The sequence below is a fragment of the Streptomyces sp. LHD-70 genome (genome assembly GCF_031157275.1).
Lineage (GTDB): Bacteria > Actinomycetota > Actinomycetes > Streptomycetales > Streptomycetaceae > Streptomyces.
Map to the genome: position 1 here is coordinate 1 of NZ_JAVIFW010000020.1, position 57,132 is coordinate 57,132.

Genomic DNA, 57,132 nt, shown 5'->3' on the forward strand with positions numbered 1-57,132 from the left:
ACGGCACAGCAGTTCCCGGCTCCGCCGGGCAGCCGTAGGGGCGCTCCGCGCCCGTCAAACCCGGCACCGCGACGCTCCGCGTCGCAACCCCGAGATGCGATTCCTCCCGGCCCTGAACGCCCGGGGTTCCTCGCAAGGATTCCGCTGAACGGACATCCGCCTGCCCGTACGCACTTGCTGTCGCCGGACGGGACATCGCCGGTGAGATCGAGAGGCTGAGGGCGCCCCGGCCGGTTTCAGCTCCGGCCCCAGGCCGTGTAGGAGCGGGAGGCACCGCCCACCGGCCGTAGCAGAAATAGACCGCACGGTCCGTATTGACCCATGGCGTTCGGGCGGTGACGATCCCCTTCCCGGCTGCGCACTGAAGGGCGTGTGTGCCAAGAAGCCCTAGTTCCCGGGGTTTTTGGTGCTGGCGTGGTACGCGGCGTAAACCTTGGATGGGGTTCGTCGGCGGCACGGAACGCGCTGCGGGAACATTTGACAAACCGTCCGTGCTGTTTTTTACTCGAGCGAATGCTATGAGGCGTATCCGACAAGCCTTGGCCCGGAGTGCGCATCACCAGGGGAGATGGCATGGACATCGATGTACTGGGGCCGCTGGCGGTCAAGGAGAACGGAATCTCCGTCACACCCACCGCACCCAAGCCGCGACAGGTCCTCGCACTGCTCGCGCTCCGCGCCGACCATGTCGTACCGGTTGCCGCCCTCGTCGAGGAACTCTGGGGGGAGCGGCCGCCACGCAGCGCCCGCACCACGCTTCAGACATACATCCTCCAGCTGCGCGATCTGATCGCGACCGCCCTGGAGCACGAACCCGACGCGGCCGTGCCGCGCACCGCCAAGGACGTGCTCGCCACCACGCCCGGCGGCTATCAGCTCCGCACCTCCGGCGGGAGCCGGGACACGGGCGAGTTCGAGTCGCTCGCCGGCCTCGGCCACCGGGCCATGGACGCCGGTGACTTCCCGGGCGCGGCCCGGCAGTTGCGCGAAGCGCTCGACCTGTGGAGCGGCGACGCGTTCGCGGACGTGCACCACGGGCCACGCCTTGCTGCGGAGGCCAAGCGGCTGGAGGAGAGCCGCCTGTGCGCCCTCGACCAGCGCATCGAGGCGGACCTGCGGCTCGGCCGGCACCGCGAACTGCTCGGCGAACTCACCGTCCTGGTCAGCCGCTACCGCACCCACGAGAACCTGCACGGGCAGCTGATGACGGCCCTGCACCGCTCCGGCCGGCGCAGCGAGGCCCTCGACGTGTACCAACGGCTGCGGACCGCGCTGGTACGGGAGTTGGGCCTGGAGCCGTCCGTCGGGATGCGGCGCCTTCAGCGGTCGGTGCTGGCGGCCGGGCCCGAACCGGTGCGCGCGGCCGGGGCGCCAAGGCAGAGCGATCGCAGACCGCTCACCCGGGTCGGCTGAGCCCGCCCCGCACCGGGGTTCGCGCCGTCGACCGGGTCACCGCGGGGAAACGCGACAAGGCGCGGAAAGGAGAACGCGGTGCTCGCGGCCGGGCTCAACGCCGCCCTCGTCCTGGCGCGGGCCCGCCGCCGGGTCGCGGTCGTGGACGCGGGAAGCCCGCGCAACGCTCCCTCGGAGCACATGCACGGATTCCTCTCCCGCGACGGCCTGCCGCCCGGCCGGCTCCTGGAACTCGCCGGGCCGAAGTCGCCCAGTACGGCGCGGACTTCCTCGACGGGCAGGTCGACCACGTGGAGTCCGCCGCACCCGGCTACGCGGTGCGCCTCGCCGGCGGAGCCGCCCTGCCCACCCGCCGCATCGTGCTCGCCACGGGGCTGCGCGACGGCCTGCCGGACATCCCCGGGGTGCGCGAACGCTGGGGCAAGGACGTGGTGTTCTGCCCGTACTGCCACGGCTACGAGGTGCGGGACCAGCCCATCGCGGTACTCGGCACCCACCCCGGCGCCATGGGCCACGCCCAACTGCTGCGCCAGTGGTCCGCGGACATCGTCTGCTTCCCGCACACGCTGGAGCTGAGCGACGCCGACCGGGGACGCCTCGACGCCCGCGGCATCCGGATCGCCGAGGGCACCATCAGGCAACTCGTCGTCGACGACGACCGGTTGAGCGGCGTCGAACTCGCCGACGGCACCACGGTGCCGCGCGCCGCGGCCTTCCTGATCGCGCAGATGGCGCCGTTCGATGCCGCGGTCGAGTCGCGCAGATAGCGCCGCTCGACGCCGCGATCGACGGCCTGGACTGCAAGAAGGACGAGGCCGGCTGGCTGGTCACCGACCGCACCGGACGCACCAGCGACCCGGGCGTCTGGGCCGTCGGCCATGCCGTCGACCCGCGCGCCCAGGTGATCACGGCGGTCGGCCAGGGTGCCGCCGCGTTCGCCCTCAACATCGACCTGGTCGGGGAGACGTCGAGAACGCCGCCGGCCAGGCCTGACGGCTGTCCCCGTACGGCTGTGCCGAGCACGGCGCCGGCGGACAATCGCGGTCGGGCGGTGGGCCTCAGGCCTGCGCCTCCTCGCGGGAGGCCGCCCGGTCGGCCAGGACGACCGGCACGGTGAGCAGTGCCAGGGCGGCGCCGATCCACGGGATGGCGGTGAGCCCGGCGCCCGCGCCCAGGGCGACCCCGGCGAGCGCGGGGACGAGGCTGATGCCGAGCTGGAACATCGAGACGGCGGTGGAGCCGGCGAGGGTGGGCGCCTGCGAGGCGATGGCGAACACCCGCCCGTAGATGGCCGGGTTGAGCACGAAACCAGCGATGCCGAGCAGCAGGACGATCGGGACGACGGCCAGGACGTGGTCGGCGAGCGCGGCGAGCAGCACGGAGCAGACCAGGATCCCGCCCGCCCCGATCAGGAAGGCGAAGTGCGGACGGCCGTCGGCCGTCCTGCCGCCGACGGACAGCCCGATGAAGGCGCCGACGCCGAACAGGGTGAGGATCGCGGGAACCCACACGGAGTCGATGCCGGTGATGTCGGTGAGGAAGGCCGCGAGGTAGTTGTACGAGATCATGTACGCGGCGGTGCTCAGCAGGGTGGCGAGGTAGACGATCCACAGCTGCGGCTTGCGCATGGTGCGCAACTCCCGCTTGACGCTGGGCTCTTCGGTCGCGCGGGTCGCGGGCACGGCGACGAGCGTCAGCACCGTACCGAGGACGGTCAGGGCCACCACGCCCCAGAACCCGCCCCGCCATCCGGTGAAGTGGCTGAGCATCGCACCGGCCGGGCCGCCGGCCACCATGGCGACGCTGAGCCCGCTGACGACCACGCCGGAGGCGCGTGCCGTGCGGTCGGCCGGGACGAGGCTGATCGCGGTGACCGCCGCGACCGCCCAGAAGCCGGCGTAGGCGAGACCCAGGACGAAGCGGGTGATGAGCAACACGGCGTAGCTGTCGGTCATCAGGCCGATCGCCACGCAGACGGCGAACAGGATCTGCGTCGCCACCAGCGTGGTCCGCCGCGGCCAGCGCAGCGTCAGCACGGCGAGCGGCGGCCCGCCGATGACCACACCGATGGCGAACGCCGAGATCAACGCACCGGCGGAGGACAGCGAGATGTTCAGGTCGTCGGCGACGTCCGGGAGGACTCCGGCAAGGAGGAACTCCGCGCTGCCCATGGCGAACAGGCTGAACGCGAGCAGATAGACGGCCAGCGGCAGGCCCTTGCCGTTCTGGCCGTTGTTGCCGGAGTCGGGCGACTGCTGTGCGGATTCTGTTTGGACGCTCATCGGTGCGAGCTCCTTGATCGGGGTGTACGGGTGACAGGTCAGGGCGCAGGCGCGGCGGACTGCCGAGGTTGCGGGATGCCGCTGCCGAACGGCTCGGGTGCTCCGGAGGGAGGTCAACCAGCCTCAGAGGCAACGGAGTTGGGGATGTAGGGGCGCGTGTTCCAGGCCTGCGGGTGGTACGGCGGACCGGTTCCCGCGCGAGGGAACTTCAGCGCACCCGGCGGAAGAAGGACCGCAGATCGTCGACCAGCAGATCGGGAGCGTCGTGGGCGGCCCAGTGGCTGCCGCGGTCGAACTCGCTCCAGGAAACGATGTTCTTGTGGTCGCGCTCGGCGAAGCGGCGCAGTGGGCGGAAGTCGTGGGCGAACGAGGCGAGTCCGAGAGGGAACGTGGTCGGCTCGCCGTGCGGTTCGGCGTGGTGGTTCTCGTAGTAGAACCGAGCCGAGGAGGCGGCGGTGTTGGTGAGCCAGTAGATCGTGGCGTTGGTGAGGATCACGTCGGGGTCGGGGACACCGCCGAGCAGTTGGCAGATCCAGGCGAGCTGCCCGGCGGGGGAGTCGGCGAGGGCGTGCGCCAGGGTCTGCGGCTGGGTCTGCTGGACGCGGTCGTGGACGGCGTGCTCGACGAACCCCTGGAGGAAGGTCAAGTACTCCACCTCCTCGGGCGCGAGTCCGGTCAGCTCGGCCGGGTCGCCGGAGGGGAAGGAGAAGATCTGGTTGACGTGCACCCCGGTGATGCGGTCGGCGTGCCGTCGGCCCAGCTCGGGGCTGACGATCGCGCCGGCGTCGTTGCCGTGGGCGCCGAAGCGCCCGTAACCGAGCCTGCCCATGAGTTCGGCCCAGGTGTCGGCGGTCCGGGCGGCGTTCCAGCCCTTGGCGCGGGTGTGGCCGGAGAAGCCGAAACCCGGCAGGGACGGGATGACCACGTGGAAGGCGTCGGAGGCGGCACCACCGTGGGCTTCCGGGTCGGTGAGTGGGCCGACCAGGTCCAGGTACTCCACGAAGGTGTTCGGCCATCCGTGCGTGAGGACGAGCGGCGTCGCGTCCGGCTCGGCCGACCTGACGTGCACGAAGTGCACGCTCTGGCCGTCGATCTCGGTGGTGAACTGCGGGAAGGAGTTGATCCGCGCCTCCTGCGCCCGCCAGTCGTAGGCGTCGCGCCACCGCGCCGCCAGATCGCGTACGAACGAGGCGGGCACCCCGTACTCCCAGCCGGGCTGGACCGGGCCGCGCTGGACGCCGTCGGTCACTTCCGCGGTCGGCAGTTCCTCGGCCCAGCGGGTCCGCGCCAGGCGGTCGGCCAGATCGTCCAGGTCGGCCTGCGGGACATCGATGTGAAACGGGGCGATCGCGCTCATGGCTGCACCTTTCGTACGAGCGGCGTTTCACCCATTCGACAGTGACCCGGTTGGCCTGTCTGCCCCCAACGGTGCTCTCCCACTTCGCCCGAACAGGCCCCCTCCGCCGGTTCGCCAACTGCTTCGTCAGTAGCGGGGTTGCGCGTGAACGAGGTGCGGTCCGGGCGGTGAGCGCCGTGGAACCTGGCTGACCTGCGCTGTCGCTCCGGCGCGTCCGTGCACTCTGGCGGACGGTGTGCACCGGTCCGGGTGGTCCGGGACCCCGCCCCGGACCGAGCGTGCGGTGCTTCCCCGCGACCGTTTCTCGACCGGAGCTCGAGTGCGTCTCCGCCGGTTCTCCTGGCGGGCTCATCGGATACGTAGGCCCGCCGTGCCAGTTGACGTCACTGCCGCCGCCCCCCGCTGGAGCACTCCTGCACACCACCTCGCGCGACCCCCCTGGCGTACGATGATCAAAACTGCCGCAGCCGTCAGCGGTACGGCATCGTGCGATCGTGCGACGGAGGCATCAGTGCTCATCACCGCCCGGGACGTGGAAGCCGCAGCCGCGCAGATCACCCCGCACGTACTGCGCACCCCCACCGTCACCAGCCCAGGGCTGACCGAACTCCTGGGCGCCCCGGTCACCACCAAACTCGAACTCCTCCAGCGCACCGGCTCCTTCAAGTCCCGCGGCGCCACCGCCAAGCTGCTGTCGCTGTCCGACGAGGAACGCGCCGCCGGAGTGGTCGCGGTCAGCGGCGGCAACCACGGCATCGCCACCGCCGTCATGGCCGGCGCACTCGGCATCGACGCGACCGTCGTCATGCCCCGCACCGCCCCCCGCCGCGCCGTCGAAACCGCAGAGGCCGCCGGAGCACACGTCGTCCTCGCCGACACCATGGACGGCGCCTTCGCCCTCGTCGATGAACTCCGTACGAAGGGCCTCACCCTCGTCCACCCCTTCGACGACCCCGTCGTCATCGCCGCCCAGGGCACCGTCGGCCTCGAACTCGCCGAAGACGCAGGCGAGTTGACCGATATCGTCGTCAGCATCGGGGGCGGCGGACTCATCTCCGGCGTCGCCACCGCCCTGAAGGCCCGCCGACCCGACATCCGCATCTGGGGCGTCGAAACCGAAGGCGCCCAGGCCATGACCGCCGCCCTCGCCGCAGGCGCCCCCGTACCCGTTCGACTCACCTCCATCGTCACCACCCTCAGCGCCCCCAGCGCCTCCCCCCTCACCTACGAGCACGTCTCGACCCTCGTCACCGACGTCCTCACGGTCACCGACGCCGAAGCCGTCCAGGGCACCCTCGACCTGGCCGAACACGCCAAACTCTGGACCGAACCCGCCGCGGGCTGCGTACTCCCCGCGGCCCGCCAGGTCCTGAACCGCATCGGCAAGGACGCGAAGCTGGGTCTGATCATCTGCGGCGGCAACGCGACGACGACCGATGTGCACTCGTGGGCGGACCAGTTCGGTCTGACGTGACGTGACCTGACCCGACGTGCCGCACGGCACCTTCGGAGGCATGTCCACCGGCACCAACCTGCTCAGCTGGGCTTGGTGACAGCCCGCGTGTGCCGGGTGTCCGCGGAGACGACCGCTCTACCAACCCGGCCCCCAGCGACCCAAGCGACTGAAGTGACCGAACTCCGGAATTAGGGAATCCGGTCCCGAGCCTGTCCCGAGCCTGGGAGCACAAGCCCCGCGAGCGGGCGCCCGGTTGACCTCCCTGACGACCTTCGCCAGCACGGCGGTGGCCGCCCTGCTGGTGTTCCTCCTGCCTAGGCACTCCAACCTCAAACACTGGTCGACCGGTATGTGTTGACGTACCGGTCGACCAGTTTCTATTCTGGCGGGGCGACGATGGGCGACCGCCCGGCTCGTAAGTCCCGCGCTGGAAGCGGGAGTTGGTGCAGGGGGGGGGGCAGAGGTGCGTGAGCTCGAGATCCGTAGCGGGGCGCGTCTTGTGGTGGTCGGGGCGATCGGGGAGAGCGCGTCCTCGGAGGCGGCGTTCCTGGTGTCCATGCGGTTGAACTGCCGGGGCGTACGGACCGTGAACCTCGGCACCGGCATCACGCTCTCCGAGGCGGCCACCGCGCTGGCCCGGCATCACGGGGCCGAGGCCCTGCTCCTGGTCTCCGAGTCGGGGGTGCACGTCACCCGGCAGCTTTCGGGGCTCGCCGCGCTGCGCACCGCGGGCGACGTGGCCGGTCCCGTCTTCGTGGGCGGGGCCGGCACCGGCTCCTGGCGCAAGCTGCGGCCGCTCGCCGCCGAGCTGCGCGGGCTCGGGGTGACCGAGGTCCTGTCCGACCTCGCGGACGCCGCCGCCCTGCTGCCGTCCCAGGTGGCCGCCGCATTGCCGCCCGTGGCGGGCGCCCGGGCGCTGCCGGAATCCGTCGCAGCCCGAGTCGCCTGATTCCTGGGGCAGTTCGGGCGGCCTGTGCCGCAAACCATTCGACAGGGATGAGCACCATGAATTCGCGAGGTTGGCCATGATGATGGCGAAGCAGCAGCGTTCGGAGCGCACGGTGGAGCGCCTTGTGGGCGCGGCGGCCGAGGAGTTCGCCGCCAACGGCTTCGCCAAGGCCACCCTGGCCGATGTCAGCCGCAGCGCGGGCGTCACCAAGGGCGCGCTGTTCTTCCACTTCGCCACCAAGGACGAGCTGGCGGAGGCGGTGCAGTTGCGCGGCCAGGACCTTCTGGAGACGGCCGTGGAGGAGCGGCGTGAGGCGGAGCCGTCCTGCCTGCAGGTGCTGATCGACGTCACGCACCACCTCAACGCGCTGCTGCGCGAGGACCCGTTCATCCGGGCCGGGGTGCGCATCACCCGGGAGCGGACGAACGGAAAGCCGCAACCCCTCGACTTCTATCCGCTCTGGCTTGGGCGGCTCGGCCGGCTCCTTGAACACGCAAGGAGAAACGGGGAGTTGGGCCGGTCCGTCGCCGACGTATCGGCGCACACCCTGGTCACGGCGGCGGTTTCCGGACTTGAGGCGCTCGCCTGGATGGGGGTCGGCCGGAGTGAGGCGGAAAAGTGGCTCAGCCATCTCTGGGAGCTGGTACTGCCGCTGCTGATCTCCGAGGACTCCGATGTGAAGATCAGGACCGGGGCCCCCGTGGAGTGAACCGATTTCGGACCTTGAATTCCGATAGGCGAGTGCTAGATTCCAGCCGCAGCCACATGTTGGGGAAGGGGAGCCAAGGCATGGGCGTGCATACCGGAAAGACGGCTCTGGTCACCGGGGCGAGCAGGGGAATTGGCCAGGGGATGGCTCAACGGCCGGCGAGTGAGGGGGCACTTGTCGCAGTGCACTTCGGCCAGGACCGGGCCGCTGCGCGGGACACGGTCGACATGATCAGACGGCCCTGCTTTTCACCGTGCAACAAGGGCTCAAGCGGATGCGCGACGGCGGACGCATCATCAACATCTCGTCGGCGGTGGCACGGATCTCCTATCCGGAGTCCGTCGTGTACTCGATGACGAAGGGTGCGCTCAACACGTTCACCCTGGCGCTCGCCAGGTCGTGGCCTTCCTGGCCTCCGACCCCCCGCGCTGGATCACCGGCCAGTGCATCGACGCACGGGCGGCTCGAAGCTGTGACGCCTGTGGGGTGGGTGGTGCGGGCCGGCCCGCACCACCCACCCCACAGGGGCGGCCCGCAGCCTGCCTCAGTCGGCCGCTGCCGTCTCCTTCCGCATCTGTGCCATGTCCTGCTCGAGCCGCTCCCACAGCTCGGGCGAACCCTGCGGCGCGAAGCGCGGGACACGGCGGGCCGGAACCAGGCCGGGCAGCAGCCAGGCCCACATGTCAGCGACCCTCTCGTGCAGGTCCTCCCGGCGCGTACGCACTTGGGAGGTGATCTGGACGCCGGTGAAGGAGCCGACGATGCAGGTCGCGGCGTCGTTCACGTCGACGTCCGCCTTCACGTCACCGCGCCCCTGAGCCGGAGCGAGGCTGTCGCGCATTGTCTCGATCCACGTGTTGTACATCGCCGGGTCGGGGTCCGTGAACGAACCGAACTCGATGACCAGGCGGATGCCCGCGCTCACCCGCACCCAGGTGCGCAGGCCGTGCGCCATGAGGTGGGTGATGTCGATGGCGCTCTGCACGCCGGGTCGGTCCGCGTTCGGCAGGGTGGGGAGGATGTTGAACTGATCGGACATCAACTCGTGGGCCAGGGCTTCCTTGGACGGGAAGTGGAAGTACATCGCCCCCTTGGTCACCCCGGAGTGCTTGGCGATGTCACTGAGGCTCGTACTGCCGAATCCCGCTGCGTCAAAGGCTGTTGCCGCCCCGTCGAGGATGGCTTCCCGAGTGACCTCTGCTCGTTCCCGGCGTGTGCTCACTGAACAACTCTCCCTCCGCCGCGGTGCGGATGGCGGTCTTCCGTCCTTCCGCTGATCACCGCGACCTCGCTCGCGCCAATTGTGCTCCCTATTGCTTTCGAATACCAGTCGGCCGGTACTATAACGACCAGTCGCACCAATGAACCCGCGGGCCGATCGCCCAGCGTTCGCCCTGCTCAAAACGCGTCTCTCCAGGTGAGAGTACGCATGGGGGAGGTCCTGATGAGTGCACTGCTGCAAGCCGACCGTCCGGCAAGCGAATCTCTGCTGCCGGAGGAGCCGGAGCTCTTCGAGCAAACCGTCCCACGCACCCTCGTGCACCGAGCCGCCGTGTCCGAGGTGCTGCTGACCGGCTTCCGGCCGACCGGAGCCGACGCGTACCGGGTGGGGGCCCAGTGGTCCCGCGGCCACAGCTACTACGGTGCCGTGGCCGGGCGCTGGCACGACCCGATGCTGTTCGCCGAGTCCATCCGTCAGATCGGGCTGTTCCTCGCCCACGAGGCCCTGCAGGTCCCGCTCGGCGCCCACTTCGTCACCGACACCACGTCGTTCGAGATGACCGAGGACGGCGCCCGCATCGGTGCACGGCCCGCCCATGTCTGCCTCGACGTGATGTTCCGCGACGTCGTCCGCCGCGGCAGCAGCGTCAAGTCGTACGCCTACGACGTGGTCGCCCACCGCGACGGCGTCCCCATCGGCACCGGCCGGCTCTCCGCGCAGATCATCGCGCCCGGCATCTACCGCAGGCTGCGCGGAGAACGGCTCGGCGCCCGCCCCTCGCACACCGTTCCCGCCCCGCTCCGGCCCGCTCTCGTCGGCCGGGACGCCGAGTCGGACGTCGTGCTCGCGGACGGCCCGGTCGGCGGGGTGCGCACCCTGCGGGCCGACGCCAGCCATCCGGTGCTCTTCGACCATCCCGTCGACCACATCCCCGGAATGGTCCTCCTGGAAGCGGCCCGGCAGGCAGCGCTCGCCGAACTCGGCTGCCCCGAAGGGCTGTTGGTGTCCGGCTCCGCTTCCTTCGACCGGTACGTCGAGTACGACTCGCCCTGCCTGGTCACGAGTTCCGCCCCGTGCACGGACGCGGCGGGCCACCGTCAGGTCGACGTCGACTTCCGGCAGTCCGGCGTGCTCGCCGGCACCTGCCGGGTGGCCATCCACCAGGAACCGGGGTGGTGAGCCCGGCCTGTACCACCGCTGCTCCGAGGGCGGTCGCCGACCCCGTCCTTGTCGTGGGCGGCAGCGGCTTCGTCGGCCGCGCGATCGTACGTGAACTCGCGCAACGTAACGGCGAGTTGAGGGAGCCGAGGCTGCGGACTCTGACCTCCCGCAGGCCACCGGACGGAACGTGTCCGCGCGGGGTGGCGCACACCGTCGCGGACCTCACCGACCCGGCATCGCTGCGCGGCACGTGCGCGGGAGTCACCACGCTGGTGCACGCGGCCGCCCATGTCGGCCGGGATCCCGCCCGCAGCGACGCCGTCAACCGCGCCGGCACCCTGGCCCTGCTCGACGAGGCCCGCCGGGCCGGAGTGCGGCGCGTCCTGTACGTCAGCACCGCCTCCGTCTACGGCAGCGGACCCCATCGCGGCCCGGCGGAAGGGGAGTTGACGCCCGCACCGGAGTCCGCGGCCAGCGCGACGAGGCTCGCCGCCGAGAGGGCGGTCCTCGACGCGGGGGGCATCGTCCTGCGACCGCATCTGATCGTCGGCCCGGGGGACCGGTGGGTCGTACCGACCATCGCCCAAGTCCTTGGCCGGGTCCCCGACTGGCCGGCCGCCGGCGCGAAGAGCTCGCTGATCGGCGTCGAGGACCTGGCCCGGCTCGTGGCCGCCCTCGTGGCGGAGGAGCCCCGGCAGGAACGCGGCGATGTGCTGCACGCCGCGCACCCCGCGCCCGTCCGCACGCGGGACCTCGTGCTCGCCGTGGCCCGGCTGCTCGGACTGCCCGCACCGCGCGGCACGCTGACGCTCCCGGAGCACCGGGAACGCCTCGCCCGGGAACTGCCCGCACTCTCCGGTCATCAGTACGCGCTGCTCACCCGCGACCACTGGTACGACAGCGCCCGGATCTGGCGGCGGACCCGACTGGAGCCGGGGCCGGGGCCGTTGGAGAAGCTCGGCGCGTACGCCGGGTGGAACGGCGAGCCGCGCGGGCGGGGCGCCGGCTGAGCCCGGAGACGGGTCCTAGGTCAGAGCGCGTCGTGGAAGATCACGCCGAGGACGTGGCGCTGCCCGTCGTGCACGGCGCTCACCCCGTGGCGCAGCGCGACCCGGCTGAAGCCGCGCGCCGACGGCACCGGTCGGTTGCGTACCGCGAAGATCATGCCCTGGCCCTGCACCGGCCGCCGCACCAACGGTCGGGACTGGGCGCGCGGGCGCTGCTCGACGAAGACGCTCTCGCCGCCCGTGAAGTCCACATCGGGCCGGTCCAGAAGCACGGCCAGCTGGAGGGGGAACGTCAGCGCGCCGTACACGTCCTGGTGCAGGCAGTTGTAGCCGCCCTTCTCGTAGCGGAGCAGCAGGGGAGTGGGGCGGTGCTGTCCCTCGGCGGCACAGGCGGCGATCAACTCGGAGTGCTCCAGCGGGAAGCGGGGCTCTCCGAGCCGGTCGGCCCAGGTGTTGGCGATCTGCGCGAGCGGGGGGTAGAGGCGCTCGCGCAGGGTCCGTACCAGGGGCGGCAGCGGATGGCCGAAGTAGCGGTAGCGGCCCTCGCCGAAGCGGTGTGCGGACATGGTCACCGTGGAGCGGAACCGCTCCGGCTCGTCGAACAGCGCGCGCACCTCGGCGCACTGCTCGGGGGTGAGCAGCGGGGGAGTGAGCGCCACTCCCTCGGTGTCAAGCTCGGCGGTCAGAGCGGGCCAGTCGAGCGTGTCGAGGGCGGACACGTCCACCGGGCCGGAGGCCTCGTGCGCGGGGGCCTGTCCGGGGGCCTTGTGCGCGGGGGCCTGTCCGGAGTCCGGCCGCCCGGCCGGGGCCCGCTCGCCGAGTCCGGGCAGGGTCGGTTCGTCGTACGGAGTCACATCACGCTGCTTTCAGGGAGGGGGAGTTCAGGCGGCGGCGGCTTCCAGCGCGAGGAGGGTGCGCTTGGCCTCGATGCCGCCCGCGTACCCGGAGTCGCGGCCGGAACCGGCGACGACCCGGTGGCAGGGCAGGAGCACGCACAGCGGGTTCGCGCCCAGGGCCGTGCCCACGGCACGCGCGGCGCCCGGACGGCCGAGGGCGGTGGCGAGCGCGCCGTACGTCGTCGTCCGCCCGTACGGGACGAGCGCGTCGAGGGAGCCGACCGTCTCGCGGCTGAACGGGGTGGCCAGGCGCAGGTCCACGGGGACGGTGAACTCCCGGCGGCTGCCCGCCAGATAGCCGTCCAGCTGGTCGCGCGCCGCGTCGAGCAGCCGCCGCTGCGCGGGCGTGGCCGAGCCGTCGTCCACCGGGCGCAGGCCGGCCTTCGCCAAGCGCCGCCCCGCGCCCTCGGCGTCGGTGAAGGCACACAGGACGAGCGCCTCCTGGGTCGCCGCGAGGGCGAGCGTGCCGATCGGCGAGGGGTGGACGCGGACGGCCGCGGTGGCCGGGTGTCGGCCGCTCTGGCTCGGCAGCGGATGCGTCGGAGTCATCGCAGGCTTCGGAGGCTTCGGAGGCTTCGGAGTCATCGGACTTCCTTCCCGGCCCGGCCCGTCACGCGGCGACCGGCCGACAGCTCTTGCAGGCGCGGTAGCCCGCGCGGCGCGCGTCCCGTGCCGTGCCGAACGGGACCTGGTGCGGGCGGGTGATCCGGCGGGCGTGGGCGCACGTCGGATGGCAGTAGATCCGGGTGGTGTCGCTGCCCAGGAACACCGCACCGCGGTCCAGGAGTTCGTCCACCCGTCCCATGTCGATGCCCTCCGCCGCGCGCAACGCCGCACCCGCGTCCGGCAGTTGCGCGGCGTCGCACGGCACGCCGTTGTCGTACGTCACCCGGTGACACGGCACCAGGACCACCACCGGGTTGCGGGCCAGCGCCCCGACCACGGCCTCCCACACGTCCGGCCCGGTGAGTCCGCCTTCCGGCACGTCCGGCCCGGTGAGTCCGGCCTCCCGCACGTCCGGCCCGGTGAGTCCGGCCTCCCGCGCGATCCAGCTCACCGGGCGCAACTGCCCGGCGGGAACCGTGCGTACCGCCTCCAGGACGGTTCGGTCGGCGGCATCGAGGCCCGAGAGGTCGATCGGCAGACGCGCGGCACGGCCGGTGCGCAGGGCCGTGGTCAGGCCGGGGAACGGCTTGGCGGCCGGGATGGCCGAGCGGCCGGTGCGGGCGTGGTGCAGCTCCTCGAATCCCGTGGCCGTCAGGCCCGCGCCGTCCAGGGCGGCACCGGTCACGGCCTGCGCCGTCGCGGCCACGAACAGGCCGCCCGCGGGTACGTCGAGGCGGACGTATGTGTCGTACCGCTCGCGGGGGATGCCCACGCGCTGCAGCACGCGCAGCGCGAAGTCCTGCGGCGGCGGCGGAACGAGCCCCGGCAGCACACTGCCCGGCCTCTGCTCCGGCGACGGCGCCGTGTCCTTGCCCCTCCGGTTCACATTGTCACCTCCCGTAGTACCTGTATTTCGGGGGCGAGCAGCCGGCGTAAATTTCCGAGTCCCCGGGACACCTGCGCCTTGGCCGTGCCCACCGCGCACCCCTGCACCTCGGCCACTTCGGCGTAGCTCATGCCGACCACATGGTGCAGCACGACCGGTATCCGGTGCTTCTCGGGGAGCTCGGAGAGGGCCGCGACCAGTCGCCTGCGGTCGTCCGCGGTCGCCGCCTTCTCCTCCGGGCCCGGCCCGTGGTCGGGCCAGACCTCGGCCGTCTCCTCCACTCCGACCGCCGCGGTCGCGGGGCGCCGGGTGCAGGTGCGCACATGGTTGCGCCACACGTTCGCGGCGATCGCCATCAGCCAGGGCCGCGCCCGCAGCTCACGGCGCCGTTCGGGGGTGTACCCCTGCAGTGCCGTGTAGGCGCGCAGAAATGTGTCCTGACCCAGGTCGTCGGCCTCCGCGGCGGAGCCGGAGACCCGGTGCAGGAACGCATGGACCGCCCGGGCGTGCACCCGCACCAGCTCGGTGAAGCCGGCGTCGAGATCCACCGCCAGGAGTTCGGTCAGCTGCTCGGCCTTGTCGTCCATCACTGAGAGAAACACCGTCCCCGGGAGAAGGGTTGCACCGCCCCGCTCGGGGGACGCGGGGCAGGAATGTCTGAGGTGGCCGGGCGGCGCCGCGCGGCTGCGGCCGGCCTGCGGGTCATGCGCGTACGGCGGGTGCGTCGAGCAGCGGGGAGCCGCTGAGGACCGCCTGGTGGAGGCGTTGCATGCGCGGGGCGGGCGCTATGCCGAGGGTCTCGCCGAGCGTGCGGCGCAGCCGCTGGAAGACGGCGCCGGCGCGGGCCGGGTCGCCGCAGCGGTAGAGGGCCACCATCAGCTGTGCGTGCACGTTCTCGTGGGTGGGGTGCAGGGCGGCCAGGGTGCTCAGCTCGTCGAGCAGGTCGTGGTGGCGGCCGAGCGCCAGGTCGGCCTCGATGCGCTGTTCCAGGACGCCCTTGCGGGACTCCTCCAGCTGGACGAGGTGCGGGGCGCTCATCGGGCCGGAGGGCACGTCGGCGAGGACCGGGCCGCGCCACAGGGCGAGCGCGTCCGCGAAGACCTCCGAGGCGAGCGCGGTCTGGCCGTCGGCCGCGGCCTCGCGGCCGCGCTTGGCCAGGCACATGAACCGGTTGCGGTCGAAGTCCTGCTCGCGGACCTGGAGTTGGTAGCCCTGGTTGCGGGTGACCAGGGTGTCGCTGAGGTCGACCCGGGGGGTGCGCAGGGCCTGGCGGATGTTGAGGACATGGGTCTGCAGGGTGGACATGGCGCTCTTGGGCGGCCGGGTGCCCCACAGTTCCGTGATGCAGTCGGTGGCCCGGACCACGCGGTTCGCGTTGAGCATGAGAAAGCCGAGGAGCTGACGCGGCTTTGGTGCGCTGGGAATGAAATTCTCGCCGCTTTCCGTCAGCATCAGGGAGCCGAGCACGCCCATGTCCACCGGAATATCCCTCGCAGTTCTGCCGGGTACGGCCTTGCGGCCGGCGTTGTTGCAAAAACGCGTCTGGGGTTGAAGACTGCCACTCTGACCTGGCACTTATTGCCAGTTCGAGGCTATTGATAGGCACACGTTCTGTCAATCTTCAATCCCTGCGCAGGATTTCCCGGCCGACTGACTATTTTGATTGTCAAAACAGTTCGGCGGTGAATTCGGGGCGTCGGGTAAATCGGTCGAGCGTACGGTGCTTCACCTGGGCGGTGGGGGTTGGTGGGGCGACTCGAATCCGGCCGTCCGGCCGGTACGCGAATCAACGATTCCCTTGCCTCGCGCTTGCCTCGTGCTTGTCTCGGCCGGGGTGCGGAGGGCCCGCGAAGATCGGGGAGACCGGCCTCAGCCCCGCCGCTTCAGTGCCCGGTCGACCAGTGGGCCCGCCGCGCCCGTGTATGCCGTCACGTCCAGCAGGTTCCGCAGCGTCGTCGCGTCGACGTGTTCGCTCACCTCCGGGTCGGCGGAGAGAACCTCCGGCAGGGGGCGGCCCGTCCGGGTCGCCTGGGCCGTCGCCGCGGAGACGAGTTGCTTTGCGCGGGACTTGCCGATCCGTGGGGCGAGTGTCGCCGCGAGCCGCTCGGAGGTCATCGCGGCTCCGGTCGGGGCCGCGTTGGCGGCCATCCGGTCCGGGCGTACGACGAGGCCCTCGGCCAGTTCGACGGCGGTGTGCGCGGCGCCGCCCGCGAGGCGCAGGCACTCGCGGAGCAGGAGCCACTCGGCGTGCCAGACGCCGCCGGAGCGCTCGTCCTCGGTGGTGAGGCACTGCGTCAACGCCCCGGTGAGCGCCGGTACTTGGAGGGCGGCCGAGCGGATCAGAGTGGCGAGGACCGGGTTGCGTTTGTGCGGCATCGCCGAGGAAGCGCCCCGGCCCGCCGCCGTCGGCTCGGCGACCTCGCCGACTTCCGTACGGCCGAGGGACTGCACGTCGACGGCGATCTTGCCGAGTGCCCCGGCCGTGAACGCCAGCGCCGCCGCGAGGTCCGCGAGAGGGGTGCGCAGCGCATGCCACGGCAGGACCGGCCGGGCGAGGCCCGTCTCGCGGGCGAACGCGTCCGTCAGCCGGTCCGTGTAGTCGCCGGGGTCGGGAGTCCCGCCGCCGTCGAGTGCCGCGTACTCCAGATAGCCGCCTAGGGTGCCCGCCGCGCCGCCGAGCGACACGGGCAGACCGCCCTCGACGAGCCGGTCGACGCGCTCGGCCGCGTCGAGGACCAGCGCGCGCCAGCCCGCCGCCTTCAGGCCGAACGTGGTCGGCACCGCGTGCAGGGTCAGGGTGCGCCCGGCGATCAGCGTGTCCCGGTGCCGGTGGGCCAACTCGCCCAGGGCTTCGGCCACTTGGGAGAGATCGGCCCGTACGATCCGCAGCGCGCGGGCGCACACCAGCATCGCGCCCGTGTCGAACACGTCCTGGCTGGTGGAGCCCCGGTGGACGTACTCCGCCGCCCCGGGATCCGTATCGGCCACGGCCGCGGTGAGGGCCTGTACGAGCGCCACCACCGGGTTGGCGCTCTCCCGCGCGGCGACGGCCAGGGCCCGCAGGTCGAGCCGTTCGGCGCGGGCCGCGGCGGTGATCGCGGCGGCGGCCGGGGGCGGCAGCGTGCCGAGCCCGGCCTGGGCGCGCGCGAGGGCCGCCTCGGCGTCGAGCATGGCCTGCAGCCACGCCGTGTCGGACACCGCCGCCTCGACCGGAGTGCCGGCACGTACCGGTGAGAGCAGTCCGGCGTCGGGGCCGCAGTCGAAGGGGGCGGTGCTCATGCGGGGGCCTCCGTCAGGTCGGCCGCCGGACCGGCGGCGGGATGCGAGGTCGGGTGCGGTGCGGGGTGGGGGACAGGGGCGCCGCTCTCCTGGATCCGGTGCAGCGCAAGCGCCGCGCGGGCGATCGCGTCGGAGTCGCCCAGCGTCACCGAGTTGACGCCGGGCCGGATGCCGGCGGCGGTCACCCAGTGCACGTTCTCCGTGGGCACGCCGTACGCGAACCGCCGCGGATGCGCCCGGCCCCCCGCGTCGACCACCCGGTACGGCCGCTCCGTCACGGCAAGCCCACCGGTCTCGTGACTCGTGCCGCAGGCGCCGGGTATCCGGTACGGGCGGCACTGCCCGGAGGCCAGCAGGTGGGCCAGGAGCGGATCCGCCGTACGGCGCAGGTCCGGTTCCGGCAGCCGCGCCTCGATCAGCACCGACGCCCGCACCGGCTCCCCGCCCACCCGCGCGGAGCGGGCCACGAATGCCGGATCCGCGTCGTCCACCCCCACCTTCAGGCCGGGCCCGACGAGGTCGAGGACGCCCGCCTCGATCAGCGCGGCCATCTCCTCGATCCGGGAGGCGGGCGGGCCGATCGACAGGAACGCGTTCAACGGCGTGTACCAGCCCTCCAGTTCGTCCCGGTGCGAATGGCCGTCCAGACCGCCGTGGTCGACGGCGAGCCGGATCTCGTTGCGCAGGTCGCGCAGCACGTCCAGGGCGGCCTTGAGCGGACCGCTGACATTGCCGGCCCGCGCCTCCCGCACGTCCCGTTCCAGATACGGAAGGAGCCAGGCGCGGAAGTCCGCACGGTCGGTGAACTCCCGCTCCCCGTACGGCCGCGACAGCTTCTCCCAGTCCCAGCGGACCTCCTCCTCGAATCCGTACGCGTCGAGGAGCGCATCCCGCTCCGGGCCCTCCGCGCACTCCAGATAGCGGTCCGCGAACACTGCCCGTTCCGTGCCCCGGCCGCGCGCGGCGAGCAGCGCACCGTAGTAGACGCCCTCGACCTCGCGCGCGACCAGTGGCCACAAGTCCGTGCCGAAATGGACGCGTTCGCCGTCCACGGCCCGGCGCCGCAGCCCCGCCACGAACTCCTCGGTCAGCAGCCTCGGGAAGTAGCGGCCGTGCGGCCCCTTCTCGTTCTCGCCGCGCGAGTGGTACGGAACGCCCCGCCGCGAGCCCGCGTACAGCCGCGGCTCACGGCCCGAAGGGCGGTACGCAAGCCGCCCGTCCGCGCGCACGAAGGTGCCGCCGCGGCCCGTGGTCAGCAGCGCCATGTGGTCGAAGAAGTTCAGGCCGAGGCCGCGCAGCAGCACGCTCTCGCCGGGCCCCACGTCCGAGAGGTCCAGGTCGGCCGGGTTGGCCGGGAGCAGGTGCAGCAGACCGCGGTCGCGGGCCGCGCGTGCCGTCTCCCGCTCCTGGGGCGTCGGCCGCGCCGGCACGTGTCCCTGGGCGAGGACCACCGCGTCGAGCCCGTCGAGACGCTCACCGTCGGACAGGGTCAGGACCTGCGCCCGGCCCGCGCCGTCGTCGAGGGCGACGGCGCGGGCGCGGTGCACCCGTACCGTCACATGCGCCGGAGCGGCGGCCACGACCTGGTCGAACACGTCCTCCAGGTACTGGCCGTAGAACGCCCGGGTCGGATAGTCGTCCGGTCCCAGGCGGCCGGCCTCGGCGCGGACCTCGGCGTCGAGACCGGGCACCGACGCGGCGGAGCGCGCCCACTCCCACAGGCTCGGGCCCGGCTCGATCGGCCCGTCCATCTCGACGCTGTCGTCCGTGTACACCGTCACCTGTGAGGCGACGGTGTTCATCAGCAGCCGACGGGACTGCGAGGTGCGCCACACCCGGCCGGGGCCCGGCCGTTCCGGCTCCACCACGTGCACCGTCACCGCGTCGTGGGAGGCGGACTTGCGCTCGTTGGCGCAGATCCGCTCCAGAACCGACAGTCCGCGCGGCCCTGCGCCGACGACGCAGACCGTGAACTCCCCGCTGGGCATATGCGTACTCCATGAGGTGTCGGGAGAACGAGCGGCCCAGGGCCCCGTCTCCCCGAGACGCGCCCTGGCCGACCGGACTCAGGCCCTGGCGACGACGAGCAGGCTCGTCTCCAACGCGAGGGAATGGACGGACTCCAGACGAAGGCCGGAGTCGGCGAGCACCGTGCGATAGCCGTCGAGCGTGCGCTCCCGGCCGCCGGCCGCCATGAGCAGATGCAGATCCCAGAGCAGCGGCAGGACCGTCGCGCCGCTGGTGTCGATCACCCGCTCCAGGATCAGCAGCCGCCCGTCCTCGGGCAGCGCCGCACGGATGTGGGAGAGCAGCCGCACACAGCGCTCGTCGTCCCAGTCCTGCAGGACGCGGGAGAGGAGATACGCGTCGGCGCCCTGCGGCACCTGCTCGAACAGGTCGCCCGAGACGGTCTCGTACCGCCCGCCGCCGACCGTCTTCTCCAGGTACTCGCGCGCCACCGGCACCATGTGCGGCAGGTCGAACAGGGTGCCGTGCAGCTGCGGATGCGCCTGCAGCACCACCGACAGGAGCATGCCGCTGCCCCCGGCGACGTCCACCACACTGCGGCAGCGGCCGAAGTCGAAGGCCTCGAGGACTCCGGGGAAGAACACATTGCCCGCGTTCATGGCCCGCTGGAACTTCGCGCCCGCACCCGGCACTTCGCGCAAATGGTCGTGGATCGACCGGCCGTGGGCGTGCTCGAAACCGGAGCCGCCGGTACGGACCACCTCGGCGACCGAGCCCCAGGCCCGGTGGAACTCCTCGCCGTACAGGCGCACCATGTCGCCCATCGCGTGCTCGCCGCCGCTGCGCAGCAGCTCACCGACCTCGGTGAGCGCGTACCCCTGCTGCTCCGAGCCGCTGCACACGCCCATCGCCGTGAGCAGCCTGAGCAGCCGGGTCAGCGCGTCCGGGTCGGTGCCGCTGTGCTCGGCGAGCTCGGTGATCCGGGTCCGGCCCGCCGCGATGTGGTCGGGCAGCGACAGCGCCACCGAGGCGTAGAGGGCCTGGGCCTGCCAGGTGCCGGTGATGATGTCGACGACACGGCGGGCCGCCGCGGCCGGTTCTGTCGCCATGGCTCAGGCCTTCCTGGGGTCGGTGGACGCTGCCACGGCGAGGTTCGCCTGGGCGGGGCCGTGCAGTACCGAGCGGTGCCGCTCGCGCAGCACCCGCTTGAGCACCTTGCCGGTCACCCCGACGGGCAGGTCGGAGCGGTCGGTGGCGAGCAGCAGGCCGCGCAGCGGGGACAGCCCGTGGCGGGCCAACGCCTCGTTGCAGGCGGCCAGTTCGGCCTGCGGGTCGCGCTCGGCGCCGTCCGTGTGCAGGACCACCGCGAGCGGCAGCGACCGGCACGGTGCCTCCGGGTCGCCGACGGCCACGACCGCGGTGTCCAGGGCCTGCGTCGCAAGCAGCACGACCTCCTCCAGCGGCAGGCTGTGCACGGGCCCTTCGGAGGTGTGGATCACATCGGGGGTGCGGTCCAGATGGAACCAGTCGGTGCCGTTCTCGCGGCGCATGATGTCGCCGGTCAGAAAGTAGCCGTTGACCGTGGACTCCTCGGTCAGGTCCGGGTCGTCCAGATAGCCGGCGGTGACGCTCGGGGTCTTCACGCCGAGCATCCCCGGCTCCCCGTCGGGCAGTTCACGCCCGTGTACGTCCAGGACCGCGGCCTTGCGGACCACCTTGGCCGGGGTGCCGATGTGCCGGGCGTACCGCGCGGTCTGCGGCGTGTAGGCCTGCTTGAACAGCACCATGCCCATCTCGGACGAGCCGAGTCCGTCCAGATAGCGGGAGCCGGTCAGTTCACGCCCGCCCTCCGTGCGGCTGCCGAGGGCGATCAGCGGCCGGATGTGCCGCTCGTGCGAGGCGTCGCCCATGCCGTGCCAGGTGTGGATGTGCCGCGCGGCCTCCGCGGTGATGTTCTCGGGGGCGATCTCCGCGAGGGTCAGCGGGAAGCCGAGCACGGTCGTGGGCCGGAAGCGGTTGATGGCCTGCACCAGGCGCTCGCCGTTCGCGTCGTCCAGGATCAGCGTGGGGATGCCGAGCAGGAGCGCGATGCTCAGATAGCTGATGCCCGCGGAGTGGCTGTGCGGCAGTGCGGTGAGCAGCCGGTCGCTGCGCAGCGAGGGGAACGTCCACAGCCGCTCGCGCTTGCCCGCGAAGAACGAACCGTGGTGGAACACCGGCGCCTTGGGCCGCCCCGTGGTGCCCGACGAGTGCGAGATCATGATCAGGTCGTCGTCGGTGTGCCGGTGCGGGAAGTCCGCGAGCCGGCCCGGCGGCCGCGGCGCCGTCCGCTCCAGGCGCGCGATGTCCTGCACCTGCGGGGTGGGCCGGCCGTCGGCGTCCTTGGCCCAGGCGTCGCCGAGTCCCTTCAACAGGTCGGCGTCGCCCACCAGGACGGTCGCCTCGGTGCGCAGGAAGTACTCGGCGGCGGTCTTCGGCGCCATCTTCGGATTGCAGTGCACGGCCGCGGCGCCCAGGCCGGTGATCGCGATGTGGTGGATCAGGCCCTGCAGACCGTCGCGGGTGTGCAGGCCGACATGGGCCCCGGGACGTACGCCCTGCTCGCGGTACCAGTGCGCGTACCGGATCGCGGCGACCCGCAGATCGTCCAGGGAGTGGCCCGTCAGCTCCTGGCGGGCCCAGTCGGGCGCGTCGACGTCCGGGTGGAAGAGGAGCGGACGGTCCCGGTCGCGGGCGACCCGCCAGGCGTGCCAGAAGAAGTTTCCCGCGCCCAGATTCCGGTCGCAGTAGAGACGGAGACGCTGCGCGACGGTCCGGTGCGTGCCGAGCAGAAACATACGAATACCTCACACTCCGCTGGGGTGCGTCGGACGGGCGATATCGGCGGTTCGAAGCCGAAGTCTCCAGCCGCCCGATATAGGCCCGGTCCACGGCGCCGCAATTCCGCGCCCGGGCCCGGCAGTTCGCGTTCCGCCGCGCCCCGCGTGTTCTTCCGGAATGCGCGCCTCGGCGTGGTCTCGCTTCATCCTTCAGCGCGCATTGCGACGATCCGGTCGATTTCCTCGCGGCGGATCCGAATGCCTCGCGGCGGATCCGACTGCCCAGGGCCCCTGGCGGAGCTCGCGTACGAGAGGGAGTCAACCCACCCACCACGTAAGGACCCGGTCGCGATGGAGAGTTCGCCCACTACACCGGTCGCCGTCGTCGGCGGCGGACCCGTAGGCCTGCTGCTCGCGCTGTTCCTCGACCGGCACGGTGTGGCGAGCACCGTGTTCGACACCGAGGACTCGGTGCCCGGCCAGCCGCGCGGCAGCACCCACAACGCCCGCACCATGGAGCACTACCGCAGGCTCGGCCTGGCCGCACAGGTGCGCCGGCTCGGCCTGCCCCCCGAGCACTCGGCCGGCATCTCGTTCTCCACCCGCTACAGCGGCCACCCACTCGCCCTGCTGCCCTGGCCGGGAGCCCACGAGAGCAGCCGCGCCGTCGCCTCGGCACCGCGCACCGACCAGACGCCCGAACCGATGCACCGCGCCAACCAGATGTACGTCGAGCGCCTGCTCCTCGACCACGCCCGCACCCGGCCCCGCATCGACCTGCGCTACGGCTGGCGCGTCACCGAGGTCGCCGAGGGCACCGAGGGCGTGGCGGTCACCGCGGAGCACGGCGGCCGCACCCGCACCTGGAACGCCCCGTACGCCGTGGGCTGCGACGGCGGCCGCAGCCTCGTGCGCCGCACCCTCGGCATCCGCCACACCGGCGAGGGCACCCTCGACCAGGACGTACTCGGCCGCCGCTCCACCGCCGCCCACCTGCGCGTCCCCGGCCTCTACCGCGACTTCCTGCGCGGTCGCGCCGCCTGGAGCAACTGGGTCGTCAACGCCGACCTCGCCCTCAACCTGATCGCCCTGAACGGCGTCGACGAGTTCTTCCTGCTCACCAGCTCCGTCGACCCGGACACCGCCGACGAGGGCGAGCTCGTCCGGCTCGTGCGGCGCGCCGCCGGGGCCGACGTGCCGGTGGAGGTGCTCAGCCACCGGGCCTGGACCGCGGGCGCCGCCCTGGTCGCCGAGCGGTTCGGCTCTGCGCGCGTGCTGCTCGCCGGGGACGCGGCCCATCTCTTCACGCCCAACGGCGGGTTCGGCATGAACACCGGCGTCGACGACGCCGCCAACCTGGCCTGGAAACTCGCCGCCGCCGTGCAGGGCTGGGCCGGCCCCCGGCTCCTTGCCAGCTACGAGAGCGAGCGCCGGCCCATCGCGCTGCGCAACACCACCGCCGCCCGCGAACTGGGCATCGGCCTCGGCGCCGTGGAACGCCCCGCGCACCTGGAGGACGACACCGCCGAGGGCGCCGCCGCCCGCGAGAAGGCCGGCCGGCAGCTCGCCGAGTACGGGCAGCTCACCCTCGACACCCTCGGCGTCCAGCTCGGCGCCCGCTACGACGGCTCCCCGCTGATCGACGCGGGCCGGGACAGCCCGCCCGCCGACGCGTTCACCACGTACACCCCCTCCGCGGTGCCCGGCGGCCGTGCCCCGCACCTGTGGCTGGACGACTTCCACGGCCCGGGCAGCTCGCTCTTCGACCGCCTCGGCACCGGGTTCACCGTCCTCGAACTCGGTGCCGCGCCCGGCGCGTCCGCCCCACTGGCCGCCGCCGCCCGGCAGCGCGGCCTGCCGCTCGACGTCGTACGGCTCGACGACCCGGCCGCCCGCGAGCTGTACGAGCGGGACCTCGTGCTCGTCCGGCCCGACCAGCACATCGCCTGGCGCGGTGACCGCGCGCCCGACGACCCGGGAGCGCTCCTGGACCGCGCCACCGGGCACTGATCGCCCGCCGCCACCGCACTTCCGCCGGCACCGCACTTCCTCCGGCTCCCCGACCACTGGCAATTCCTTGTCCCACCGGACAAGGAATTGCCACTCGGCCCTGGTCACGTGCATTGCTAGGGTCGCGAGCCGGACATCGAATTCGCCACCGAAAACAGGTGTCGCACTTCGTCATGAATTCCATCGGGACGATCTCCCGATGTGGAAACGCGAACAAAAACTGGGGGCCACATGGAATTCCGCGTGCTTGGACCGCTCAGCGTCACCGAATCCGGCGCCGACCGCGCGCCCACCGCTCCGAAGCAACGCCAGATGCTCGCCCTGCTCCTGCTCAACGCCAACCGGACCGTGTCGCGGGCGCAGCTCGTCGAGGAACTCTGGGAGTACTCGCCGCCGTCCAGCGCCATCGCCGCCGTCCACACGTACGTCATGCAGCTGCGGCGCACCCTGTCGGGCTGCGCCGCCCGGGACGCCGAAGGCGCAGGGCGGCTGCTCACCCGGCACCAGGGCTACCAGCTCGTCGTCGAACCCGGGGAGCTCGACCTGGACGTCCACGAGGGGCGGCTCACCCTGGCCCGCGACACCCTGGACCGCGGTGAACTCGCGCGCGGCGAGGCGCAGTTACGGGCGGCGGAGGACATGTGGCGCGGCGATCTCCTCGTCGACGTCGTACCGGGTCCGCTGCTGCAGGCCGCCATGGAGGTCATCGACCGGGACCGGCTCGCCGCGGTCAGCCGCCGCGTCCACACCGGCCTCCGGCTCGGCCGCCACCACGAACTCCTCGGCGAGCTGCGGGCGTTGACCCAGCAGCACCCCACGCACGAGGAGCTCGCGGCCCACCTGATGCTCGCCCTGTACCGGTGCGGCCGGCAGGCGGACGCCCTCGACGTGTACCACCGCCTGCGGCTCGCCCTGCGGGCGGAACTCGGCGCACAGCCCTCACGGCACGTGGCCGACCTGCACGGCGACATGCTGACGGCCCACCCGCGCCTGGAACTCCCGTCGGGCGTCTGGGGTTCACTGTCGCTCTCCCTGGATCTGGCGGTGGGGCCGTTCGGGGCGGCTTCGGCTGGGGCTTCGGCTTCGGCTGCGGTTGCGGCGTAGGGGGAGACACCGCCGGGCCCGCGGGGCTAGGCCTGTCGCGGGCCCGTCCCGAGTAGTTGCCGCTTTCCATCGCATCCATGACGTTGGGCCGGAACCTGTCTCAGGTCGCGCACCTGGTCCCGCTGACGCGCTTCTTGGGTCACCGCCACGCCGTCGCCTCGGTTGCCTGGATGCAGTAGCGCTCGTAGGTGCTCTCACCAACGGCCTTGGGTACCGCACAGGCGGTGACCTGGAACTCGCCGTCACCCACGCTCACCATGCTGGTGAACTTGTCGTCTCCGTATTCGATCTGGGCAGTGCGCTTGGCTCCCCCTGTGACCCTTGCCGTGACCAGATCCCCTGGGCTCCCGCTTTCGACGCGCGCCCATACCGCCTGGCAGTCCTCGCTGTAGCGGAGCTGGAGAAGGGCGGGGTTGCCGACGGCGGGCTTGTAGGTACGTGCATCTTCGCCGCATCCCTGGTTCTGAGGGTTCTTCCCCTCGCAGGCTTCACCCGGACAGGTCGGCTCGTCGAGGAAGCCCTTCAGCAGGTGATCTCCGAGAGGGGTCACAAAGGCAGCCGCCACGGCGCCGACGATCGCCACGGCATAGGCCAGTGTTGTCGCGCTGTTGCGCCTGTTCCGCCCACCGCGTGCGGGCGGTTGTGACTCGGGCTCGGGGGGCGTTGCGGAGTTGTCGCCGGTGCTGCTTGTCGTCACGGGAACCAACCTTGGTGCGCTGACTGGGAGAGACAGAATCCACCCCTGTTGCCGCAGGGGAAAGGCTCATGTCCGAAGCACAGGAGGCGTAGGAGGCGCGTACGCCGCCTCCTCATGCGCCCCTCGCCCTTACGGTTGCGCCAGCAGGACCTGCACGATCCGACACGCGCCGCGGAACTCCTCGCTGCGACGCGAGCTGTGGGTGAAGGCATCGCGGACCCGCTCACGTACGCAGGGCCCTCGTAGCCCTCGTAGCCCTCGTACGGAGAGCACCCGCGTCGGAGGCGTACGTGCCGGAGCTGCGCGCGTCTCGCACCCCGACGACCGCCACCACCAGCGCCGGTACCACCAGGAGCGCCGACACCGCGAACGCCGTGCCCAGACCGTCTGCCGAAGTGGTCCCCGTAGCAAGGGAGTTGACCACCGCGACCGCCAGCGCGAGGCCTAGGGCCGCGCCCAGTTGGCCCGCCGACTGCACCACGCCCGCCGCGAGCCCCGCATGCTGCCCCGTGAACGGGGTGAGGGCCAGGACCTCGCAGGCCATCCAGACGAGGGGCAGCCCGGCCCCGGTCAGCGCGATGCCGGGCAGCACGCCCGTGACGTACTGCGAGGCCGGGGTCAGGCCGGAGAGCAGCAGCAGGCCCGCCGCGACGAGGGCGGCGCCCACGGCGCACGGCAGGCCGGGCCCGCGCCGGGCGAGCACCCGGCTGCAGCCGCGCCCGACGAGGATGATCCCGCCGACCATGGGCAGCAGCGCACACCCGGCGAGCGCCGGGCTGTACTGCTGCGCCTGCTGCAGATGGGCGCTGCCGAGGAAGACCACGGGCGCGGTGGCGGCGGAGACGGCGAGTATGCCCACGGCGCCGGCCACGAGGGGGAGTCGGGTGAGGACCGCCCGCGGCAGCAGCGGATCGCGCCCGAGCCGCTGCCGCAGCACGAACAGCACCCCGAGTACGAGACCGGCCCCGAGGGCGTGCAGGACGGTGCGGTCGCCGCCGTGCTCGGAGAAGCGGACCAGGGCGTACACGAACGCGAGCAGCGCGCCCGTCAGCGTGACGGCCCCGGCCAGGTCGAGCCGTGTGCCGGGCAGCGGGCGCGGGTCGGGCAGCGCGGTGCCGCGGACCATGAGCAGGGCGGCGGCCACGAGCGGCACGTTGAGGTAGAACGCCCAGCGCCAGTCGAAGCCGCTGACCACGAGCCCGCCGAGCAGTACGCCCGCCACCGAGCCGAGTCCGCCGGTGGCCGCCCACAGGGCGAGGGCGCGGGTGCGCTGGGCCCGGCCCGGGGTCGCGGCGAGCAGCAGCGACATCGCGGCCGGTACGAGCACCGCGGCCGTGAGCGCCTGCAACGCCCGTGCGCCGACGAGGAGTTCACCCGTGGGCGCGGCCCCGCACGCGGCCGAGGCGAGCGCGAACCCGGCCAGGGCGCGCAGGAAGAGGCGGCGCGCGCCGGCCAGGTCGGCGAGGCGCCCGCCGAGGAGTTGCAGGGCGCCGACCAGCAGGACGTAGATGTTGGTCACCCAGTGCACACCCGTGAGGGTCATGGACAGCTCGCCGCGGATCTCGGGCAGCGCGAGCGACACGATGCCGGCGTCGGCGTTGGCGAGCGCGGGGGCCAGGGCGACCAGGAACAGCAGTCGACGCGGCGGCCGGGCCGGCTCGGTGGACGTCGCGCTCCGACCGGCCCCGGGGATCGGTTCGACGGACGTGGTCAAGGCCATGTCGGCTCCGTGAGTCGGCTGGAGCCGCGTACGACGGCATGCCGCGGCCCAGCGGCGAGCAGTGAGAGGTGCGCACAGCGGGTGCGCGGCACGCCCGGCAGCAGAGGGGCCGGGCGCCAACGGCCCCACGCAGAGGGGGCGTTGGTCCACCGGGGGCAGTCGGTGGAGGAGGAAGAGGAGCAAAGAGAAGTTCGAGAAAAGGGCGAGTGCGGGCTCGCCTGGCCCGCCCGCCGGGGGGAGGCGGCGGGCGGGGGCCTCGGTGTCGGAGGCGACTCGCGCGGGGGCGAGTGGTGTGGGCAGTGCGGACCGGGACTGGGATCGGGACCGGACCGGGCGCGGCCCGGAACTCGGCCCCTCGAACGCCGCAAGGGCTGAATTCACCAGCCCAATTCAGCCCTTGCGGCCAAGACGCCCCGGAACTCGGAGAACTCGGAGAACTCAGTGAACTCAGAGAACTCGGCGAACTCGGCGAACTCAGAGCTCCTTGAGGAGCCCGCCGTCCACGACGAAGTCGGAGCCCGTGGTGCTGCCCGAGCGCGGCGACGCGAGCAGCACGACCGCGTCGGCGACCTCCTGCGGCTCCACGAACCGGCCGGTGCTCAGGTTCAGCATCTCCGGGACGACGGAGTTGATGACGCTGTCACGGTCGGTGCCGGCCTGCGCGGCGATCGCGTCGGCGACACCGCCCTCCTCGGTCCACCACGGGGTGCGCACGACACCGGGGGAGACGGTGTTCACGCGGATGCCCTGCGGGGCGAACTCGCCCGAGAGGACCTTGGTCAGGTTGCTCAGACCGGCCTTGGCCGCGCCGTAGTCCACGTTGATCGGCGAGGGCTGCTTGGCGTTGGCCGTGGAGATGTTGACGATCGAGCCGCCGCCGCGCTCCAGGAGCTTCGGGATGGCGGCGCGGATCGCGCGCACCGGCGTGAGCAGGTTGAAGTCGACCATCGCACGCCACTCCTCGTCGGAGGCGTGCAGGAACGAGCCGCGGGGCAGGGTCACGCCGGGCGGCGGGCCGCCGGCGTTGTTCACGAGGATGTCGAGCCCGCCGAACACCTCGACGGCACGCTCCACGGCGGCCTCGGGCGCGGACTGGTCCGTGAAGTCGGCGGAGAAGTGGACCAGGTTGGGGCCGGCCAGCTTGTCCAGGTCGGGGCTGGTCTTGCGGGAGACGGCCAGGACCTTGGCGCCCTCGTCGAGCAGGGTGCGGGTGATGGCGAGCCCAATGCCCTTGGAGGCGCCCGTGACGAGGGCGACGCGGCCGGAAAGCTGCAGATCCATGAGGTTCCTTCACCGTGGGAGGAAGCCGCCCACCGGGGGCGGGGAGCGCTGTTGCGTGCGCTCTCACTGAGTGGAACACCGGTTTCCCGGAAGGTGTTGCACCCGCGCCCGCACCCCCGCGCCCGCACCCCCGCGCCCGCACCCTGTGGCGCACCCCTGTGGCCAAGAGAGCCACGAGAGCACGCACGCGCCGTCCGGCCCAGGTCATGCGTGCCAGCGCGCCACTTCCTCCGGCAGCGTCTCAAGCTCGGCCGTCTCGGACGGCTTGCGGTTCATGTACTCCGGGTCGCAGCCCTTGTGGCCGAGCATCCGGGCCACCGGGGCGAGCACCGTGAACAGGGCCCGCTGCAGCGCCCACGGCGGCGAAGTGAACCGTACGACGTCCCCGAACTCCAGTGTGGTGACGGCCTGTTGGAGCAGCTTCGGCATGCCTTCCGCGGTGGTGCGGCCGTCCTGGGCCAGGCCGAAGAGCTGACGCAGCACCAGCTGCTCGAAGCGGTCGCTGTTCTTGCGGACCTCGCAGATGTGGAAGGACTCCTCACCGCTGCAGTTCCACCAGCGGTGCTTGATGCCGGGCTGGATGAGCACGCTCTGGCCCGGCTCGTCGAGGATCACCTGACGCCCGCCTATCAGGAACGCCACCTTCCCCCGGACCAGGGTGAACCGCTCCTCGCTCACCGGGTGCAGATGCTCCCCGGAGACGGCGCCGCCCGGCTTGGCGTACACGTCCATGACGGTGCGCGCACCGCCCGTGTGCGAGGACGGTGTGCGGATCACCACCCGCTCCCCGCAGCGCGGATTCTCGTAGACCTCGCCCACTTCGACGGTCATGGCCGGTCTCCCTCTCCTTGTTCGCCGTACGGCAGATCGTCGTGCGGCATTTCGCCGTACGGCAGGTCGTCGTACGGCATGTCCTGACGCCTCGATGGTGAGCGGATACTTTCGGCCGCACACTCCCAATCTTGCGGTCGCTTTTCGGACGGAGTAATTCCGGTGAACGACCGCAAGATCCGGGAGGTTTGAACCGGGATCGGCTCCGTACGCTCACCGGCAGGCGTTGATCAGTTGTGTCGGTATCGGCACCGAATTGCACAGAACTTTCGTGTCCGCTGCGGTTCTCTTGTCCTGCCCTTTTCCTGGGCCTGACCCGGCCACTGATCTACTCGGCTTTCAGTCCTTCGGCAACATGTTCAAGAACGGGTGGATTGCGCATGGCGCAGAACAAGCACGGAAAGCATGGAATAGGCCGCAGGCGGCTGTTCACCTCCGCCGCCGCCATCGGCGGCACGGCGGCCCTGTCCGCCGCCGGCACCCGGGCCCTCGCCGGACCCCCGGCCGCCGCCGTGGACCCGAAGGTCTTCGGCCCGGTGGCGATCTCCGCCTCCGACGCCCAGTACACCGACCTGGTGCACGGCGCCAACCAGCGGTACGTAGGCAAGCCCGAGGCGGTCTACCTGGTGGACTCCGTCGACCAGGTCGCCGGTGTCGTGCAGAAGGCCGTCGACGGCAAGAAGCGGCTCACGGTGCGCTCCGGCGGCCACTGCCTGGAGGACTGGGTCTTCAACGCCGACGTCCAGGTCGTCCTGGACCTCTCCAAGCTGAACAAGGTCTACTTCGACTCCGAGTCGAACGCCGTCGCCGTCGAGACCGGCGCCCAGCTGCTCGACGTGTACCAGCTGCTCTACCAGGCGTGGGGCGTGACCGTACCCGGCGGCATCTGCCACTCCGTCGCCGCCGGCGGGCATGTCAGCGGCGGCGGCTGGGGCATGCTCTGCCGCCAGCTCGGCCTGGTCAGCGACTATCTGTACGCGGTCGAGGTGGTCGTCGTCGGCGCCGACGGCAAGGTCCGCACCGTGAAGGCCACCCGCGAGAAGGACGACCCGGAGCGCGATCTGTGGTGGGCGCACGCGGGCGGCGGCGGAGGCAACTTCGGCGTCGTCACGCGCTACTGGTTCCGCAGCCCCGGCGCGACCGGCGACAGCCCCAAGGAACTGCTGCCGAAGCCGCCCAGCCACGTCTACCTCAGCGCCGTCTCCTGGCCCTGGGCCGACATGACGGCCGACCGCTTCAAGACCCTGGTGCAGAACTACGGCGCGTACTTCACCGCGAACAGCGGACCCGACGCCCCGCAGCTCGCCCTCGCCAGCTTCCTCGCCCTCACCCACAAGTCCGCCGGACAGCTCGGCATGGTCACCCAGGTCGACGCGACCGTCCCCGGCGCCCGCGAGATGCTCAGCGACTACCTCGCCGCCATCAACAAGGGCCTCGGCCTCTCCCAGGGCGCCCTGACCCGGTCCATGGGCGAGTTCGGGCCGATGGCCGAGTTCGCCGAGCCGCGCAAGCTGCCCTGGCTGGACGCCACCCGCTATCTGGCGCTGACCAACCTGAACATCACCGACCCCACGTACCGCCAGGAGTACAAGTCCTCCTACATGCGGGCCAACTTCCCCGACGCGCAGGCCGCGACGCTCTACAAGCACCTGAGCCGCGACGACGTGACGCTGCCCGGCGGCTCCGTGACGCTGAGCTCCTACGGCGGCAAGGTCAACACCATCGCCCCCGAGGCGATGGCGTACCCGCACCGCGAGGCCTTCTACAAGATGATGTGGATGTCCCTGTGGCACGACGCCGCCGAGGACGACGCGTACATCGCGTGGAACCGCGAGTTCTACCGCGAGCTGTACGCGGACACCGGCGGCGTGCCCGTGCCCAACGACGTCACCGACGGCTGCTACGTCAACTACCCCGACAACGACCTGCACGACCCGCAGTACAACAGCTCCGCCACGCCGTGGCACGAGCTCTACTACCGCGGCAACTACCCGAAGCTCCAGCAGGTCAAGAAGCGGTACGACCCCACGGACTTCTTCCGCCACGCGCAGTCGATACGGCTGCCCGCCTGAACCCGCCGGCGGCCGTACCGCGGTTCCGGTACGGCCGCCGCGGCAGGCAGCGCCGAGGGCGCTCAGCGCTTGACGGCGAAGGTCAGCCCGTCGGCGAACGGGATCAGCGCCAGGTCGACCCGCTCGTCCTCGTGCACCTTGCGGTTGAAGGCGCGCAGCGCGGTCGTCTCCGAGTCCTGCTGCGTCTCGTCGATCACCGCCCCGTGCCACAGCACGTTGTCCACGACCACCAGGCCTCCGGGGCGCAGCAGTTCGAGGGCGGCCTCGTAGTACGCGTAGTAGTTCTCCTTGTCGGCGTCGATGAAGACGAAGTCGAACGACCCGGCCGCACCCTCCTCCGAAAGGAGCTTCGTGAGCGACTCGCGGGCGTCCCCGAGCCGGAAGTCGACCTTGTCGGCGACCCCGGCCCGCTTGCAGTGGTCGAGCGCCATCGCGGCCCAGTCCTCGTCGATGTCCAGGGCGACGACCTGGCCGTCCGAGGGCAGCGCGAGCGCCGTGGACAGCAGGCTGTAGCCGGTGAACACGCCGACCTCCAGCGTGCGGCGGGCGCCGAGCGCCTTCAGCAGGACCGCGAGGAACTGGCCCTGCTCCGGGGAGATCTGCATCAGGTGCAGCGGCAGCTCCGCGGTCTTCTCGCGCAATTCACGCAGGACGTCGTGTTCCCGTAGGGAGACCTCCGCGACATAGTCCTGCATGGCCTCGTTGACATCGACCTGGATCCTCATCCCTGCCACCCTCGGATCGGAGACTCGAATACGAACTCCGGTCATTAGAGCCAGCGGGAAAGAGACCGTCAAGGCGCTCTTGACCGGTTCGATAGCGGCCGTCGAGATCCCGGAAAACGCCTGTACCGATCCTTGAGCGGCTGCTGCGAAAATTGGTCGCGTCGTAATTCCCGCAGGCCGCAGCGGAGTTGTCCCGGGATTTCGCCGAGGGGAGAAATTCATGAGCACCGCCGCACGGAGTTTCAGGGACTGCCTCGGCCGGTTCGCCTCGGGTGTCACCGTCGTCACCGTGCGCTCCGGTGAGGCCGTGCACGGCGCCACGGTCAGCTCCTTCACCTCCGTCTCCCTCGAACCGCCGCTGGTCATGGTCAGCCTCGACCGGCGCAGCCGCATGTGCGCAGCCCTCGACGGAGCCGGCTTCGGCATCAACATCCTCGCCGCCGGCCAGCAGGACCTCGCCCTGCACTTCGCCGGCCGCCCCGCGCAGCCCGCCGCCCCCGTGCTCTGGGAGCCCTCCGACGGAGCCCCGCGCCTGGCCGGCGCGGCGGCCTACCTCGACTGCACCTCCTGGGCGGCCTACGACGGCGGCGACCACGTGCTGTACGTCGGCGCGGTGCGCTCCTTCGACTCCGACGACCGCGAGCCACTCGTCTTCCACGGGGGTGCCTTCCGCGCTCTCGACCGGTCGCCGAAGGAATCGGCGTGGACCGGATCCCTCGACGGCCCCGCGGACGGTGCCTGGGCGCCCGGCGTCACGGCACTCCTGACCTCCCTGGGCCACTGACCGGACAAGGACACCTGATGACCTCACAGCACCCCGACACCCCCGACACCCCCGACAGCGCCGCCACCCCCGCGACCCCCGCCACCGCGCCCCCCGGCGCCCCCAAGACCCGCCCGATGACCGGCGACGAGTACCTCGCGAGCCTCGACGACGACCGCGAGATCTACCTCTACGGCGACCGCGTCAAGAAGGTCACCGAACACCCGGCGTTCGCCAACTCGGCCCGCATGACCGCCCGCCTCTACGACGCGCTGCACGACCCGGCCACCCACGACGTGCTCACCACCCGCACCGACACCGGCAGCGACGGCTACACCCACAAGTTCTTCCGCACCCCGCGCAGCGTCCAGGACATGGTCGAGGACCGCGACGCGATCGCCCAGTGGGCCCGGCTCACGTACGGCTGGATGGGCCGCAGCCCCGACTACAAGGCCGCGTTCCTCGGCACCCTCGGCGCCAACTCCGACTACTACGCGCCGTTCCAGGACAACGCGAAGCGCTGGTACAAGGAGTCCCAGGAGAAGGTGCTCTTCTGGAACCACGCGATCATCCACCCGCCCGTCGACAGGCACCGCTCCGCCGAAGACGTCAAGGACGTCTTCGTACACGTGGAGAAGGAGACCGACGCCGGGCTGATCGTCAGCGGCGCCAAGGTCGTCGCCACCGGATCGGCGATCACCCACTTCAACTTCATCTCGCACTACGGACTCCCGCTGAAGAAGAAGGAGTTCGCGCTCGTCGCCACCATCCCCATGGGCGCGCCCGGCCTCAAGCTGATCTGCCGGCCCTCGTACTCCGCCAGCGCCGCCGTCATGGGCAGCCCCTTCGACTACCCGCTCTCCTCCCGCCTGGACGAGAACGACACCATCTTCGTCCTCGACAAGGTCCTCATCCCCTGGGAGAACGTCTTCCTGTACGGCGACGTCGACCAGGTCAACGGATTCGCCCCCAAGTCCGGCTTCATCCCCCGGCTCACCTTCCACGGCTGCATCCGCCTCGCCGTGAAGATCGACTTCATCGCCGGGCTGCTCGCCAAGGCCGTCGAGATGACCGGCACCAAGGACTTCCGCGGCATCCAGTCCCGCGTCGGCGAGGTCCTCGCCTGGCGCAACATGTTCTGGGCCCTGACCGACGCCTCCGCCCGCAACCCCGAGGAGTGGAAGGACGGCGCCCTGCTGCCGCGCCTCGACTACGGGATGGCGTACCGCTGGTTCATGACCATCGGCTACCCGCGCATCAAGGAGATCATCGAGCAGGACGTCGCCAGCGGCCTGATCTACGTCAACTCCAGCGCGGACGACTTCAAGAACCCCCAGATCCGCCCCTACCTCGACAAGTACGTGCGCGGCTCCAACGGCTACGACTCCGTCGAGCGGGTCAAGCTGATGAAGCTGCTTTGGGACGCGGTCGGCACCGAGTTCGGCGGGCGGCACGAGCTCTACGAGCGCAACTACTCCGGCAACCACGAGGCCGTGCGCTCCGACATCTTCATGACGCAGCTGGAGTCCGGCCAGATCGCCCAGTACACCGGCTTCGCGGAGCAATGCCTGAACGAGTACGACCTCGACGGCTGGACCGTGCCCGACCTGGACTCCTTCGACCGGCTCCGCAAGGGCACCGCCGACTTCCTCAACGGCGCCTGAAACGCGTCGAGTCGGCGCGGTGTTACAGAGGGTGGCGGCGTACCGGTGCGCCGCCACCCGCACCCCGATCCCAAGAGGTGGAGATGGATTCCCAGGTGGACACGGCGACACCCCCGCCGACCGCAGACAGCCCGCCACGCGTCCGCAGAACCGGCCCGGCGCTCGCCGCGCTCTTCCTCGGCACGTTCGTCATGGGCAGCGCCGAACTCGTCGTCGTCGGACTGCTCAGCCTCATCGCCCGGGACCTGCACGTCTCCGTCGACACGGCCGGCACCCTGGTCACCGCGTACGCCCTCGGCATCTGCGTCGGCGGCCCGCTCCTGACCGCCCTCACCATCCGCCACGACCGGCGCACCCTGCTGTGGCTGTCCCTCGCCGGCTACGTGGCCGGGAACCTCCTTGCCGCCCTCGCACCCGGCTTCGGCGTCCTGCTCGCCGCCCGCGCGGTGACGGGTGCCCTGCAGGGCCTGTTCCTGGGCGTGGCGTTCACAGTGGCCACCCGACTGGTCCCCGCCGCACGCATGGGCCGGGCCATCGCCGTGGTCTTCGGCGGCGTCGCCGTCTCCACCGCCCTGGGCGTCCCGCTCGGCACGCTCGCCGGTCAATTTCTCGGCTGGCAGGCCGCGTTCACCGGGATCTTCGCCCTCGGCGCGCTCGCCCTGGCCGCCACGGTCCTCCTCGTGCCGCCCGTCGACTCCGGTGCCGCACCCGGCGGCCTGCTCGCCCAGGCCCGGTACGCCTTCGCGCCGCGGGTCCTCGCCGTCCTCGGCGTCGGACTCCTGCTCCTCGGCGGCCAGTTCACGGCGTTCACGTACATCACCCCGTACCTGGAGGACGTCACCGGCATCTCCGGCGGCCTGATCAGCGCGTTCCTCCTCGCGTACGGGATCGCCACCGCGGCCGGCACCTTCCTCGGCGGGCGCGCCGCGGACCGCGCCGCCACGGCGACCCTGACCGGCGCGAACCTCGTCCTCGTCGCGGCGCTCGCCGTCCTCCACCTCACCGGCACCGCACCCCTTCCGGTGGCCCTGGCCCTCGCGGTCTGGGGCCTGGTCGGCTTCGGCCTCGTCCCGTCCCTGCAGTACCGGGTCGGCGAACTCGCGGGCCCCGGCCGCGACCTCGCGGCGACGCTCCCCGCATCGGCAGTCAACGCGGGGATCGCGGCGGGGGCGCTGGCGGGGGGAGCGGCGGTGTCCCGGGGCGGACCGGAGGACGCGATGCTGCTCGGCCTGGTGATCTGCGCTGCCGCCCTCCCGGCGACGTGGGGTACGCGGTACCTGAAGCCGCCGCCCACCGGGGCTCGAACCCCGGGCCGACGGCCGCCCGCGTCCGGGAGGGGGCGGCTCAGCGCGGCGAAGAGGTCACGGTGACCCGCAACGGCCGCCCCGTCGCCCGTATCGTCCCCGCTGACCACACCGATGTGCCCCCCTATCCGACCAGCCCCATCGGTGACATCGACCTGCCCGAGTTCGATCTCGGCGAGCCCATGAGCAATGAGGACATGGACGACATGCTGCGAGGAATGGGCCAGTGACGTTCCCTGTCGTCATCGCCGACACCAACGCCCTCATCCGCCTGCTCACCCCGCGCGAGACCGGGCACGCCGCCCACAAAGACGCCTTCAGGCAGATGGCGCACGTCGTCGTCTCCCCTCTGGTGCTGGCAGAGCTTGACCACATCGTCACCGTACGGGCCAATCCCGCAACAGCCCTCGGCTTCACTCGGTTCATCGAAACTCAGCGCAGCTTGAACCGCTTCACCGTCGCCGACGTCGCCCCTCACCTGTCGACAGCCCTGGCCGTCGCCGAGGGCTACACCGACGCACGCAACGGCAACGGCATCGCCTGACGGACGCGATGAACGTGGCCCTGGCCAAGGCCTACCGCACGGACCATCTGTTCACCACGGACAGAGGCTTCCGCATCCTCCAGCCCCTGACCGGCCACTCGGCGTTCCGCCTCCTGCCCGAAGACCTCTAGGCTGCCCCAACGGCGGTGAAGTCGGCCTCGTGTCGCGCAGGAGCCTGCGTACTCGCTCGCCGAAGGCCACCTCCCGGATCTCGACGGGCAGTGAACGGGCCAGGGCGGGCGGCTCCGCGCGGCGGAGGGTTTCCTGGACGAGGTGGGTGAACGTGGCCTCGGCGGACGCGAGTTGGGCGTGCGGGAACATCTCCCGCAAGCGGTGGTGGAGCACTCCCGGCGGCGCGCCGGTGAGGACCGCGCAGACACCCCGCTCCGTGACGGCGACCAGCGCCGGGCCCAGGGACGTCGCGCCGACCGCGGCGCTGATCACCGTGGCACGGCCGCCGTCGCGGAAGGTCCGTGGCGTCATGCCGAGGATCTCGGTCGCCGCCGCGTAGAAGTGGCCGTTGGAGTTGAAGCCGGAGCTGTAGATCGCGTCCGACACCCGCCCCGCGCCGGCCAGTTCGCGGCGGACGCGGCGCGCGCGGCCCGCCGCCAGGTAGGCGTGCGGGGTGACGCCCGTGAACGCCTTGAACATCCGGTGGAAGTGGAACCGGCTGTACCCCACCGCGCGGGCCAGCTCGTCCAGGCCCGGCGGCTCGTCCGCCGTGTCCATCAGGAGGCACGCCCGGCCCACCGCCGCCGCGAACTCGCCGCCCCCCTCCGGCTCGTCGGGGCGGCAGCGCAGGCAGGGCCGGTAGCCGGCCGCCCGCGCCTGGGCCGGCGACGGGAAGAACGCGACGTTCTCCCGCCGCGCGAGCCGCACCGCGCACGACGGCCTGCTGTACACGCCGGTGGTGCGCACGACGTAGCAGAACTCCCCGTCCGCCCGCGCGTCCCGCCGCTGCACCGCGAGCCAGCGCTCCGCGTCGGTGGCGTACGGGGACGGGGTCGGGGACGGGGACGGGGTCGGGGACGGGGTCGGTGTCGGGGGCGGTGTCTGGGCCGGGGCCGGGGCCGTCAACTCTCCGCGCCCCCGTCGACCGGAGCGGCCGGACCGGCGGCCGGAAGGAGCAGCCGGCCGCGGTCGCGCACCGTCTTCCCGCTCGCCGTGCGCGGCAGTTCCGGCACCAGGTGGTAGCGGTCCGGGGAGCCGGCGTCGCCGAGGAAACGGCGGCACCAGGAGCGCAGTTCACGCAGGTCGAGCCGGTCGAGCGGGCCGGCCACGTGCGCCTCGATGGGGTCGAGCCCGAGCACCACCGCGTCCGTGACGTGCTCGTGCGCCCGCAGTACCGTCTCGATCTCCAGGAGGTCCACGAAGCCGCCGGCGAGCGCGGGCCGCGCCGAGCCGTGCAGCCGGCCGTGCAGCCTGAGCACTCCCGTCGCCGGGTCCACGGACGCCAGGTCACGGGTGCCCATCCATCCCCCGGACCACGGCTCGTCCTCGTACAGGTAGGGAGACTGCGGTACGTGCACCTCAAGGACCCCGCCGACGACCCGGGTGCGCACCCCGGGCACCGGCACGCCCACGCTGGGGGTGCCGTACCTGCCGGTGAGGTCGGTGGCGAGGATGCCGGTCTCGGTGGTGCCGTACGCCTGCCCGATCGCCACTCCGTAGCGGTCGCGGAACGTGCGGGCGGTCGCGGGGGAGAGGGTGTCGCCGCCGGACACGGCGACCCGCAGCCGGGGAAGGGAGAGGCCGGGTTCCGCCGTGGCGAGCCAGTCGAAGTGCCAGGGGTTGCCGATCAGCACATCGGCGCCTGCGGCGGCCGCGGCCACCGCACGCGGGCTCTGTGCCGCCGGGAACACGAGGGTCGCCGCCGTGTCCAGGGCGTGCAGCACGCCGCCGATCAGCCCGAACGAGTGCGATACCGGCTCCAGGACGGCGACCCGTTCGCCGGGCCGCGGCATGCCGTCCAGGCCGCGCAGCCGGTCGAGTTCGGCAAGGAGTGACTCCGAGTACCTGCCGACCGCCTTGGGCCGGCCGGTCGTACCGGACGAGAACTGCACCACGCAGTGCCCGGTCCGCGCCCGGCGCCCGCCGGGCAGCCGCCGCACCAGCACCTCGCACTCGTCGACGAACACCCCGCGCGCCTCGGAAGGACCCCGCAGCGTGACCTGGAACCGGGGTGCGGCCCGCTCCAGGAGCGCCGCCTGTTCGCGGGCGTCCAGCTGCGGGTCGAGCAGGATGACCTGCGCGCCCAGCGACCAGAGCCCGAAGACCACCCACAGCTGGGTGAAGCTGGGTGAGCCGTGCAGCGCCACGGTGTCGCCCGCCCGGATGCCGTGACCGTGCAGTACCTCCGCCTGCCAGGCGCTCTGCCGGCGCAGGTCGGCGAAGCTGATGTCGCCGTGTCCGCTCGCCCATGTCTCGTCGTGGCCGCCGTGCGCGAGCAACTCGGCGCCCCACCAGGACCGTTCACCCATCGTCTCCCCGACCGCCGCCCCGGTGGCCGGGCCCTTGTTACGGCAGGGCCCGGCCGCTGTCCTGCCGTACTACTTCTCGACGCAGAACTCGCCCACCGGCCAGCCGACGTGCCGCTTGTCGGTGGCGACGTAGCCGAGCAGCTGGTCGCCCTTCTTCAGTTCGGTGGTGTTCAGGACGGCGGCGCCGGGGCCGAGGACACGGACGTGCCAGTCGTCCTGGACGATCAGGTTGACCTCGACGCCCTCCTCGGAGACCGCCTTGATGCCGAGCAGCGGGCGGGACTCCAGCTTGATCCGGCCGACGACGATGCGCCGGGTGCGGCCGTCGGCGCCGACCGCGAGCACGGCGCTGCCGGCCTTCAGCTCGCTCAGATAGTTGGTGCGGTTGTCCGCGCCGAGCACATAGGAGTGCAGCGCACCGGCGTTGATGCGGAACGGCCGCGTCGGCATGTACGGCAGCGGGTGCGTCTCGCTCACGCACAGCACGAAGCCGTGCGAATACGAGCCGACGAGCATGCCCTCGTCCTTCTCGAAGTGGGTGCAGGTGTCGATGCACACCCGGTCGCCGAGGCCGAGGTGCTCGATCGACTGGACGGTCAGCTTCGACAGGTTCAGGTCCGGGGTCTTGGTGCGCAGCATCTCGACCACGGCGAACACGTCGTTGGCGGTCTTGGGCGCGATGAGCACGCCCTCCGAGCCCTTCTCCAGGACGTCGACGATGATCTGCGCCTCTTCGAGGTCGGCGGCCTCACAGATCAGCTGCCCGGGGGAGCTGTCCGCGGCGGCGATGACGATCTCCAGCGGGATCTTCGTCGGGTCCTTGAACCGCACCACTGTGTACGGCAGTTCGCGGGCCGCCTCGCAGGCCAGCTTCAGGGTCGGGTCGTCGACGACGTCGACCAGGGCGGCGGTGTCCTGCTCGCCGCCGCGGTGCCGGGCCTCCAGGGTGCCGAGGCCGTCGAGGTCGGCTATCTCCCGCAGCACGATCAGGTCGTCGGCGCCCTCGGCCTTCACACCGGGGGCGAGGACGCGCTTGACGGTGTTGGGGAGGGTCGCGAGGCGCTCCGGGTCGCTGTCGACGATGGCATCGACGCGCGCGTGGATCGCCGCGTCGACGACGGCCTCGCGCTGCTCGGCGGACACGGTACGGATGTCGATCCAGGCAAACTTCACAATGCACCTGCCATTTCGGGTCGCGGGGTCGGCACCGGTGGAATCTGGTGGTGAATGAGCTGGGTCAGTTCGCGGACCGCCTTCTCGGGGGACGGGCTGGTGAACACCCGCCGTCCGACGGCGAGTCCGCTGCAGCCGACGTCGAGTGCCGTCGCTGCGAAGTCCAGGAGACTCTGGTCCGTGCCCCCACCGCCGGCGACGACGATGGGCAGCGGCGACGCGGCCACCACCTCCGCCATCCGCTCGGGCGGGCTGGCGAGCACGGTCTTGACGATGTCGACCCCGAGGTCCGCCGCGATGTTCGCGACATGCGCGAGCAGAGTCGGGTCGGCGGGGTCGCTCACCCGCGGTCCGCGCGGGTAGATCATGGCCATCAGCGGGATGCCGAAGCGGTCGCAGGCCGACGCCACCGTTCCGAGGTCGGTGAGCTGGGCCGCCTCCGTGTCGGAGCCGATGTTGACGTGCACGCTGACGGCGTCGGCGCCGAGCCGCACCGCCTCCTCCACGTCGCCGACGAGGACCTTGGCGTTGGTGTCGGGGGCGTGCGACGTGCTGGCGCTCAGGTGCACCACCAGGGAGCAGTGCGCCATCAGATGCGGCGGGATCATACGGGCCCTGCCCTTGTGCACGACGATTCCGTCGGCGCCGCCCGCCGCGATGTCCGTCACGAGTTCGGCGAACCCGGCGGCGCTCGCGACCGGGCCGTCGGAGACGGAGTGGTCGAGCGGGACGAACAGGAAGCGGCCGTCTCCCGGCCGGGACAGTCTTGCGAGGCGCACCGATTTACCGGTGAGCGGCATGCTCGACATGGACACACCTCTTCGTTGTGGTCAAAGAGATCGGACGGGACTCCGCCCGTGCTGAACCATGGCAGCGGCCACTGAAGAATCGAGCCAAGGCGGTGTCGTCGCCCCGTGTGTGTGGTGGTGTCGGTGCCCGCGCTGCGGTCAGGGCCAGTCGATGTCGCCGGGTCCGTCGGTGAAGCTGCGTGCGCGCATGGGTGTCTCCCAACAGAAGGTCCCCGCGGCGGGGACGCCATGAGTGGTCGATCAGGGCCTCGGCCCGGCGTGTGCCATCAATCTAGATCGCGCCGAACGGGTGAGGCAAGGTCACTTGCCAAGACTTGCCAATTCTCTTACATGCGGCGCGGGTGCGGCGCTTGACGTTCTCGTAGCAGGGAATTGTCATACAGAGCTGGGGAGTTGGGCTGCGTGCAGGCGTCCCACAGGTGCGGTGAGGTGGCGTTTTCGGTCGCCACCCAGGCAGCCCACGGTTAAGTAGAGGCAAGAGGATTTGCCAATCGATGTTGACTCTCTTGGCAACGGCGTGCCACGCTCCTGGCACCGGACCGCTCGATCGAGCCGCACCCTCCGGTCACCACTCAGCCATGAAGAACGGAGCTCCCACCCGTGTCCGTGCAGACGATCTACGCACCCCCGCACTCCCCTGAGCTGGACGACGAACAGGTCGCCGGGTTCGAGCGGTCCGGATACCTCGTGTTGCCCGGGTTCCTCCCCGACGACCTGGTGGACCGGGTCAAGCCGGAGGTCGACCTCTGGGTCGACAGCGGCCTGCGCGCCCAGACCATCGCGTCCGTACTCGACCCCGACACCCACGGGGTCCCGACCCTCATGGAACTCGACCTGCCCGCCCACGGCGAACTGCTCGCCCACGCACCGCTGTTGCGGGCCATCGGCAGGCTCATCGGCCCGCGCTTCGTGCACCACCACATGCACAGCGACCGGCACGCCCCCGACCTCCCCGGCAAGGCCTGGCACCACGACTACGAGCAGCGCGTCCAGTCCCACCGCACCCACGGCATGATCCACGCCCTGCACTACCTCGACGGCATAGCCCCCGACATGGCCGGCCTCGCCGTGCTCCCCGGCTCGCACCTGGAGGTCGCCGAGAAGTCCGCGCGCGCTCACCTCGGCACCGACGTGCTGCCCGGCGAGGTGTTCATCGAGGACCTGCCGCCCGGCTCGACCGTGCTGCTGCACTCGGCCCTGTTCCACACCCGCCGCGCCAAGCCCGAACACCCCGGCCGCCCGCGCTACTTCGTCGACGCCTCCTACTGCCAGACCGGCACGCTCTGGCCGCCGGTCAAGCCGTACTGGCGGGACATGCTGAGCCGCGGCAGGCAGCGCGGACTCGGCGGCACCGACTGGCCCGAGCTCTTCGCCGAGGAGCACTTCAGCGACTACACCAAGCCCGAGTAAGGGGGCGGACAGATGCTGTACGCGGGAATCTCCTGGCACGCGGGCGGATACCGCCTCGCCGTGCTCGGCCCGGACGGCGACCGGGCCCTGACCCCCATCGACTACGCCGCACCCCACGCCGACGAACTGATCCGCAGACTGCGGCAGTTGGACACCCCGGACACCCCCGTCACCGTCGCCGTGGAATCCACCAACGGCACCCTCGACGGCCGGCTCATGGCCGCCGGCCTGCGCGTCCACCGAGCCGACCCCTGGCTGCTGCCCGAGCGGCCGCTGTTCGGCTCCGTACCGGCGGAGGACCTGGCCGGCGCGAGCCTGAACGCCGCGGTGGGCCTGGTGCCGCTCCAGGCCCACCGCGGCACCCAGACGGGACGCGAGGAGCAGCTCGCCGACCAGATAGCCGCCTCGGCCGACGCCGACCGTGAACTCACCGCCGCCGGGCGCCTCTTCGGCCACGGCCCCCGCGACCGCCGCGAGGTCGCGCTCACCTTCGACGACGGCCCGCTGCCCCCGTACACCGGGCAGATCCTCGACATCCTGGAGGGCTACGGCATCCCGGCGACGTTCTTCTGCGTCGGCATCAACTCCGGCGGCTTCGCCGAGGAACTGGCCCGGATGCGGGAACAGGGCCACGCCATCGGCAACCACACCTGGTCCCACCCGTTCCTGCCCGAACTGACCGGGCCCCAGCTGGCCGAGCAGATCGACCGCACCGCCGAGGCCATCGCCGAGGCGAGCGGCGGCCCGGCACCCCGCCTGTTCCGGCCGCCCTACGGCGCCCGCACCCCCGAAGTCCTCGGCCGGCTGAGCCGGTTCGACGCCACCACACTGCTGTGGGACGTGGCACCCGACGACTGGGCACTGCGCCGGGCCGACGCCATCGCCCGCGACGTACTCGCCGACGTACGGCCCGGCTCCGTCGTCCTGCTGCACGACGGCGGCGGCGACCGCTCGCCCACCGTGGCGGCGCTCGCCCCGATCATCGAGGGCCTCCTGGAGGACGGCTACACCTTCGTCCGCGCCGACACCCTCGTCGACCGCGCCGCCACCGCCCCGGTCGGTGCCCCATGACCAACTGGGCAGGAAACATCGACCTCGGGCGGGCGGAGCCGGCCCGGCCCGAGTCCGTCGACGCACTGCGCCGCACCGTCGCGGGCAGCGCCCACGTCCGCGCACTCGGCGCACGCCACTCCTTCTCCGGCATCCTGGCGACGGCAGGCACCTTCGTCCAGCTCGACCGGCTGCCGCAGACGGTCGACATCGACCCCGACGCCGGCACCGCGACCGTCACGGCAGGCATGCGCTACACCGACGTGGCCGCCGCCCTGCACCGCTCCGGGCGCGCCCTCGCCAACCTGGCGTCCCTCCCTGACATCACCGTCGCCGGGGCGTGCGCCACCGGCACCCACGGCTCCGGCGACACCCTGCAGGGCCTCGCCGCCGCCGTGGTCGGCCTCCAACTCGTCGGCCCCGAAGGCGACTTGACGGAACTCAGCCGCGACGGCGACCACGACACCTTCGCCGGTTCGGTGGTCGCCCTCGGCGCCCTGGGGGTCGTCACCCGCCTCACCCTGCGGACCGAGCCCGCCTACCAGATGGCCCAGACCGTACGGGTGGGGGTGGCGCTCGACGCGGTGCGGGACCGCTTCGACTCCGTGTTCGGCGCCGCCCACAGCGTCAGCGTGTTCACCCGGTGGGACGGCGACGCCGCCGTATGGCTCAAGCGGCGCACCGACCGGCCCGCGCCCGGCCTGACCCTCGGCACCCCGGCCGAAGGCCCGCTGAACCCCGTGCCCGGAGCCGACCCGGCGCCCTGCACCGACCAGTCGGGCACCCCCGGGCCGTGGCACGAACGGCTCCCGCACATCCGCCCCGGCACCACCCCGCGCAGCGGCGACGAGCTGCAGTCCGAGTACTTCCTGCCGCGCACCGCCGCAACCGCCGCGATCACCCGGCTGTGCGCCCTCGGCGCCCTGATCGCCCCCGCCCTGAAGGTCGGCGAGATACGCACCGTGCGCGCCGACGACCTGTGGCTCAGCCCCGCCTACGCACAGGACTCGGTGGCGTTCCACTTCACCTGGACCAGGAACACCGCCCGGGTGTGGCCGGCCGTCGCCGCCGTCGAGGAGGCGCTGGCGCCGCTCGGGGCGCGCCCGCACTGGGCCAAGCTCACCACGCTGACCGGGCCCGGCCTCCGGTCCCGCTACCTGCGCGCGCCCGACTTCCGGGAACTGCGGGCGAAGCACGACCCGGACGGCAAGTTCGCCCACCCCGTCGTCGACGCACTGACCCAGGACCGCCCGGGCCCCGGAACGCCCGGATCTCACGGATCCCCCCACCCCCAGGAGGTGCCCGCATGGAGCGGCGAGTTCTGACCCGGGCCGAGCGGAAAGTCTCCGTGATCGGCCTCGGCACCTGGCAGTTCGGCGACGGCTGGAGCCACGTCGGGGAACGCGACGTACACGCCATCCTCGACGCCGCCATGGCATCCGGCGTCGACCTCATCGACACCGCCGACGTGTACGGCGACGGCCGCAGCGAACAGCTCATCGGCCAGTTCCTCCGGAACTACCGCACCTCGCCCGGCGAGCGCCCCACCGTCGCCACCAAACTCGGCCGCCGCGGACCGCAGGAGCTCGGGGCGTTCACCCTCGACAACTTCCGCGCCTGGACCGACCGTTCACGCGCCAACCTGGGCGTCGACACCCTCGACCTGGTGCAGCTGCACACCCCGCCGGACGCCGTGTTCACCTCCGACGCGGTGTACGACGCACTGGACGTCCTCGTCGACGAGGGCCGCGTCGCGGCGTACGGCGTCAGCGTGGAGACCTGCGCCCAGGCCCTGGCCGCGATCGCCCGCCCGAACGTCGCCTCGGTGCAGATCATCCTCAACGTGTTCCGGCGCAAACCCCTCGAACGCGTCCTGCCCGCCGCCCGGGACGCCGGCATCGGCATCATCGCCCGCGTCCCGCTCGCATCGGGACTCCTGTCCGGGAAGTTCCGGCACGACACCGTCTTCGCCGCCGACGACCACCGCACGTACAACCGGCACGGCGAGATGTTCGACGTCGGCGAGACCTTCTCCGGCGTCGACTACGAGACCGGGGTGGCCGCCGCCGCCGAGTTCACCGCACTCGCCCCGCCGGGCCTCACCGCCGCCCAGCTCGCCCTGCGCTGGATCACCCAGCAGGACGGCGTCACCACCGTCATCCCCGGCGCCAGCTCCGTCGGCCAGGCCCGCGCCAACGCCGCTGCCGGCCACCTGGCACCGCTGCCCGACGCCACCCTCGACCGGCTGCGCGAGCTGTACGACCACCGCATCCGCGGCGCGGTGCACCAGCACTGGTGACCGCCGCACCACCGCACACCACCGACCGCACACACATGCTTTCCCTTCCAGGAGCCACAGGATGAAGATCGCGGGAGAGACCGTCCTCCTCACCGGAGCGACCGGAGGCATCGGCCGGGTCCTCGCCGAACACCTCACCGCAGCGGGCGCCGACCTGACCGTCACCGGCCGCGACGCCGACGCACTGCGCGAGCTCGCCGCCCCGCTCGGCGCCCGCTGGATCCCCGCCGACCTCGCCGACCCGGACGACGTGACCCGGCTCGCCGAACACTGCGCCGGCAGCAGCGTCCTGGTGGCCAACGCGGCGCTGCCCGCGAGCGGCGACCTGCTCGAGTACACGCCCGAGCAGATCGACCGGGCCCTCTCCGTCAACCTGAGCTCGGTGGCCCTCCTGGCCCGGCTGCTCGCCCCCGCGATGGTCGACGCGGGCCGTGGACACCTCGCCTTCGTCGGGTCCATGTCGGGCAAGGCCGCCACTCCACAGTCCTCGCTCTACACCGCGTCCAAGTTCGGGCTGCGCGGCTTCGCCCACGCCCTGCGCCTCGACCTGCGCACGGCGGGCGTCGGGGTCTCCCTGGTCCAGCCCGGCTTCGTCGGCGAGGCGGGCATGTTCGCCAGGACCGGGGCGCCGCTGCCGCGCGGCGCCCGCACCGTCACCCCCGGCCAGGTCGCGACGGCGGTGCTCCGGGCCGTCGAACGCGACCGCGCCGAGATCAACATCGCGCCGCTGAAACTCCGCGCCCTGTGCGCCCTCGCGGTGCAGTTCCCCACCGCCGCGGCCCGGCTGCAGCGCCGCGGCGCCCCGGACGGCGCGGGCCCGCTGATCGTCGAGGCCCAGCGAGCCTCCCGCTGACCCCCGGCCGCCCCGCCCCCAACGAACCCCGCACGAGGAGTAGGCACATGAAGGACACCGTTCTGGTCATCGGCTCGGGATACCGGCACTTCCGGGAGTACGCCCTGCGCGGCCTCGCCGAGCGCCACCGCGTCGTCCTGATCGGACCGCCCCCGCTGGACTGGCAGTTGGCGTACGTCGCCGACCACCGGGAGGCCGACCTCAAGGACCGGGACGCGGTGTTCGCGGCCGCCGCGGAACTGGCGGCCGCCCACCCCGTCACCGGCGTCATCACCTGGGAGGAGATGAACATCGCCCTGGCCGCCGAGACCGGCGACCGGATCGGCGTGCGCACCATGCCCGTCGACGCGGCACGCGCCTGCCGGGACAAGGCGCGGCAGCGCGAGACCTTCCAGGAGCAGGGCGTGCCCTCGGCACGGTTCCGGCTCGCGGGCTCCGCCGCCGAGGCCGTCGCGGCCGCCGACTCCCTCGGCTACCCGGTGGTGGTCAAGCCCCGTGGCCGGGCCGCGAGCGTCGCCGTCCAGATCGTCCGCACCGAGGCCGAGCTGCGGGCCGCGTTCGACTTCGCCCGCGGCTCGGAGGCCGCGGCCATCGATGACGGGCTCGTCCTCGTGGAGGAGTTCCTCGCGGGCGAGGAGATCAGCGTGGACAGCTGGGTCCTCGACGGCCGGGTCGAGCCCTATGTGATCGCGCTGAAGCGCACCGGCTACGCGCCGTTCTTCGAAGAGGTGGCGCACGTCGCCGGCGACGTACTGGACAGCGCCACCGAAGCCGCGGTCCGCGACGTCGTGATCCGCGCGAACAACGCCCTCGGCATCGACCGCACCCTCACCCACACCGAGCTGATGCTCACCGCCGACGGCCCCAAGGTCATCGAGGTCAACGGCCGGCTCGGCGGCGAACTCATCCCGCGCCTGGCCGAGATCGCCGTCCCCGGACTGTCCGTCGGCGCCCTCCTCGGCGCGGTCGCCACGGGCCGCGCACCCGGGCCCGTCGCCCGCCCCGAGCGGCTGGTCGGCATCCGCTTCCTCTACCCGGAGGCGGACCTGACGTTCGACGACATCGACGTCCCGGCGGCGCTCGCCGACGAGCCCTGGCTGCACGAGGTGCGCCGGGTCAGCGCACCCGGCACCGAACTGCGCCTGCCGCCACGGCAGTTCCTCGGCCGGGCCGGATACGCCATCGCCACCGGCGCCGACGTCCCCGAGATCGACAGCCGCCTGCACACCCTCGCCGAGCGCACCGCCGTGCTCGGCACGCCCCTCACTGTCCCCGAGCCGCTCGCCGCCTAGGCCGCGTCCACCCGACGACGTACCGCCCGCACCACCCCGAACCCCTGGAGTCGAACCCGTCATGGAGACGAACATGAAGAAGGCGCTGATCCTCGGCGAGTACAAGATCGCCCGCTTCCTGCCGGTCCTGCGCGACCGCGGCTACACCCACGTCGTGGTCTACTCGGCCGTCGCCTTCGACCCGGCCACCGAGTTCGACGCCGAAGGCGTCGAGGTCAAGCCGATGGACCTCGGCTGGGACGCGGACGACGTGCTGCGCGTCCTCGACACCGAGCGCCCCGACGTCGCCATCGCCAACCCCTACGCCCACGGCCAGGAGCAACTCCCCATCGTGTACGGCCGGGCCGCGGCCCGGTGGGGCGGCCGGTTCGTCGCGCACTCCGCCGAGTTCGCCGAAGTGGCCTGCGACAAGGTCGCGTTGCACGAGACCGGGGTGGAGCGCGGCTGGCCGGTCCCGGCGGGCGCGGTCTGCGCCGACGCCGCCGCGGTCACCGAGGCCGCCCGCGACCTGAATTTCCCGCTGGTGATCAAGGAGGCCCAGGCCCAGGCGGGCGACGGCCGCTTCTACGCCGAGTCCCCGGAGCAGCTCGACGCGGTGCTCGCCGCGGGCCTCGCCTTCCCCGCGATCGTGCAGACCTTCAAGCGCGGCATCGAGACCGGCATCGAACTGATCAGCTCGGGGGCTGAGTTGATGCGCTGGCCGGTGGTGTCGATGGGCCCGCTCGACGCGGGCCTCGACCCGTCGCTGCGGGCCCGCGTCACCCCGTACGCGCTCCCGGAGCGGGCCGCCGCCCGACTGGACGAGTTCGTCACCGACATCCAGGACAACTTCGCCCCCTACGGGCCCTGGCAGATCGACTTCGCCGTGGTCGACGACGACATCGTCGTCCTGGAGATCAACCCCCGCCTCGGCGGCCTCTCCGACATGGGCCGCACCGGCACCGGCACCGACCCGCACGCCGTGTTCACCGCGGCCGCGCTCGGTGAGCCGCTGCCCGACGTGCGCACCCGCGCCGTGACCGTCGAGCTGCCGTCGACCGAGATCCCCGGCGTGCAGGTGCCCGCGCACCCCGAGGGCGCCGAGGTCGTCCAGGTCACCGCGCGCAGGCCCACCAACCGGTGCTTCATCGGCACCGACCGCATGCAACTGGTCACCACCGTCGGCGATCCGGAGGCCGGCCGGCGCTGGATCAAGGAGCTGGACGCCGCGGGCCTGCTGCGCGGCTCGGCCGAGTCCGCGTACCGGCAGCTGGAGCAGGGCTTCGAGGCGTTCGACTCAGAGGCGGTCTCGCTGTGAAGGTGCTCATCGCCGGCCTCGGCGACCTCAAGGAGTTCGGGCTCAAGTCACTTCGCGACGCCGGGCACTTCGTCGGCGTCATCGACCTGCCGCACCGCATCCCGATCAACCTGTGCGACTGGTGGCGGGCGGGCGACCGGTTCTCCGTCGACTCGATGCTGGAGGCCGCGAGCTCCGCGGGCTTCACCTGGGACGCGATCCTCTGCTGGGAGGAGCTGTCCACCGACATCGCCCGCGACGTCGCCCGCAAACTCGGCGTTCCCGCGCCCCGCATGCCCGCAGGACACTTCCGCGACAAGGGCGTCATGCACGGCCGGCTGCGGGAGGCCGGGCTGCCGACGCCCCAACTCGGCGTGGCCCGCACCGCGGCGGAGTGCGAGCGGCTGGGCGAGGGCCGCTTCCCGCTCGTGGTCAAGCCGACCGACTACGGCGGCAGCGGCGGCGTCCGCGTCGTCGACGACCCCCGCGACCTCGCCGCCGCCTTCCACGCCGCCGCCACCCTGTCGGCGAGCGGGCGGGTGGCCGTCGACCGCTATGTGGCCGGCGAGGAGTTCAGCGTCGAGGCGGTGACCTGGGCCCCGGGCGACACACAGATCGTCGCCGTCACCGAGAAGCACCTCACCCGGCCCCCGTACTGCGTGGAGCTCGGCCATGTGTCGCCCGCGACGGTGCCGGAGACCGACCGCACCGCCCTCGCCGCCGCCACGGTCGCCGCCCTCGACGCCCTCGGCATGGAAGCGGGCGTCTGCCACGCGGAGTTCCGGATGAGCGCCGACGGGCCGGTCCTCATGGAGATCGCCGGACGGCCGGCCGGCGGCCAGATCCCCCGTCTCGTCGAGCTGGCCACCGGCTGGAACCTCAACACCGCCGAACTCGCAGCGGTGGTGGGGGAGCGGACCACGCCCGGCACACCGGCCGCCGAGTGCGCGGCCGTCCGGTTCTTCACCGGCGACGGACAGACCCCGTTCCGCCACCCGGTGACCCTGGACGACGCGCGCCGTCCGCCGCTGCTCGGCACCCTGCGGGAGCTGCGCTACACCGCGGCCGAGGGCACCGTGGCGCGCGTGCCGCGCGGCCCCGAGGACCGGCTCGGGTACGCGATCCTCGCGGGCACCCGCGCCGACGTCACCACGGCCCTCGGCGCGCTCGACGACGGGGCGAAGGAGTACCGCGGTGACTAGCCCCCCGAACCTGTGGCGCAACCACGACTTCCTCAAGCTCTGGTCCGGCGAGTCCGTCGCCGCGCTCGGCGCCCAGGTGACCCAACTGGCGCTGCCCATGCTGGTCCTCGGTGCGCTCGGGGCCGGCCCGGCGGAGGTCGGCCTCGTCTCGGCGATGCAGTTCCTGCCCGCGCTGTGCGTCACCCCGTTCGCCGGCCTGCTGATCGACCTGGTCGACCGCAGGCTGGTCCTGCTCCTCGCCAACCTGATGCGGGCAGCCGCGCTCGCCGTGGTGCCGGTGCTCCACCTGACCGACGCGCTGACCGTGCCGGCGCTGTGCGTGGTCGCGTTCACCGTCGGCGCGGGCACCGCCGTCTTCGACGTCGCCTATCTCACGTACCTCCCGGCCCTGGTGCCGCAGCGGGACCTGGTGGACGCCAACAGCAAGCTGCAGGGCTCCTACTCCGTCGCGCAGATCGGCGGCTCCGGAGTGGGCGGTCTGCTCATCAAGGCGCTCGGCGCGTGGTTCGCCATCCTGCTGAACGTCGCGGCCTATCTGACCGCGTTCGTGGCGCTGTTCCTGATCCGGCACCGGGAGCCGCCCCGCGACCCGGCGACGGCCGACCGGCCACGCCTGAGCGACGTCTTCACCAGCTTCGGACTGCTCTGGCGCCACCGGATCCTGCGCATGCTGTGCATCCGCGCGGGCTGGTTCAACATGTGCGAGCAGGCGATCCTCACGCTGTTCCTGGTGTACGCCGTCAAGGAACTGCGGATGGACGCGGGCGGGGTCGGCCTCGTCCTCGCCATCGGCAGCGTCGCCTCGCTCGGCGGGGCGATGGTCGCCAAGCGCGCCGGGGAGTTCTTCGGGTTCCCGAGGATCCTCGTCGTCGCCGCCAGCGCCTCCTCCCTCGCGCCCGCGCTGCTGCTGCCGACGGGCCCGGGCGGCGCCTGGAACTTCACCTTCGCGGTCCTGACGTTCGCGGTGTACGGCTTCGGCCTGACCGTCTACAACGTCCATGTCGTCGCGTTCCGGCAGTCGGTGATCCCGTCCGCGATCCTGGGCCGTGCGACCGCCGCGTACCGGATGCTCACCTACGGGCCCTTCCCGGTCGGCGCGTTCCTCGGCGGGCTGCTCGGCGAGCGGATCGGCCTGTGGAACTCGATCCTGCTGTTCGCGCTCGCCTCGGTCGCCGGCTGGGCCCTGTTCGCGCTCGCCTTCGGCAGACTGCCCGCCGACACCCGGCAGGCGGCGCGGGAACCGGAGCAGCCGACCCGCACCGAACGAGCACCCGCGTCCCGGCCCTAGGGCCAGCACCACCCTGCAACCCGTTCACGTGCCGCGGGGTTCCCCTTCATACGGGGAGGCGCACGCCTGCCGCACCCCGCCGTACCGCCACCAGTACCCGATTCCGAGCTCCGGGAGCACACCGCGATGGCCGACGCCACCAGGCCCGACACCCCCGTGGACACCGAGGTCGCCGTCGTCGGCGGCGGACCGGTCGGCATGCTCCTCGCCAGGGAACTCGCCCTGCTCGGAGTCCGCACCACCGTCCTGGAGAGACTCCCCGCACCCACGGGGGAGTCCAAGGCCGGCACCCTGCACGCCCGCAGCGGCCAGACCCTGAACCGGCGCGGTCTCCTGGAGGCCGTCCAGCCCGGCCGCCCCGCGCCCCGCACCGTCGGCGGCCCGGTGCCGTTCCACTTCGCCGGCATGTTCGACCTGGACCTGGCCGCGGTGGTCGACGAGGGCCCCGTCATCATCGGCAGCCCGCAGGCCTGGGCGCAGGAGGTCTTCGGCGACGACGCGGTCCGGCTCGGCGCGACCGTACGGCGGGACAGCGAGGTCACCGGCCTCGACGAGGAGCCCGGCCGCGTCCGCCTCACCGTCCGCTCCGGCGACGGCGACACCCGTACGCTGACGGCCCGTTGGGTGGTCGGAGCCGACGGGGCGCGCAGCGCGGTGCGCCGCCTGACCGGCATCCCGTTCACCGGCACCCCGGCCGGGGTCGGCGCCCTCATCGGCGAGGTCCGCCTCCTCGACCCGGGCTCCGCCCCGCGGGGCTGGCAGCGCAACTCCCGTGGCTGGACGCTGGTCTGGCTCAACCCCTTCGGCCACAGCCGCGTCTGCACGTACGACTTCCGCGGGCCGCACGCCGACCGGCAGGCGCCCGTCGGCCTGGACGAGTTCCGCGCCGAGGTCGAGCGGATCGCGGGCCGGTCCGTCCCGATGGACTCGCCGAGCTGGCTGACCCGGTTCAGCGACGCCGCCCTGCAGGCCGAGCGGTACCGCGAGGGCCGGGTGCTGCTCGCCGGGGACGCCGCGCACGTCCATTTCCCGGCCGGCGGCCAGGGCGTCAACCTCGGCCTGCAGGACGCCGTCAACCTGGGCTGGAAGCTCGCCGCCGAGGTGCGCGGCCACGCCCCCGAGGGGCTGCTCGACACGTACCAGGCCGAACGGCATCCGGTCGCGGCCGCCGTGCTCGACAACGTGCGCGCCCAGGTGGCCCTCATGGACCCGAGCCCACGCATGGACGCGCTCCGCGAACTGTTCGCGGAACTCATGCACATGGACGAGGTCAACGCCAAGCTCAGCTCGATGATCAGCGGCACGGACGTGGCCTACGACCTGGGCGCGGACAGCGGCGCCCTGGCCGGCCGCTTTGCCCCCGACCTGCCCCTCAAGTCCGGCACCGGGCAGCGAAGCCTCGCCGAACTGCTGCACTCCGCCCGCCCGTTGCTGCTCCTGCTCGCCGAGAACCCCGGCCTGGCTCAGGCGGCGCGGCCGTGGGCGGACCGGGTCGATGTGGTCACCGCCACGGCGGTCCTGCACCCCGGCGCGGACGCCCTCCTGGTCCGCCCGGACGGCTATGTCGCCTGGTCGGCGCGGGGCACGGACGCGGACGGCACGGCGCTGCGGCGGGCGCTGACCCGCTGGTTCGGGGCGCCCGCCGCAGAGTGAGGTCCTGGTCGGGTCAGTAGCGGTAGTGGTCCGGCTTGTACGGGCCGTCGACCTGCACACCGATGTACTCCGCCTGCTCCGGGCGCAGCTCGGTCAGCTTCACGCCGAGCGCGTCCAGGTGGAGGCGGGCGACCTTCTCGTCCAGGTGCTTGGGCAGCACGTACACATCCGTCGGGTACTCCTGCGGCTTCGTGAACAGCTCGATCTGCGCCAGCGTCTGGTCCGCGAAGGAGTTGGACATCACGAACGACGGGTGACCGGTGGCGTTGCCCAGGTTCAGCAGACGGCCCTCGGACAGCACGATGATGACCTTGCCGTCGGAGAACGTCCACGTGTGGACCTGCGGCTTGACCTCGTCCTTCACGATCCCGTCGATCGCCGCGAGACCGGCCATGTCGATCTCGTTGTCGAAGTGGCCGATGTTCCCCACGATCGCCTGGTGCTTCATCCTGGCCATGTCCGAGGCCATGATGATGTCCTTGTTGCCCGTCGTCGTCACGAAGATGTCAGCGACCTCGACGACGTCCTGGAGCGTCGCAACCTGGTAGCCGTCCATCGCCGCCTGCAGCGCGCAGATCGGGTCGATCTCCGTGACGATCACCCGGGCACCCTGACCGCGCAGCGACTCCGCGCAGCCCTTGCCCACATCGCCGTAGCCACAGATGACCGCGGTCTTGCCGCCGATCAGGACGTCCGTGGCGCGGTTGATGCCGTCGACCAGCGAGTGCCGGCAGCCGTACTTGTTGTCGAACTTCGACTTCGTCACCGCGTCGTTCACATTGATCGCCGGGAACAGCAGCGTCCCGTCACGGTGCATCTCGTAGAGGCGGTGGACACCCGTCGTGGTCTCCTCCGTCACACCACGGATCTCCGAGGCGACCTGGGACCAGTTGAGCGCGGTGTCGCGGAGGAGTTCGAGGATGACGCGGTGTTCGTCGTTCTCGGCGGTCGACGGGTCGGGCACGGCGCCCGCCTTCTGGTACTCAAGTCCCTTGTGGACGAGGAGAGTCGCGTCGCCGCCGTCGTCCAGGATCATGTTCGGGCCGGGGTGGCCGGGCCAGGTCAGCGCCTGCTCCGTGCACCACCAGTACTCCTCCAGGGTCTCGCCCTTCCACGCGAACACCGGGATACCGGCGGCGGCGATCGCGGCCGCCGCGTGGTCCTGCGTCGAGTAGATGTTGCACGACACCCAGCGCACCTCGGCGCCCAGGGCCACCAGCGTCTCGATGAGCACCGCCGTCTGCACCGTCATGTGCAGCGAACCGGTGATCCGGGCACCGGCCAGCGGCTGAGCGGCCGCGTACTCCTTGCGGATGGCCATCAGGCCGGGCATCTCGTGCTCGGCGAGAGTGATCTCCTTGCGGCCGAACTCCGCGAGGGAGAGGTCGGCGACCTTGAAGTCGGTGAACTCAGCTGGCATGAAGGCTCCTTGAGCTTTTCGTCACGTTGCCGTGGATGTCCAGGGCTGCCGTGGACTTGTTGAGGGTGATGTAGTGCAGGCCGGGGGCGCCCTCGGCGAGCAGCCTGTGCGCCATGGCGGTGGCGTGCTCGACCCCGATGCGGTACGCGTCCTCGGGCCGCTCCCGGGCGGCATCGAGACGACGGGCGAGGTCCTCGGGGAAAGCGGCGTCGGAGAGTTCCGCGAACCGGCGGATCTGGCGGACGTCGGTGGCCGGCATGATCTCCGGGATGATCGGGGTCGTACAGCCCGCGGCCGCGACCCGGTCACGCAGCCGCAGATAGTCCTCCACGTCGAAGAACATCTGGGTGATGGCGTAGTCCGCGCCCGCGCGGCACTTCGCCACGAAGTGCCGGATGTCGCTGTCCCAGTCCGGTGAGCGCGGATGCCGCTCGGGGAAGGCCGCGACGCCGATGGTGAAATCGCCCAACGACCGTACGAGCTCGACCAGTTGGTGGGCGTGCGTGAAACCGTCCGGGTGCGCGGTCCACGGGCCCTTCGGGTCGCCGGGCGGGTCGCCGCGCAGCACCAGGACGTCCCGCACTCCGGCGTCCGCGTACTGCCCGACGATGTTGCGCAGTTCGGCCACCGAGTGCCCGACGGCGGTCAGATGCGCGACCGGCCGCAGCGTCGTCTCCGACACCAGGCGATTGGTGATGCCGATGGTGCGCTCCCGGGAGGAGCCGCCCGCACCGTAGGTGACGGACACGAAGTCGGGAGCCATCGGCTCGATACGGCGGATGGCCTGCCACAGCGTCTGCTCGCCCTTGGCCGTCTTGGGCGGGAAGAACTCGAACGAGAACGTCGTCACCGTCGGCCTCCCGCGTTGAAGTAGCTCGCCTGCGGGTGGTGCAGCACGATCGCGTCGGTGGACTGCTCGGGGTGCAACTGGAACTCCTCGGACAACTCGACGCCGATCCGCCCCGGCTCCAGGAGATGCGCGATCTTCGCGCGGTCCTCCAGGTCCGGACAGGCCGGATAGCCGAGCGAGTAGCGGCAGCCCTGGTATTCGGTACGGAACATCCCGGCGAGCTCCGGCGGGTCGTACGCGTCCACGTCCAGCTCCTCGCGGACGCGCGCGTGCCAGTACTCGGCGAGGGCCTCGGCCAACTGCACGGACAGCCCGTGGAGTTCGAGGTAGTCGCGGTAGGAGTTGGCCTCGAACAGCTCGGCGGTGGCCTCGCCGATCCTGGAGCCGACGGTGACGACCTGGAGGCCGACCACATCGGTCTTGCCGGACTCCTCGGGGCGGAAGAAGTCCGCGAGGCAGAGGCGGCGGCCACGGGGCTGGCGGGGGAAGGTGAAGCGGGTGCGCTCGTTGCCGTCGTCGCCGAGGAGGATCAGGTCGTCGCCCTTGGACACACACGGGAAGTAGCCGTAGACCACCGCCGCCTCCAGGAGGTTCTCGGTGCGCAGCCGGTCCAGCCACATCCGCAGCCGCGGCCGCCCCTCCCGCTCGACGGTCTCGCCCTTCAGCCCCCACTGGCCCTTGAACAGCGCGCCCTCGTCCAGCCAGGACGCGTACTCCCCCAGCTGGATGCCCTTGACGACGCGGGTGCCCCAGAACGGCGGCTCGGGCACACGGTTGTCCACGCACACGTCGGAACGGACCGGGCCCTGCTCCTCCCGTACGTCGGCCACCGGGGTGTCACGCTTCGGCACCCGGCGCTGCTTTAGTTCGGGCAGGGTCGCGCCGGGCACGCCGCGCTTGACGGCGATGAGCGCGTCCATGAGGCGCAGGCCCTCGAACGCGTCGCGGGCGTAGCGGACTTCGCCCTCGTAGATCTCGTGGAGGTCCTGCTCGACGTAGGCGCGGGTGAGGGCGGCGCCGCCCAGGATGACCGGGAAGTCGGCGGCCATCTTGCGCTGGTTGAGCTCCTCCAGGTTCTCCTTCATGATCACCGTGGACTTGACCAGGAGCCCGGACATGCCGATCACGTCCGCGCGGTGCTCCGCGGCGGCGTCCAGGATCGCGGAGACCGGCTGCTTGATGCCCAGATTGACCACGTTGTAGCCGTTGTTGGACAGGATGATGTCGACGAGGTTCTTGCCGATGTCATGGACGTCGCCGCGCACGGTGGCCAGGACGATGGTGCCCTTGCCCGACCCACCCGACAATGAATCCGTCGACTTCTCCATGTGCGGCTCCAGATGCGCCACCGC

General features: G+C 71.9%; 49 protein-coding genes and 1 pseudogene (1 of these 50 only partly in view). 26 read left to right on the forward strand and 24 right to left on the reverse strand.

The features are described from left to right. Positions 1-573: 573 nt before the first annotated feature. Complete coding sequence (locus RCO28_RS31030; RefSeq protein ID WP_308944640.1) at positions 574-1,413, forward strand: AfsR/SARP family transcriptional regulator; 840 nt, start codon at positions 574-576, stop codon at positions 1,411-1,413. A gap of 290 nt (positions 1,414-1,703) precedes the next feature. After that, complete coding sequence (locus RCO28_RS31035) at positions 1,704-2,180, forward strand: hypothetical protein (RefSeq protein ID WP_308944641.1); 477 nt, start codon at positions 1,704-1,706, stop codon at positions 2,178-2,180. A gap of 291 nt (positions 2,181-2,471) precedes the next feature. On the opposite strand, the gene RCO28_RS31040 is transcribed toward RCO28_RS31035, so the two are convergent. Then, positions 2,472-3,695: a Cmx/CmrA family chloramphenicol efflux MFS transporter gene (locus RCO28_RS31040; protein ID WP_308944642.1), complete on the reverse strand. Its 1,224-nt coding sequence runs from the start codon at positions 3,693-3,695 to the stop codon at positions 2,472-2,474. A gap of 208 nt (positions 3,696-3,903) precedes the next feature. Further along, on the reverse strand, positions 3,904-5,052 hold the full coding sequence (locus tag RCO28_RS31045; protein ID WP_308944643.1) for an epoxide hydrolase: 1,149 nt from the start codon (positions 5,050-5,052) through the stop codon (positions 3,904-3,906). Positions 5,053-5,500: 448 nt separating this feature from the next. On the opposite strand from RCO28_RS31045, the gene RCO28_RS31050 reads away from it, so the two are divergent. The 4 genes and pseudogenes from RCO28_RS31050 to RCO28_RS31065 all read left to right on the forward strand — a co-directional run. Further along, positions 5,501-6,526 (forward strand): threonine/serine dehydratase, encoded by a 1,026-nt coding sequence (locus RCO28_RS31050; protein ID WP_374991285.1) that lies wholly within the window; start codon positions 5,501-5,503, stop codon positions 6,524-6,526. Between the two features lie 445 nt (positions 6,527-6,971). Next, the gene (locus RCO28_RS31055; RefSeq protein WP_308944645.1) at positions 6,972-7,457 is read left to right on the forward strand and encodes a hypothetical protein; all 486 of its coding nucleotides are present in this window, start codon (positions 6,972-6,974) and stop codon (positions 7,455-7,457) included. Positions 7,458-7,533: 76 nt separating this feature from the next. After that, on the forward strand, positions 7,534-8,166 hold the full coding sequence (locus RCO28_RS31060; protein ID WP_308944646.1) for a ScbR family autoregulator-binding transcription factor: 633 nt from the start codon (positions 7,534-7,536) through the stop codon (positions 8,164-8,166). A 274-nt stretch (positions 8,167-8,440) separates the two neighbouring features. Continuing rightward, a pseudogene (locus RCO28_RS31065) lies at positions 8,441-8,509 on the forward strand (hypothetical protein); the annotation flags it as partial. Between the two features lie 201 nt (positions 8,510-8,710). Here RCO28_RS31065 and RCO28_RS31070 read toward each other — a convergent pair. After that, positions 8,711-9,388, reverse strand: a complete 678-nt coding sequence (locus RCO28_RS31070; RefSeq protein ID WP_308944647.1) for a ScbR family autoregulator-binding transcription factor — start codon at positions 9,386-9,388, stop codon at positions 8,711-8,713. Positions 9,389-9,610: 222 nt separating this feature from the next. Between RCO28_RS31070 and RCO28_RS31075 the strand changes: the two genes are divergently transcribed. Then, positions 9,611-10,567 (forward strand): ScbA/BarX family gamma-butyrolactone biosynthesis protein, encoded by a 957-nt coding sequence (locus RCO28_RS31075; RefSeq protein WP_308944648.1) that lies wholly within the window; start codon positions 9,611-9,613, stop codon positions 10,565-10,567. Then, positions 10,564-11,559: an NAD-dependent epimerase/dehydratase family protein gene (locus tag RCO28_RS31080; protein WP_308944649.1), complete on the forward strand. Its 996-nt coding sequence runs from the start codon at positions 10,564-10,566 to the stop codon at positions 11,557-11,559. Before RCO28_RS31075 ends, RCO28_RS31080 begins: the two co-directional genes overlap by 4 nt. 20 nt (positions 11,560-11,579) lie before the next feature. Here RCO28_RS31080 and RCO28_RS31085 read toward each other — a convergent pair whose 3' ends face one another. The 9 genes from RCO28_RS31085 to RCO28_RS31125 all read right to left on the reverse strand — a co-directional run bounded on the left by RCO28_RS31085 (position 11,580) and on the right by RCO28_RS31125 (position 22,028). Next, positions 11,580-12,410, reverse strand: a complete 831-nt coding sequence (locus tag RCO28_RS31085) for a 2OG-Fe(II) oxygenase (RefSeq protein WP_308944650.1) — start codon at positions 12,408-12,410, stop codon at positions 11,580-11,582. Positions 12,411-12,437: 27 nt separating this feature from the next. Continuing rightward, complete coding sequence (locus tag RCO28_RS31090) at positions 12,438-13,037, reverse strand: methylated-DNA--[protein]-cysteine S-methyltransferase (protein ID WP_308944651.1); 600 nt, start codon at positions 13,035-13,037, stop codon at positions 12,438-12,440. Between the two features lie 25 nt (positions 13,038-13,062). Further along, positions 13,063-13,944, reverse strand: a complete 882-nt coding sequence (locus RCO28_RS31095) for an Ada metal-binding domain-containing protein (RefSeq protein ID WP_308944652.1) — start codon at positions 13,942-13,944, stop codon at positions 13,063-13,065. Next, positions 13,941-14,531, reverse strand: a complete 591-nt coding sequence (locus tag RCO28_RS31100; protein WP_308944745.1) for an RNA polymerase sigma factor — start codon at positions 14,529-14,531, stop codon at positions 13,941-13,943. The genes RCO28_RS31095 and RCO28_RS31100 overlap by 4 nt, the downstream gene beginning before the upstream one ends. 115 nt (positions 14,532-14,646) lie before the next feature. Further along, positions 14,647-15,417 (reverse strand): AfsR/SARP family transcriptional regulator, encoded by a 771-nt coding sequence (locus RCO28_RS31105; protein ID WP_308944746.1) that lies wholly within the window; start codon positions 15,415-15,417, stop codon positions 14,647-14,649. Between the two features lie 396 nt (positions 15,418-15,813). Beyond that, on the reverse strand, positions 15,814-17,223 hold the full coding sequence (locus RCO28_RS31110; protein ID WP_308944653.1) for a lyase family protein: 1,410 nt from the start codon (positions 17,221-17,223) through the stop codon (positions 15,814-15,816). Continuing rightward, the gene (locus tag RCO28_RS31115; protein ID WP_308944654.1) at positions 17,220-19,211 is read right to left on the reverse strand and encodes an FAD/NAD(P)-binding protein; all 1,992 of its coding nucleotides are present in this window, start codon (positions 19,209-19,211) and stop codon (positions 17,220-17,222) included. Before RCO28_RS31115 ends, RCO28_RS31110 begins: the two co-directional genes overlap by 4 nt. 78 nt (positions 19,212-19,289) lie before the next feature. Next, positions 19,290-20,300, reverse strand: coding sequence for a methyltransferase (locus tag RCO28_RS31120; protein WP_308944655.1), 1,011 nt, complete (start codon positions 20,298-20,300; stop codon positions 19,290-19,292). 3 nt (positions 20,301-20,303) lie between these two features. Beyond that, the gene (locus RCO28_RS31125) at positions 20,304-22,028 is read right to left on the reverse strand and encodes a class I adenylate-forming enzyme family protein (protein WP_308944656.1); all 1,725 of its coding nucleotides are present in this window, start codon (positions 22,026-22,028) and stop codon (positions 20,304-20,306) included. 333 nt (positions 22,029-22,361) lie between these two features. Here RCO28_RS31125 and RCO28_RS31130 point away from each other — a divergent pair, with 333 nt between their 5' ends. After that, positions 22,362-24,020, forward strand: coding sequence for an FAD-dependent monooxygenase (locus RCO28_RS31130; RefSeq protein ID WP_308944657.1), 1,659 nt, complete (start codon positions 22,362-22,364; stop codon positions 24,018-24,020). 243 nt (positions 24,021-24,263) lie between these two features. Continuing rightward, a complete protein-coding gene (locus RCO28_RS31135) occupies positions 24,264-25,124 on the forward strand; it encodes an AfsR/SARP family transcriptional regulator (protein WP_308944658.1) in 861 nt (286 codons plus the stop codon). Between the two features lie 139 nt (positions 25,125-25,263). Here the strand turns inward: RCO28_RS31135 and RCO28_RS31140 are convergent, their stop codons facing one another. From RCO28_RS31140 to RCO28_RS31155, 4 genes are all read right to left on the reverse strand, one after another. After that, entirely contained in the window at positions 25,264-25,821 is a 558-nt protein-coding gene (locus RCO28_RS31140; protein ID WP_308944659.1) for a DUF2690 domain-containing protein, read from the reverse strand. Between the two features lie 223 nt (positions 25,822-26,044). Further along, on the reverse strand, positions 26,045-27,541 hold the full coding sequence (locus RCO28_RS31145) for an MFS transporter (protein WP_308944660.1): 1,497 nt from the start codon (positions 27,539-27,541) through the stop codon (positions 26,045-26,047). A gap of 474 nt (positions 27,542-28,015) precedes the next feature. Continuing rightward, entirely contained in the window at positions 28,016-28,822 is an 807-nt protein-coding gene (locus RCO28_RS31150; protein WP_308944661.1) for an SDR family oxidoreductase, read from the reverse strand. A 204-nt stretch (positions 28,823-29,026) separates the two neighbouring features. Next, positions 29,027-29,653 (reverse strand): cupin domain-containing protein, encoded by a 627-nt coding sequence (locus RCO28_RS31155; protein ID WP_308944662.1) that lies wholly within the window; start codon positions 29,651-29,653, stop codon positions 29,027-29,029. Positions 29,654-30,033: 380 nt separating this feature from the next. Between RCO28_RS31155 and RCO28_RS31160 the strand changes: the two genes are divergently transcribed. Continuing rightward, positions 30,034-31,725: an FAD-binding oxidoreductase gene (locus RCO28_RS31160; RefSeq protein WP_308944663.1), complete on the forward strand. Its 1,692-nt coding sequence runs from the start codon at positions 30,034-30,036 to the stop codon at positions 31,723-31,725. Positions 31,726-31,787: 62 nt separating this feature from the next. Here the strand turns inward: RCO28_RS31160 and RCO28_RS31165 are convergent, their stop codons facing one another. Continuing rightward, positions 31,788-32,450, reverse strand: a complete 663-nt coding sequence (locus RCO28_RS31165; RefSeq protein ID WP_308944664.1) for a class I SAM-dependent methyltransferase — start codon at positions 32,448-32,450, stop codon at positions 31,788-31,790. A 220-nt stretch (positions 32,451-32,670) separates the two neighbouring features. Between RCO28_RS31165 and RCO28_RS31170 the strand changes: the two genes are divergently transcribed. From RCO28_RS31170 to RCO28_RS31190, 5 genes are all read left to right on the forward strand, one after another. After that, positions 32,671-33,234 carry a flavin reductase family protein gene (locus RCO28_RS31170; protein ID WP_308944665.1) on the forward strand — a complete coding sequence of 188 codons (564 nt, stop codon included), beginning with the start codon at positions 32,671-32,673 and terminating at the stop codon, positions 33,232-33,234. Positions 33,235-33,350: 116 nt separating this feature from the next. Beyond that, complete coding sequence (locus tag RCO28_RS31175) at positions 33,351-34,877, forward strand: 4-hydroxyphenylacetate 3-hydroxylase N-terminal domain-containing protein (RefSeq protein ID WP_308944747.1); 1,527 nt, start codon at positions 33,351-33,353, stop codon at positions 34,875-34,877. Positions 34,878-34,960: 83 nt separating this feature from the next. Continuing rightward, positions 34,961-36,247, forward strand: coding sequence for an MFS transporter (locus RCO28_RS31180; protein WP_308944666.1), 1,287 nt, complete (start codon positions 34,961-34,963; stop codon positions 36,245-36,247). Further along, complete coding sequence (locus RCO28_RS31185; protein ID WP_308944667.1) at positions 36,244-36,411, forward strand: hypothetical protein; 168 nt, start codon at positions 36,244-36,246, stop codon at positions 36,409-36,411. Before RCO28_RS31180 ends, RCO28_RS31185 begins: the two co-directional genes overlap by 4 nt. Then, positions 36,408-36,725, forward strand: coding sequence for a PIN domain-containing protein (locus RCO28_RS31190; protein ID WP_308944668.1), 318 nt, complete (start codon positions 36,408-36,410; stop codon positions 36,723-36,725). Before RCO28_RS31185 ends, RCO28_RS31190 begins: the two co-directional genes overlap by 4 nt. Before the next feature lie 51 nt (positions 36,726-36,776). Here the strand turns inward: RCO28_RS31190 and RCO28_RS31195 are convergent, their stop codons facing one another. The 4 genes from RCO28_RS31195 to RCO28_RS31210 all read right to left on the reverse strand — a co-directional run bounded on the left by RCO28_RS31195 (position 36,777) and on the right by RCO28_RS31210 (position 41,178). Beyond that, the gene (locus tag RCO28_RS31195; protein ID WP_308944669.1) at positions 36,777-37,802 is read right to left on the reverse strand and encodes an Ada metal-binding domain-containing protein; all 1,026 of its coding nucleotides are present in this window, start codon (positions 37,800-37,802) and stop codon (positions 36,777-36,779) included. Further along, complete coding sequence (locus tag RCO28_RS31200; RefSeq protein ID WP_308944670.1) at positions 37,799-39,205, reverse strand: class I adenylate-forming enzyme family protein; 1,407 nt, start codon at positions 39,203-39,205, stop codon at positions 37,799-37,801. Before RCO28_RS31200 ends, RCO28_RS31195 begins: the two co-directional genes overlap by 4 nt. A 69-nt stretch (positions 39,206-39,274) precedes the next feature. Next, complete coding sequence (locus tag RCO28_RS31205; protein ID WP_308944671.1) at positions 39,275-40,378, reverse strand: 3-dehydroquinate synthase II; 1,104 nt, start codon at positions 40,376-40,378, stop codon at positions 39,275-39,277. Next, positions 40,375-41,178, reverse strand: a complete 804-nt coding sequence (locus RCO28_RS31210) for a 2-amino-3,7-dideoxy-D-threo-hept-6-ulosonate synthase (RefSeq protein WP_308944748.1) — start codon at positions 41,176-41,178, stop codon at positions 40,375-40,377. The genes RCO28_RS31205 and RCO28_RS31210 overlap by 4 nt, the downstream gene beginning before the upstream one ends. A gap of 609 nt (positions 41,179-41,787) precedes the next feature. Here RCO28_RS31210 and RCO28_RS31215 point away from each other — a divergent pair. From RCO28_RS31215 to RCO28_RS31260, 10 genes are all read left to right on the forward strand, one after another. Beyond that, complete coding sequence (locus tag RCO28_RS31215; RefSeq protein WP_308944672.1) at positions 41,788-42,597, forward strand: phytanoyl-CoA dioxygenase family protein; 810 nt, start codon at positions 41,788-41,790, stop codon at positions 42,595-42,597. A 12-nt stretch (positions 42,598-42,609) separates the two neighbouring features. Next, complete coding sequence (locus RCO28_RS31220) at positions 42,610-43,668, forward strand: polysaccharide deacetylase family protein (RefSeq protein ID WP_308944673.1); 1,059 nt, start codon at positions 42,610-42,612, stop codon at positions 43,666-43,668. Then, entirely contained in the window at positions 43,665-44,972 is a 1,308-nt protein-coding gene (locus RCO28_RS31225) for an FAD-binding protein (RefSeq protein ID WP_308944674.1), read from the forward strand. The genes RCO28_RS31220 and RCO28_RS31225 overlap by 4 nt, the downstream gene beginning before the upstream one ends. Continuing rightward, positions 44,954-45,946, forward strand: coding sequence for an aldo/keto reductase (locus tag RCO28_RS31230; RefSeq protein ID WP_308944675.1), 993 nt, complete (start codon positions 44,954-44,956; stop codon positions 45,944-45,946). The genes RCO28_RS31225 and RCO28_RS31230 overlap by 19 nt, the downstream gene beginning before the upstream one ends. A 61-nt stretch (positions 45,947-46,007) precedes the next feature. After that, on the forward strand, positions 46,008-46,799 hold the full coding sequence (locus tag RCO28_RS31235) for an SDR family NAD(P)-dependent oxidoreductase (protein WP_308944676.1): 792 nt from the start codon (positions 46,008-46,010) through the stop codon (positions 46,797-46,799). Between the two features lie 47 nt (positions 46,800-46,846). Next, complete coding sequence (locus tag RCO28_RS31240) at positions 46,847-48,091, forward strand: ATP-grasp domain-containing protein (RefSeq protein WP_308944677.1); 1,245 nt, start codon at positions 46,847-46,849, stop codon at positions 48,089-48,091. 61 nt (positions 48,092-48,152) lie between these two features. Continuing rightward, a complete protein-coding gene (locus RCO28_RS31245; RefSeq protein ID WP_308944678.1) occupies positions 48,153-49,388 on the forward strand; it encodes an ATP-grasp domain-containing protein in 1,236 nt (411 codons plus the stop codon). Then, a complete protein-coding gene (locus tag RCO28_RS31250; RefSeq protein WP_308944679.1) occupies positions 49,385-50,569 on the forward strand; it encodes an ATP-grasp domain-containing protein in 1,185 nt (394 codons plus the stop codon). Before RCO28_RS31245 ends, RCO28_RS31250 begins: the two co-directional genes overlap by 4 nt. Then, positions 50,562-51,857: an MFS transporter gene (locus RCO28_RS31255; protein ID WP_308944680.1), complete on the forward strand. Its 1,296-nt coding sequence runs from the start codon at positions 50,562-50,564 to the stop codon at positions 51,855-51,857. The genes RCO28_RS31250 and RCO28_RS31255 overlap by 8 nt, the downstream gene beginning before the upstream one ends. A gap of 126 nt (positions 51,858-51,983) precedes the next feature. Next, a complete protein-coding gene (locus RCO28_RS31260) occupies positions 51,984-53,510 on the forward strand; it encodes an FAD-dependent monooxygenase (RefSeq protein WP_308944681.1) in 1,527 nt (508 codons plus the stop codon). Positions 53,511-53,523: 13 nt separating this feature from the next. On the opposite strand, the gene ahcY is transcribed toward RCO28_RS31260, so the two are convergent. The 3 genes in view from ahcY to metH are tightly spaced (each overlapping or abutting the next) and all read right to left on the reverse strand, a layout consistent with a single transcriptional unit that may run on beyond the window. Further along, positions 53,524-54,930, reverse strand: a complete 1,407-nt coding sequence (ahcY, locus tag RCO28_RS31265; protein WP_308944682.1) for an adenosylhomocysteinase — start codon at positions 54,928-54,930, stop codon at positions 53,524-53,526. Then, on the reverse strand, positions 54,920-55,780 hold the full coding sequence (metF, locus tag RCO28_RS31270; RefSeq protein ID WP_308944683.1) for a methylenetetrahydrofolate reductase [NAD(P)H]: 861 nt from the start codon (positions 55,778-55,780) through the stop codon (positions 54,920-54,922). Before metF ends, ahcY begins: the two co-directional genes overlap by 11 nt. Then, positions 55,777-57,132: the end of a methionine synthase gene (gene metH / locus RCO28_RS31275; RefSeq protein ID WP_308944684.1), read on the reverse strand. The gene runs 2,127 nt beyond the window's last position; 1,356 of the gene's 3,483 nt are visible here — the last part of the coding sequence; the start codon falls outside the window, past its right edge — the gene reads right to left on this strand; the stop codon is at positions 55,777-55,779. Before metH ends, metF begins: the two co-directional genes overlap by 4 nt.

Excerpts from the sequence above, each read along its gene's own strand:
- RCO28_RS31030 (WP_308944640.1), top strand. The coding sequence starts at position 574 with ATGGACATCGATGTACTGGGGCCGCTGGCGGTCAAGGAGAACGGAATC.
- RCO28_RS31040 (WP_308944642.1), bottom strand. The coding sequence starts at position 3,695 with ATGAGCGTCCAAACAGAATCCGCACAGCAGTCGCCCGACTCCGGCAAC.
- RCO28_RS31045 (WP_308944643.1), bottom strand. The coding sequence starts at position 5,052 with ATGAGCGCGATCGCCCCGTTTCACATCGATGTCCCGCAGGCCGACCTG.
- RCO28_RS31050 (WP_374991285.1), top strand. The coding sequence starts at position 5,501 with ATGATCAAAACTGCCGCAGCCGTCAGCGGTACGGCATCGTGCGATCGT.
- RCO28_RS31060 (WP_308944646.1), top strand. The coding sequence starts at position 7,534 with ATGATGATGGCGAAGCAGCAGCGTTCGGAGCGCACGGTGGAGCGCCTT.
- RCO28_RS31075 (WP_308944648.1), top strand. The coding sequence starts at position 9,611 with ATGAGTGCACTGCTGCAAGCCGACCGTCCGGCAAGCGAATCTCTGCTG.
- RCO28_RS31090 (WP_308944651.1), bottom strand. The coding sequence starts at position 13,037 with ATGACTCCGAAGCCTCCGAAGCCTCCGAAGCCTGCGATGACTCCGACG.
- RCO28_RS31100 (WP_308944745.1), bottom strand. The coding sequence starts at position 14,531 with ATGGACGACAAGGCCGAGCAGCTGACCGAACTCCTGGCGGTGGATCTC.
- RCO28_RS31105 (WP_308944746.1), bottom strand. The coding sequence starts at position 15,417 with ATGGGCGTGCTCGGCTCCCTGATGCTGACGGAAAGCGGCGAGAATTTC.
- RCO28_RS31110 (WP_308944653.1), bottom strand. The coding sequence starts at position 17,223 with ATGAGCACCGCCCCCTTCGACTGCGGCCCCGACGCCGGACTGCTCTCA.
- RCO28_RS31115 (WP_308944654.1), bottom strand. The coding sequence starts at position 19,211 with ATGCCCAGCGGGGAGTTCACGGTCTGCGTCGTCGGCGCAGGGCCGCGC.
- RCO28_RS31120 (WP_308944655.1), bottom strand. The coding sequence starts at position 20,300 with ATGGCGACAGAACCGGCCGCGGCGGCCCGCCGTGTCGTCGACATCATC.
- RCO28_RS31125 (WP_308944656.1), bottom strand. The coding sequence starts at position 22,028 with ATGTTTCTGCTCGGCACGCACCGGACCGTCGCGCAGCGTCTCCGTCTC.
- RCO28_RS31130 (WP_308944657.1), top strand. The coding sequence starts at position 22,362 with ATGGAGAGTTCGCCCACTACACCGGTCGCCGTCGTCGGCGGCGGACCC.
- RCO28_RS31145 (WP_308944660.1), bottom strand. The coding sequence starts at position 27,541 with ATGGCCTTGACCACGTCCGTCGAACCGATCCCCGGGGCCGGTCGGAGC.
- RCO28_RS31150 (WP_308944661.1), bottom strand. The coding sequence starts at position 28,822 with ATGGATCTGCAGCTTTCCGGCCGCGTCGCCCTCGTCACGGGCGCCTCC.
- RCO28_RS31155 (WP_308944662.1), bottom strand. The coding sequence starts at position 29,653 with ATGACCGTCGAAGTGGGCGAGGTCTACGAGAATCCGCGCTGCGGGGAG.
- RCO28_RS31160 (WP_308944663.1), top strand. The coding sequence starts at position 30,034 with ATGGCGCAGAACAAGCACGGAAAGCATGGAATAGGCCGCAGGCGGCTG.
- RCO28_RS31165 (WP_308944664.1), bottom strand. The coding sequence starts at position 32,450 with ATGAGGATCCAGGTCGATGTCAACGAGGCCATGCAGGACTATGTCGCG.
- RCO28_RS31170 (WP_308944665.1), top strand. The coding sequence starts at position 32,671 with ATGAGCACCGCCGCACGGAGTTTCAGGGACTGCCTCGGCCGGTTCGCC.
- RCO28_RS31175 (WP_308944747.1), top strand. The coding sequence starts at position 33,351 with ATGACCGGCGACGAGTACCTCGCGAGCCTCGACGACGACCGCGAGATC.
- RCO28_RS31180 (WP_308944666.1), top strand. The coding sequence starts at position 34,961 with ATGGATTCCCAGGTGGACACGGCGACACCCCCGCCGACCGCAGACAGC.
- RCO28_RS31200 (WP_308944670.1), bottom strand. The coding sequence starts at position 39,205 with ATGGGTGAACGGTCCTGGTGGGGCGCCGAGTTGCTCGCGCACGGCGGC.
- RCO28_RS31210 (WP_308944748.1), bottom strand. The coding sequence starts at position 41,178 with ATGCCGCTCACCGGTAAATCGGTGCGCCTCGCAAGACTGTCCCGGCCG.
- RCO28_RS31220 (WP_308944673.1), top strand. The coding sequence starts at position 42,610 with ATGCTGTACGCGGGAATCTCCTGGCACGCGGGCGGATACCGCCTCGCC.
- RCO28_RS31225 (WP_308944674.1), top strand. The coding sequence starts at position 43,665 with ATGACCAACTGGGCAGGAAACATCGACCTCGGGCGGGCGGAGCCGGCC.
- RCO28_RS31230 (WP_308944675.1), top strand. The coding sequence starts at position 44,954 with ATGGAGCGGCGAGTTCTGACCCGGGCCGAGCGGAAAGTCTCCGTGATC.
- RCO28_RS31235 (WP_308944676.1), top strand. The coding sequence starts at position 46,008 with ATGAAGATCGCGGGAGAGACCGTCCTCCTCACCGGAGCGACCGGAGGC.
- RCO28_RS31240 (WP_308944677.1), top strand. The coding sequence starts at position 46,847 with ATGAAGGACACCGTTCTGGTCATCGGCTCGGGATACCGGCACTTCCGG.
- RCO28_RS31245 (WP_308944678.1), top strand. The coding sequence starts at position 48,153 with ATGGAGACGAACATGAAGAAGGCGCTGATCCTCGGCGAGTACAAGATC.
- RCO28_RS31260 (WP_308944681.1), top strand. The coding sequence starts at position 51,984 with ATGGCCGACGCCACCAGGCCCGACACCCCCGTGGACACCGAGGTCGCC.
- ahcY (WP_308944682.1), bottom strand. The coding sequence starts at position 54,930 with ATGCCAGCTGAGTTCACCGACTTCAAGGTCGCCGACCTCTCCCTCGCG.